The 55991-nt window shown below is 72.5% G+C and carries 56 protein-coding genes, 1 tRNA gene and 1 other RNA gene (1 of these 58 running past the window's edge); 30 read left to right on the top strand and 28 right to left on the bottom strand.

The features are described 5' to 3' along the window. From E1212_RS03965 to E1212_RS03930, 8 genes are all read left to right on the top strand, one after another. Positions 1 to 105 carry the final stretch of an aspartate aminotransferase family protein gene (locus E1212_RS03965; protein ID WP_131979439.1) on the top strand. The gene continues 1167 nt to the left of window position 1, outside the view, so the window shows 105 of its 1272 coding nt (coding positions 1168-1272); the start codon falls outside the window, past its left edge; the stop codon is at positions 103 to 105. A gap of 26 nt (positions 106 to 131) precedes the next feature. Continuing rightward, positions 132 to 485 carry a RidA family protein gene (locus E1212_RS03960; protein WP_131979436.1) on the top strand — a complete coding sequence of 118 codons (354 nt, stop codon included), beginning with the start codon at positions 132 to 134 and terminating at the stop codon, positions 483 to 485. A gap of 3 nt (positions 486 to 488) precedes the next feature. Then, positions 489 to 1991 carry a M81 family metallopeptidase gene (locus E1212_RS03955; RefSeq protein WP_131979433.1) on the top strand — a complete coding sequence of 501 codons (1503 nt, stop codon included), beginning with the start codon at positions 489 to 491 and terminating at the stop codon, positions 1989 to 1991. Beyond that, on the top strand, positions 1988 to 3550 hold the full coding sequence (locus E1212_RS03950) for a class I adenylate-forming enzyme family protein (protein WP_131979430.1): 1563 nt from the start codon (positions 1988 to 1990) through the stop codon (positions 3548 to 3550). Before E1212_RS03955 ends, E1212_RS03950 begins: the two co-directional genes overlap by 4 nt. A 29-nt stretch (positions 3551 to 3579) precedes the next feature. Next, on the top strand, positions 3580 to 5505 hold the full coding sequence (locus E1212_RS03945) for an alpha-ketoacid dehydrogenase subunit alpha/beta (RefSeq protein ID WP_131979629.1): 1926 nt from the start codon (positions 3580 to 3582) through the stop codon (positions 5503 to 5505). A 162-nt stretch (positions 5506 to 5667) separates the two neighbouring features. After that, positions 5668 to 6912 (top strand): hypothetical protein, encoded by a 1245-nt coding sequence (locus E1212_RS03940; RefSeq protein ID WP_131979427.1) that lies wholly within the window; start codon positions 5668 to 5670, stop codon positions 6910 to 6912. A gap of 355 nt (positions 6913 to 7267) precedes the next feature. Next, the gene (locus tag E1212_RS03935; protein ID WP_131979424.1) at positions 7268 to 7918 is read left to right on the top strand and encodes a hypothetical protein; all 651 of its coding nucleotides are present in this window, start codon (positions 7268 to 7270) and stop codon (positions 7916 to 7918) included. Positions 7919 to 7935: 17 nt separating this feature from the next. Further along, positions 7936 to 8610, top strand: a complete 675-nt coding sequence (locus E1212_RS03930; RefSeq protein ID WP_131979421.1) for a hypothetical protein — start codon at positions 7936 to 7938, stop codon at positions 8608 to 8610. A gap of 29 nt (positions 8611 to 8639) precedes the next feature. Here the strand turns inward: E1212_RS03930 and E1212_RS03925 are convergent, their stop codons facing one another. The 4 genes from E1212_RS03925 to E1212_RS03910 form a co-directional block, all read right to left on the bottom strand. Next, positions 8640 to 9629, bottom strand: a complete 990-nt coding sequence (locus E1212_RS03925; protein WP_131979417.1) for an SDR family NAD(P)-dependent oxidoreductase — start codon at positions 9627 to 9629, stop codon at positions 8640 to 8642. Positions 9630 to 9675: 46 nt separating this feature from the next. Beyond that, positions 9676 to 9915, bottom strand: a complete 240-nt coding sequence (locus tag E1212_RS03920) for a helix-turn-helix domain-containing protein (RefSeq protein ID WP_203416341.1) — start codon at positions 9913 to 9915, stop codon at positions 9676 to 9678. 53 nt (positions 9916 to 9968) lie between these two features. Then, entirely contained in the window at positions 9969 to 10193 is a 225-nt protein-coding gene (locus E1212_RS03915; protein ID WP_238992240.1) for a helix-turn-helix domain-containing protein, read from the bottom strand. An 83-nt stretch (positions 10194 to 10276) separates the two neighbouring features. Further along, positions 10277 to 10546: a helix-turn-helix domain-containing protein gene (locus E1212_RS03910; protein ID WP_238992239.1), complete on the bottom strand. Its 270-nt coding sequence runs from the start codon at positions 10544 to 10546 to the stop codon at positions 10277 to 10279. A gap of 87 nt (positions 10547 to 10633) precedes the next feature. On the opposite strand from E1212_RS03910, the gene E1212_RS03905 reads away from it, so the two are divergent. Together E1212_RS03905 and E1212_RS03900 are read left to right on the top strand one after the other, a co-directional pair. Then, positions 10634 to 11770 carry a DNA glycosylase AlkZ-like family protein gene (locus E1212_RS03905; protein ID WP_162605294.1) on the top strand — a complete coding sequence of 379 codons (1137 nt, stop codon included), beginning with the start codon at positions 10634 to 10636 and terminating at the stop codon, positions 11768 to 11770. A gap of 135 nt (positions 11771 to 11905) precedes the next feature. Then, positions 11906 to 12400, top strand: coding sequence for a DUF3145 domain-containing protein (locus E1212_RS03900; RefSeq protein ID WP_131979411.1), 495 nt, complete (start codon positions 11906 to 11908; stop codon positions 12398 to 12400). Between the two features lie 258 nt (positions 12401 to 12658). Here E1212_RS03900 and E1212_RS03895 read toward each other — a convergent pair whose 3' ends face one another. The 6 genes from E1212_RS03895 to E1212_RS03870 form a co-directional block, all read right to left on the bottom strand. Further along, entirely contained in the window at positions 12659 to 14101 is a 1443-nt protein-coding gene (locus E1212_RS03895) for an acyl-CoA carboxylase subunit beta (RefSeq protein ID WP_131979408.1), read from the bottom strand. Beyond that, positions 14101 to 15360, bottom strand: a complete 1260-nt coding sequence (gene fabF, locus E1212_RS03890) for a beta-ketoacyl-ACP synthase II (protein WP_131979405.1) — start codon at positions 15358 to 15360, stop codon at positions 14101 to 14103. Before fabF ends, E1212_RS03895 begins: the two co-directional genes overlap by 1 nt. A 4-nt stretch (positions 15361 to 15364) precedes the next feature. After that, a complete protein-coding gene (locus tag E1212_RS03885; RefSeq protein WP_111255345.1) occupies positions 15365 to 15610 on the bottom strand; it encodes an acyl carrier protein in 246 nt (81 codons plus the stop codon). Positions 15611 to 15711: 101 nt separating this feature from the next. Then, positions 15712 to 16788: a beta-ketoacyl-ACP synthase III gene (locus E1212_RS03880; RefSeq protein ID WP_131979402.1), complete on the bottom strand. Its 1077-nt coding sequence runs from the start codon at positions 16786 to 16788 to the stop codon at positions 15712 to 15714. Positions 16789 to 16791: 3 nt separating this feature from the next. Beyond that, positions 16792 to 17973 (bottom strand): acyltransferase domain-containing protein, encoded by a 1182-nt coding sequence (locus E1212_RS03875; RefSeq protein ID WP_131979399.1) that lies wholly within the window; start codon positions 17971 to 17973, stop codon positions 16792 to 16794. A gap of 110 nt (positions 17974 to 18083) precedes the next feature. Then, positions 18084 to 19283 (bottom strand): PucR family transcriptional regulator, encoded by a 1200-nt coding sequence (locus E1212_RS03870; protein WP_131979396.1) that lies wholly within the window; start codon positions 19281 to 19283, stop codon positions 18084 to 18086. A 136-nt stretch (positions 19284 to 19419) separates the two neighbouring features. Between E1212_RS03870 and E1212_RS03865 the strand changes: the two genes are divergently transcribed. Continuing rightward, entirely contained in the window at positions 19420 to 19902 is a 483-nt protein-coding gene (locus tag E1212_RS03865) for a hypothetical protein (RefSeq protein ID WP_131979393.1), read from the top strand. Between the two features lie 7 nt (positions 19903 to 19909). Beyond that, the gene (locus E1212_RS03860; protein WP_131979390.1) at positions 19910 to 20647 is read left to right on the top strand and encodes a pirin family protein; all 738 of its coding nucleotides are present in this window, start codon (positions 19910 to 19912) and stop codon (positions 20645 to 20647) included. Positions 20648 to 20653: 6 nt separating this feature from the next. On the opposite strand, the gene E1212_RS29230 is transcribed toward E1212_RS03860, so the two are convergent. The 3 genes from E1212_RS29230 to aceE form a co-directional block, all read right to left on the bottom strand. Continuing rightward, positions 20654 to 21109: a collagen-like protein gene (locus E1212_RS29230; RefSeq protein ID WP_203416339.1), complete on the bottom strand. Its 456-nt coding sequence runs from the start codon at positions 21107 to 21109 to the stop codon at positions 20654 to 20656. Further along, positions 21106 to 21612 carry a phage tail protein gene (locus tag E1212_RS03850; protein ID WP_131979385.1) on the bottom strand — a complete coding sequence of 169 codons (507 nt, stop codon included), beginning with the start codon at positions 21610 to 21612 and terminating at the stop codon, positions 21106 to 21108. The genes E1212_RS29230 and E1212_RS03850 overlap by 4 nt, the downstream gene beginning before the upstream one ends. Before the next feature lie 126 nt (positions 21613 to 21738). Then, complete coding sequence (gene aceE, locus E1212_RS03845; protein ID WP_131979382.1) at positions 21739 to 24486, bottom strand: pyruvate dehydrogenase (acetyl-transferring), homodimeric type; 2748 nt, start codon at positions 24484 to 24486, stop codon at positions 21739 to 21741. Positions 24487 to 24758: 272 nt separating this feature from the next. On the opposite strand from aceE, the gene E1212_RS03840 reads away from it, so the two are divergent. The 4 genes from E1212_RS03840 (at position 24759) to E1212_RS03825 (ending at position 26308) form a co-directional block, all read left to right on the top strand. After that, complete coding sequence (locus E1212_RS03840; protein ID WP_131979379.1) at positions 24759 to 25193, top strand: DUF3052 domain-containing protein; 435 nt, start codon at positions 24759 to 24761, stop codon at positions 25191 to 25193. Further along, positions 25190 to 25651: a peroxiredoxin gene (locus E1212_RS03835; RefSeq protein WP_131979376.1), complete on the top strand. Its 462-nt coding sequence runs from the start codon at positions 25190 to 25192 to the stop codon at positions 25649 to 25651. The genes E1212_RS03840 and E1212_RS03835 overlap by 4 nt, the downstream gene beginning before the upstream one ends. Before the next feature lie 125 nt (positions 25652 to 25776). Beyond that, complete coding sequence (locus E1212_RS03830; RefSeq protein WP_203416338.1) at positions 25777 to 26178, top strand: hypothetical protein; 402 nt, start codon at positions 25777 to 25779, stop codon at positions 26176 to 26178. Between the two features lie 55 nt (positions 26179 to 26233). Beyond that, positions 26234 to 26308, top strand: a tRNA-Val gene (locus E1212_RS03825). A 951-nt stretch (positions 26309 to 27259) separates the two neighbouring features. On the opposite strand, the gene E1212_RS03820 is transcribed toward E1212_RS03825, so the two are convergent. Then, entirely contained in the window at positions 27260 to 27721 is a 462-nt protein-coding gene (locus E1212_RS03820) for a VOC family protein (RefSeq protein WP_131979373.1), read from the bottom strand. Between the two features lie 185 nt (positions 27722 to 27906). Between E1212_RS03820 and E1212_RS03815 the strand changes: the two genes are divergently transcribed. Both E1212_RS03815 and E1212_RS29225 read left to right on the top strand, forming a co-directional pair. Continuing rightward, complete coding sequence (locus E1212_RS03815) at positions 27907 to 30102, top strand: DUF6351 family protein (RefSeq protein WP_203416336.1); 2196 nt, start codon at positions 27907 to 27909, stop codon at positions 30100 to 30102. Between the two features lie 277 nt (positions 30103 to 30379). Continuing rightward, positions 30380 to 30520 (top strand): hypothetical protein, encoded by a 141-nt coding sequence (locus E1212_RS29225; RefSeq protein WP_162605293.1) that lies wholly within the window; start codon positions 30380 to 30382, stop codon positions 30518 to 30520. A gap of 85 nt (positions 30521 to 30605) precedes the next feature. Here E1212_RS29225 and E1212_RS03810 read toward each other — a convergent pair whose 3' ends face one another. After that, the gene (locus E1212_RS03810; RefSeq protein WP_131979370.1) at positions 30606 to 30956 is read right to left on the bottom strand and encodes an MmcQ/YjbR family DNA-binding protein; all 351 of its coding nucleotides are present in this window, start codon (positions 30954 to 30956) and stop codon (positions 30606 to 30608) included. A 134-nt stretch (positions 30957 to 31090) separates the two neighbouring features. On the opposite strand from E1212_RS03810, the gene E1212_RS03805 reads away from it, so the two are divergent. Continuing rightward, entirely contained in the window at positions 31091 to 31405 is a 315-nt protein-coding gene (locus tag E1212_RS03805) for a hypothetical protein (protein ID WP_131979367.1), read from the top strand. An 89-nt stretch (positions 31406 to 31494) separates the two neighbouring features. Further along, positions 31495 to 32748, top strand: a complete 1254-nt coding sequence (locus E1212_RS03800; protein ID WP_131979364.1) for an asparaginase — start codon at positions 31495 to 31497, stop codon at positions 32746 to 32748. A gap of 71 nt (positions 32749 to 32819) precedes the next feature. Here the strand turns inward: E1212_RS03800 and E1212_RS03795 are convergent, their stop codons facing one another. The 4 genes from E1212_RS03795 to E1212_RS03780 all read right to left on the bottom strand — a co-directional run bounded on the left by E1212_RS03795 (position 32820) and on the right by E1212_RS03780 (position 36165). After that, complete coding sequence (locus tag E1212_RS03795; protein ID WP_131979361.1) at positions 32820 to 34556, bottom strand: CehA/McbA family metallohydrolase domain-containing protein; 1737 nt, start codon at positions 34554 to 34556, stop codon at positions 32820 to 32822. Positions 34557 to 34722: 166 nt separating this feature from the next. After that, entirely contained in the window at positions 34723 to 35004 is a 282-nt protein-coding gene (locus E1212_RS03790; protein ID WP_131979358.1) for a hypothetical protein, read from the bottom strand. Continuing rightward, on the bottom strand, positions 35001 to 35555 hold the full coding sequence (locus E1212_RS03785) for a hypothetical protein (RefSeq protein WP_131979355.1): 555 nt from the start codon (positions 35553 to 35555) through the stop codon (positions 35001 to 35003). Before E1212_RS03785 ends, E1212_RS03790 begins: the two co-directional genes overlap by 4 nt. A gap of 268 nt (positions 35556 to 35823) precedes the next feature. After that, positions 35824 to 36165: a hypothetical protein gene (locus tag E1212_RS03780; protein ID WP_131979352.1), complete on the bottom strand. Its 342-nt coding sequence runs from the start codon at positions 36163 to 36165 to the stop codon at positions 35824 to 35826. Between the two features lie 42 nt (positions 36166 to 36207). Here E1212_RS03780 and E1212_RS03775 point away from each other — a divergent pair, with 42 nt between their 5' ends. From E1212_RS03775 to E1212_RS03765, 3 genes are read left to right on the top strand one after another with little or no spacing between them, the layout of a single operon-like run. Next, positions 36208 to 37077, top strand: a complete 870-nt coding sequence (locus E1212_RS03775; RefSeq protein WP_131979349.1) for a Nif3-like dinuclear metal center hexameric protein — start codon at positions 36208 to 36210, stop codon at positions 37075 to 37077. After that, positions 37067 to 37810, top strand: a complete 744-nt coding sequence (locus E1212_RS03770; protein ID WP_203416371.1) for a zinc ribbon domain-containing protein — start codon at positions 37067 to 37069, stop codon at positions 37808 to 37810. The genes E1212_RS03775 and E1212_RS03770 overlap by 11 nt, the downstream gene beginning before the upstream one ends. Continuing rightward, positions 37807 to 38958, top strand: a complete 1152-nt coding sequence (locus E1212_RS03765) for a bifunctional RNase H/acid phosphatase (RefSeq protein WP_131979343.1) — start codon at positions 37807 to 37809, stop codon at positions 38956 to 38958. Before E1212_RS03770 ends, E1212_RS03765 begins: the two co-directional genes overlap by 4 nt. Before the next feature lie 308 nt (positions 38959 to 39266). Here E1212_RS03765 and yaaA read toward each other — a convergent pair whose 3' ends face one another. Continuing rightward, entirely contained in the window at positions 39267 to 40061 is a 795-nt protein-coding gene (yaaA, locus tag E1212_RS03760) for a peroxide stress protein YaaA (protein WP_131979340.1), read from the bottom strand. 194 nt (positions 40062 to 40255) lie between these two features. On the opposite strand from yaaA, the gene E1212_RS03755 reads away from it, so the two are divergent. From E1212_RS03755 to E1212_RS03745, 3 genes are all read left to right on the top strand, one after another. Beyond that, positions 40256 to 42214, top strand: coding sequence for a M64 family metallopeptidase (locus E1212_RS03755; protein ID WP_203416334.1), 1959 nt, complete (start codon positions 40256 to 40258; stop codon positions 42212 to 42214). Between the two features lie 193 nt (positions 42215 to 42407). After that, positions 42408 to 43232 (top strand): methyltransferase domain-containing protein, encoded by an 825-nt coding sequence (locus E1212_RS03750; protein ID WP_131979337.1) that lies wholly within the window; start codon positions 42408 to 42410, stop codon positions 43230 to 43232. An 18-nt stretch (positions 43233 to 43250) separates the two neighbouring features. After that, on the top strand, positions 43251 to 46253 hold the full coding sequence (locus E1212_RS03745) for a glycine--tRNA ligase (protein WP_131979611.1): 3003 nt from the start codon (positions 43251 to 43253) through the stop codon (positions 46251 to 46253). 486 nt (positions 46254 to 46739) lie between these two features. On the opposite strand, the gene E1212_RS03740 is transcribed toward E1212_RS03745, so the two are convergent. Further along, positions 46740 to 47537: an MBL fold metallo-hydrolase gene (locus E1212_RS03740; protein ID WP_131979334.1), complete on the bottom strand. Its 798-nt coding sequence runs from the start codon at positions 47535 to 47537 to the stop codon at positions 46740 to 46742. 56 nt (positions 47538 to 47593) lie between these two features. On the opposite strand from E1212_RS03740, the gene E1212_RS03735 reads away from it, so the two are divergent. Further along, positions 47594 to 48637: an iron-siderophore ABC transporter substrate-binding protein gene (locus E1212_RS03735; RefSeq protein ID WP_131979332.1), complete on the top strand. Its 1044-nt coding sequence runs from the start codon at positions 47594 to 47596 to the stop codon at positions 48635 to 48637. Positions 48638 to 49174: 537 nt separating this feature from the next. On the opposite strand, the gene E1212_RS03730 is transcribed toward E1212_RS03735, so the two are convergent. Both E1212_RS03730 and E1212_RS03725 read right to left on the bottom strand, forming a co-directional pair. Then, positions 49175 to 49576 (bottom strand): hypothetical protein, encoded by a 402-nt coding sequence (locus E1212_RS03730; protein WP_131979329.1) that lies wholly within the window; start codon positions 49574 to 49576, stop codon positions 49175 to 49177. Positions 49577 to 49662: 86 nt separating this feature from the next. Further along, complete coding sequence (locus tag E1212_RS03725; protein WP_131979326.1) at positions 49663 to 50046, bottom strand: ArsR/SmtB family transcription factor; 384 nt, start codon at positions 50044 to 50046, stop codon at positions 49663 to 49665. A gap of 59 nt (positions 50047 to 50105) precedes the next feature. Between E1212_RS03725 and E1212_RS03720 the strand changes: the two genes are divergently transcribed. After that, positions 50106 to 51173: a cation diffusion facilitator family transporter gene (locus tag E1212_RS03720; protein WP_203416329.1), complete on the top strand. Its 1068-nt coding sequence runs from the start codon at positions 50106 to 50108 to the stop codon at positions 51171 to 51173. Here E1212_RS03720 and E1212_RS03715 read toward each other — a convergent pair. Continuing rightward, positions 51170 to 51826 (bottom strand): class I SAM-dependent methyltransferase, encoded by a 657-nt coding sequence (locus E1212_RS03715; protein ID WP_131979320.1) that lies wholly within the window; start codon positions 51824 to 51826, stop codon positions 51170 to 51172. The two genes, E1212_RS03720 and E1212_RS03715, sit on opposite strands and share 4 nt — an antisense overlap. A 151-nt stretch (positions 51827 to 51977) precedes the next feature. On the opposite strand from E1212_RS03715, the gene E1212_RS03710 reads away from it, so the two are divergent. Continuing rightward, entirely contained in the window at positions 51978 to 52655 is a 678-nt protein-coding gene (locus tag E1212_RS03710; protein ID WP_131979317.1) for an LPXTG cell wall anchor domain-containing protein, read from the top strand. Between the two features lie 66 nt (positions 52656 to 52721). Here E1212_RS03710 and E1212_RS03705 read toward each other — a convergent pair whose 3' ends face one another. From E1212_RS03705 to map, 4 genes are all read right to left on the bottom strand, one after another. After that, positions 52722 to 52994 (bottom strand): SinR family protein, encoded by a 273-nt coding sequence (locus E1212_RS03705; protein WP_131979314.1) that lies wholly within the window; start codon positions 52992 to 52994, stop codon positions 52722 to 52724. Between the two features lie 175 nt (positions 52995 to 53169). Continuing rightward, positions 53170 to 53543, bottom strand: an RNA gene (gene rnpB, locus E1212_RS03700) — RNase P RNA component class A. A gap of 22 nt (positions 53544 to 53565) precedes the next feature. After that, positions 53566 to 54321 (bottom strand): polyphosphate--glucose phosphotransferase, encoded by a 756-nt coding sequence (ppgK, locus tag E1212_RS03695; protein WP_131979312.1) that lies wholly within the window; start codon positions 54319 to 54321, stop codon positions 53566 to 53568. Positions 54322 to 54400: 79 nt separating this feature from the next. Beyond that, a complete protein-coding gene (gene map, locus E1212_RS03690; protein ID WP_131979309.1) occupies positions 54401 to 55249 on the bottom strand; it encodes a type I methionyl aminopeptidase in 849 nt (282 codons plus the stop codon). Between the two features lie 49 nt (positions 55250 to 55298). On the opposite strand from map, the gene E1212_RS03685 reads away from it, so the two are divergent. After that, the gene (locus tag E1212_RS03685) at positions 55299 to 55484 is read left to right on the top strand and encodes a hypothetical protein (protein WP_131979306.1); all 186 of its coding nucleotides are present in this window, start codon (positions 55299 to 55301) and stop codon (positions 55482 to 55484) included. Positions 55485 to 55991: the final 507 nt, after the last annotated feature.

Here is a 55991-nt window from a genome sequence, read left to right as displayed (position 1 = left end):
TGGGTGGCGCCGCGCGGGGTCTGGTACGTCTCCGCCTGCCACGGGCCGGGCGAGCTGGACGCCGCGCTGACGCGGTTCGGCAAGACGCTGACGGAGTGGCTGTGACGGGCGCGCCAGCAGAGGACACGACCATGGAACGCGCGCCCTTCCGGCCGATCGTCCGGGCCGGGCCGTTCGTCTTCGTGTCCGGGCAGGCGTCGGTCGATGAGGCCGGCGAGCTGGTGCCGGGCACCTTCGAGGAGCAGATGCGCCGCTCGATCGAGAACGTCCGCCGCGTGCTGGCGCCGGCCGGCCTGGACCTCACTCACGTCGTGCGGACCGGGTGCTACGTCCACGACCCCGCCGACGCCCCGGAGTTCAACCGCATCTACCTCGAGTACTTCCATCCGCCGCGTCCGGCCCGCACGACGCTGACGGGCTGTCTCACCGAGCAGGTCCGGTTCGAGATCGATGTCGTCGCCTACGCCGGCGACGAGGAGGGGTGACCAGTGCGGCTGGCCCTGCTCGGCCTCTTCCACGAGGCCAACACGTTCTCGCCGCTGCAGGCCGACCGGGCGCGTTTCGCGGCCGGCGGTGTGTTCCGCGGCGCTGAGATCGTCGACGAGTACGGGGGCTCGTCGACGACCATCGGCGGCTACCTGGCGGCGGCCCAGGAGTTGGGTGTCGAGGTCGTCCCGCTGACGTTCGCGTTCGTCAACCCTGTCGGCGCCGTCACCGAGGACGCGTTCGAGTGGCTCGCGGGCGAGATGCTCGACGACCTGCGGCGCGGGGGACCGTGGGACGGCGTGCTGCTCAATCTGCACGGCGCCGCCGTCGCCGCCCATCTCGACGACGCCGATGCCGAGCTGGCGCGGCGGGTGCGCGCCGTCGTCGGACCGGACGTGCCCGTGGGTGCGGTGCTCGACCTGCACGGCAACGTCTCGCCGGCCCTGGTCGGCGCGCTCACCGTCACGCTCGCGTACCAGACGAACCCGCACGTCGACGCCGCGGTGCAGGGCGCGCGGTGCACCGAGCTCGTCGTCCGGGCCGCGCGCCGCGAAATCGCGCCGGTCCAGGTGCTCGCGCCGCTGCCGCTGGTCGTGAACATCGCCCGCCAGGACACCGGCGAGGAGCCCATGGCGTCGCTGGTCGCCGTCGCGGGCCGGGTCGCCGCCCGGCCCGGCATGCTCTGGGCCGGCGTGGTCGAGGGCTTCCCGTACGCCGACGTGCCGCACCTGGGGATGTCCTGTCTCACGGTGCACGACGGCGACCGGCTCGCGGCCGAGTGGGCGGCCGAGGAGCTGGCCGAGGCGGTCTGGAGCCGCCGCGACGACCTGCAGGCCACCGGGCTCACCGTCGACGAGGCGCTCGACCTCGCCGAGAGCGAGCCGAGCGGGCCCGTCGTCCTGCTCGACGTCGGCGACAACATCGGCGCGGGCGCCCCCGGCGACTCCACCGTCATCCTCGAGGGCGCGGTGCGCCGCGGGCTGCGTTCGCTGGTCCAGACGCTCTGGGACCCCGACGCGGCCGCGGCCTGCATCGCCGCCGGCGTGGGCGCCGAGGTGAGCCTCGCCGTCGGCGCCCGGCACAGCCACTCCGCCGGCGCGCCGGTGCCGGTGAAGGGCCGGGTCCGGGTGATCTCCGACGGCCGGTTCGAGGAGCCGGCGCCGACGCACGGCGGGTTCCGCTGGTTCGACATGGGCCCGACCGCGGTCCTCGAGACCGCCGACGGGCCGACGCTCGTACTCATGTCGCGGCAGACCATGAACACCAGCCGGCGCCAGCTCACCTCGCTGGGCCTGGACCCGCGGTCGTTCCGCGTCATCGTCGCGAAGGGCGTCAACGCCCCGCGGGCGGCCTACGCGCCCATCGCCACGCGGCTGCTCGTCGTCGACACCGACGGCATCACGGCCATGGGCCTGGACCGCTTCGAGTACCGCCGCCGGCGACGGCCGCTGTACCCGTTCGAGCCGGCCACGTTCCCCGCCGGACCCGCGGAGCAGGGCCGATGACCACCACGTTCGACCACCTCACGCTCGGCGACGTCCTGGCGCACCGGGCCGCGGCCGACGGCGACCGGCCGTTCCTCACCCACGCCGACCCGCTCGAGCCCGCGGGGGCCCGGACCTGGACGTACGCCGACTGCGCGGCCGACGTGGCCGAGCTCGCCGCGCTCCTGGGCGAACTGGGCGTCGGCGCGGGCGACCGCGTCGTGCTGCACATGGAGAACGCTCCGGCGTTCGTCGTCGCTCTGCTGGCGATCACCGAGCTGGGGGCGGTCGCCGTCCCGACGGTGGCCCAGTACACCGCCGACGAGCTCGGCTACGTCGTCGAGCACAGCGAGTGCGCCGCCCTCGTCACCAACCTGCGGCACCAGGGCCTGGCCGAGCGGGTGGCCGCCGGTGCGGCGGTCCCGCCGCCGGTCGTGTGCGGCACGACGGTGACCAACGGCCGCCGGCGAGCGCGCCGGGCGACGACGCCGCTGCCCCTCGACCCGCTCGGGCCTCCGGGGCGGCGCACGGCGCTGATCATGTACACGTCGGGGACCACCGGCCGGCCCAAGGGGGTCATGCTCTCGCACGCGGCCCTCCTGGCCGCCGGCGCGACGACCCGCGACCAGACCGCGCTGACGCCGTCGGACCGCTCCTACTGCGTGCTGCCGCTGTTCCACGTCAATGCGATGTGCTTCCAGTTGATGCCGGCCCTGCTGACGGGGTCGCAGCTGGTGGTCGGGCCGGTGTTCAGCGCCAGGGCGTACTGGTCGGTGGTGGCGGCGCAAGGGATCACCGTCGGCAACCTCACCGCCGGCCCGCTGCGGATCCTGCTGGGCGCGCCGCCGGGCCCGGCTGAGACGTCGGCGGCGGAGTCCATGCGGCTGATGATGTACGCGCTGCCGCTCGACCGCGACGAGATCCGCGCCGTCGAGACCAGGTTCGGCGTCGCCGTGTCCATGGGGTGGGGACTGACGGAGTCTGCGGCCTGCGGCACGCGCACCCCCGTCCACCTCGATCCGCGGCACGACTGGCAGTCCATCGGTACGGTGAGCCCGGCCTGGGAGCTGCGGGTCCTGGGCGACGACGGCGGCGAGGTGGCGCCGGGTGGGGTCGGCGAGCTGGTGATCCGCGGCCCGTCGACCATGACCGGCTACTTCAAGGACCCCGGGGCGACGGCCGAGGTGCTCGACGGCGGGGGCTGGCTGCGCACGGGTGATCTCGGCCGCGTCGACGACGGCTATGTGTTCTTCCACGACCGGCGCAAGGACGTCATCAAGGTCAAGGGCGAGAACGTCGGCGCCGGCGAGGTCGAGCGGGTGTTGCTGGAGCACCCCCTGGTCGAGGAGTGCGCGGCGGTCGGCGTCCCCGACCCGATCCTCGGCGAGCGGCTGCTCGCCTTCGTCGTGCTGGCCGCGGGCGCCGCCGTCGACGACGACGGCCTGCGCGACCACTGCGCCGAGCGGCTGGCGGCGTTCAAGGTCCCGTCGCAGGTGGTGCCGGTGCCGGAGCTGCCGCGCACGTCCATCGGGAAGGTCCGCAAGGCCGGGCTGCGAGACCTCGCCCGGGCGCTCGCGTGACCGCCGAGCTCCTCGAGCTGTACCGGCGCATGCGCCGCATCAGACGGTTCGAGGAACGGGCCGGGCAGCTGTACCGCGACACCGAGGTGCCGGGGTTCCTGCACCTGTCGATCGGGCAGGAGGCGACCGCCGTCGGCGCCTGCCGGCCGCTGCGCGCCACCGATGCCATCACCTCGACGCACCGCGGGCACGGGCACTGCCTGGCCAAGGGGATGCCGCCCGCGCCGATGTTCGCCGAGCTCATGGGCCGCGACGCCGGCACCTGCCACGGGCGGGGCGGGTCCATGCACATCGCCGATCCCGCGCTCGGCGTCTACGGCGCCAACGGCATCGTCGGCGCCGGGCTGCCCATCGCCGGCGGGGTCGCCACGGCGTTCCGGCTCACCGGGAGCGACGGCGTCGTGGTGGCGTTCTTCGGCGACGGCGCCGTGGCCCAGGGCATGTTCCACGAAGCCGTCAACCTCGCCGCCGTCTGGGACCTGCCGGTGGTCTTCTGCTGCGAGAACAACCACTACGCGGAGTTCTCTCGGGCTGCCGACCAGCACCGGGCCGGACTGGTCGACCGCGCGGCCGGCTACGGCATCGAGTACGCGCACGTCGACGGCAACGACGTCGTCGCCGTCGCCGACGTCATGGCGAAGCTGGTCGAGGGACGGCGCCAGGGTGGCGGTCCCGTGCTGCTCGAGGCCGACACCTACCGCTGGCACGGCCACTACGAGGGCGACCCGCAGCGCTACCGCGACGCCGTCGAGGTGGCCGAGTGGCAACGCCGCGACCCGCTCGCCGTCGCCCGCGACCGCCTGCTGGCTCTCGGGGTCGGGTCCGCAGCCGTTGCCGTCGTCGACACCGAGGTCGACGCCGAGATCGAGGCGGCGATCGAGTTCGCCCGCGCGGCGCCCGAGCCGTCGCCGTCGTCGCTGGGGGAGTACGTCGTGGCGCCGCGGCCGGCCGTCGCGGAGGGCGTCGTGCCCGCCTCGGGGGAGGAGCGGTACCGCGTGATGGACGCCGTTCGCGACGCGCTGGCGACCTCGCTGGACGAGGATCCGGGCGTCTTCGTGGCCGGCATCGACGTGGGCGCCGGCGGCAACGTCTTCGGGCTCACCCGAGGGCTTGCCGGCGCCTACCCGGAGCGGGTGCGCGACACCCCCATCAGCGAGACGGCGATCACCGGGCTCGCCGTCGGCGCGGCGATGGCCGGGCTGCGGCCGGTCGTCGAGATCATGTACATGGACTTCCTCGGCGTCTGCTTCGACCAGCTGCTCAACCAGGCGGCGAAGCTGCGGTACATGACCGGCGGCCGGGCCGCGATGTCGCTGGTCGTGCGCACGCAGTTCGGCGCCGGCCGGTCGTCGGGCAGCCAGCACTCGCAGAGCCTCGAGGTGCTGCTCGCGCACGTCCCCGGCCTCGCCGTCGTCATGCCGTCGACGCCCGCCGACACCTACGGACTGCTCCGCGCCGCGATCCGCGATCCCAATCCGGTCGTGTTCGTCGAGCACCGGCACCTCTACGGGTTCCGCGGAGTGAAACCACCGGCTGGGCATCTGGTCCCGCTGGGCCGGGCCGTCGTGCGCCGGCCAGGCACGGACGTCACGGTGGTGTCGTGGTCGCGGATGGCGCACGAGGCGTTGGCCGCGGCGTCCGCGCTTGCCGCGGAGGGGATCTCGGCCGAGGTGGTCGACCTGCGGACCATCGTGCCCCTGGACCGGGCGACGGTGCTCGAGTCGCTGGCGCGGACGAATCGCCTGGTCATCGCCCATGAAGCGGTCCGCGACTTCGGCGTCGGCGCAGAGCTCGCCGCCCTCGCGGCCGACGAGGGCTTCTGGCATCTCGACGCCCCGGTGGTGCGGGTCGCCCCGCCGCCCACGCCGGTTCCGTACGCCCCGGCGCTCGAATGGGCCTGGCTCCCCGGCGCCGACGCCATCGCCGACGCCGTCCGCCGCCTCGTCAGAGACTGAACCGCGTGTCCCCAGGCCCGCAGGTCGCATGCCGTACGGCTGCGCCTGCGGGCCCTTGACGTGTCGGGTGGTCGTGCCGTATTAAAACGGTAGTGTCAGTGAACGAAACACACGAGCGCTGGTTCATCGCGTCCGATGGATCGCGGAATGGAGGGCCGACCCGTGTCCGTGGGCTTCCGATCGTTCCTCCACACGTTCTCCGGTCCGGTCGTCGAGACCGTCGTCGACCATGTCGGCCGGTGGTCGGCCGCGAAGGAGATCGACGTCGATCCCGGCCGGCCGGGGCGGGCCGAGCTCGATCCCGACGACGTCGTCACCGTCCTGGTGGCCGACGACGACACCGGCCGGCGGCTGTACCGCTGGCGCCGCCTGCATCCGCTGGCGCGTGGTCCCGAGGAGATCTGGCGCACCACCATCACCGCCGTCGAGGACGGGCGGCACGGCCCGGGCTGGCTGTGGGTCGAGATCGAGGTCGCCGACGAGCCGGGAGACCGCGCGCCACGCGTGCCGTTCATGTCGGTGCCGGCCGTCCTGCGCGGGCTGCTCCCCGAGCTCGACTGCGCCGACGGCCTGGTGCCGGTGAGCACCGAACCCCGCTGGGCCGGACTCGCCGACCTGCCCGACCTCATGGACTACCTCGCCGACGAGTCCAGGTTCGGCCCGGTGTACGTGGCGCGGCAGGGCGCCCGCGATGCCGCTGAGTTCCAGACGTGGGCGACGAACGTCGCGTGGGAGGTCGTCGGGCTCGGGCACATGTTCTTGCTCCCCGCCGCGGCGGAGGATGAGTTCAACGAGATGGTCGGGCCGAACCACGCGATCCCCGACAGCGCCATCCGCACGTACCTGCCCGGTGTGCGGCTGGACGACCCGTTCGACCCGCGCCGGCACCAGATCCTCGGCAGTGTGCGCATCGACCGCACCGGCCCGCGGCGGCTGTCGTACATCCTCGGCCTGTCGCAGCGCGACCGGACTCTCAGCGCGCCGCTTCCGCACGACATCGGCCTCGTCGACTCGGTGCTGACCACCCTCGAGGGCCGCATCGAGGACGACGGTGTCGCGGCTCGCCTGCCGGTGGTGACGGTGCCGAGCGCGACTGCGGACGAGGACGTCACCGCGCGCCGGCCGGTCGTCGACGGCACGGTGCGCGAGCCGGCGACGACCGGGCCCGACGGGCGGCCGGTGCAGGTGCTGACCCGGCGCGGCCAGCATCGCCGCCTGGTCGAGCTGCTGTCCGAGAACGACCGCCTCCGAACCGAGAACGACGAGCTCCGCGACGCGCTGAACGGGCAGGGCCATACCGGCGCCGCTGTCGTCGCAGCGCTGGACGCACTCGAGCAGCAGGTGCGGTCGTTGCGGCAGCGGCTGGGCATCGACGCGGCCGACTGGCGTCGGCTCAGCGCCTCATAGCTCGCGGGCCAGAGCACCGGCAGCCGGAAATCGGCTACCGACACGTCATTTCGCCGTCAGGTGTGGCAGACTTTGAGTCGACAGACGATGAGTAGCATTCCACGTGAGTTCGCACGATGCACTAGTAGTGTCATCCGGCTATCGCCCCGGTTCGGCCCGCTGTGTCACGAGCAGTCAGGTTGCACATAGTCAGCGTCGTAGGACAATGGCAGCCCAGGAGCTGGAAGCTCACCCGCCCATCTCGGAAGAGGTGGTGAAGGTGTTCGACGCCGCTCGTGACCGTCCTGTTGGCTGTGACCCCGGGCCAGCCGGAATACCCGCCTGCGAACCATGTCGTGCGAGCGAGGTGACCGGAGTGGCTGACCTTCCCGCGAATCCGATGTCGATCGAACTGAGCGTCACACACCGGATGCTGTGGTGGCAGACGGTCGACGAAGACGATCTCCCCGAGCACTGGCACGTCTCCGCGGACGTGTGGAACCTCGACCTCTGCCGGCCGGAGCACCGCCACGTGGGCGACTTCTCCCTCGCCGTCGCCGACCTCAACGGTGACCGTAACCTCCTGGACAGCGTCGAGCTCGGGGAGTGGGCCCTCGAGTTCATCGCCGAGACCGTCCTCGACCTCTCCGAGGGAACGCTGGTAGCCGAGCTCGACGACCAGATCAGCGACGGTCTGCCGCGCATGGTGATCCTGCGCCGGTTCGAGCTCGCGCCCGCGTGGCGCGGCTTCGGCCTCGCCGGACCGCTCATCGCGGCCAGCCTCGAACGCTTCGCCGCCACCGCGCGGCTGGCGGTCTGCCGCATCTCGCCGGCGGACTTCCTGGGCGGGTGCGGCGACCGGGTCTCCGCCGAGCTCACCTGCCTGCGGCTGGGTGCGCTGCTGGAGCGCATCGGCTTCTACCTGTGGCGCGGGGTGTACGTGGTCGATCTGCGCAACCCCGCCCTCACCGACGCCAGCCTCGAGCCCCTCGAGCGCTGGGGCCCCTACAACGACCCGGACCAGTGAGGGGCGGGCTCCCGACCGTGCTGTCCGCCCCACCGGCCAACCCGATGTCCGTCGAGCTGACCGTCCTGCAGCGCCGTGCGTGGTGGCAACTCGACGACGAGCACCGGCCCGAGGCGTGGGAGGTCACCGCCGCCGTCTCCGAGCTGGGCCTGTGCGCCCCCGAGGTGCGCCACGTCGCCGACCTGTCCGTCACGGTCGCCGACCTGCGGCGCGGCCGGGTGGCCCTCGACGCCGTCGTGCTGGGGGAGTGGGCTCCCGGCTTCCTCGCGCACGTGGTGAGCGACGGCGACGGCGGCAGCCTGCTGCCCGAGCTCGAGGCCTGGGTCGGCGACGGCCCGCCGCGGGTGGTGGTCGTGCGGCGGTACGAGCTCGCGGCCGCCTGGCGCGGCCATGGCCTGGGCCCGGTGCTGCTGGCCGGCGCGCTCGCGGCGTTCCTGCCACTGGCCCGGCTCGCCGCCTTCCGGGTGACGGGTCCCGGGCCCGCCGTGCCCGGCCGGCCGCGCAGCACCGGCCTCGGCCGCGCCGCCCGCGAGCGCGTGGCCGAGCGGCTGCAGGCCCGGCGGACCGCGGTGCTGGAGGCGCTCGGATTCCGGCCGTGGGGCGGTGTGCACGTGGCCGACCTGCGCAGTGCCGAGCTCGCCGACACCCGGCAGGGCCCGCTCGAACGCTGGGAGCGCCTCGATTGGCACTGACCGCAGGCTGCCGCCGTCGTCGAACGGGCTCAGCGGGCGGCGGCGAAGGCGTCGACGCCGGTGAGGGAGGCCGAGAGTGACCACAGCCGGGCGGCCTGGCCGGGGTCGACGGCGTAGTCCTTGACACCGGCGGCGGTGGTGCCCTCGCCGGTGGCCGGGCCGGCGACGTCGCAGTCCTCGAGGTAGACGCCGCCCATACCGGCGAGCCTGGGCGAGGTGGCCGCGAACACCTGGGTCGCGGCGCCCTGCTCCGGCGTCTTGAAGCTCGGCTCGAGCGGCTTGCCGTCGTCGTCGATCCAGCCGAACGCGACCATCTCCTCCTTCGGCAGGTGCCGCTGCAACGGCGTGAGGATCCCGCCCGGGTGCAGCGCGAACGCCCGGACGCCGGCAGCCTTCCCGAGCGCGTCGAGGTGGACGGCGAACAGCACGTTCGCGGTCTTCGCCTGCCCATAGGCGAGCCACTTGTCATAACCTGTCGCGAACTGCGGGTCGCCCCAGCGGATCGGCGAGCGGTGGTGGCCGCGCGACGAGACCGACACCACCCGGGCGCCGTCGCCGGCAGCCAGAGCCGGCCAGAGTCGGTTGACCAGCGCGAAGTGGCCCAGGTGGTTGGTCGCGAACTGCGCCTCCCAGCCCGGCCCGACGCGCGTCTCGGGGCAGGCCATGATGCCGGCGCTGCCGATGAGGACATCGAGGCGGCGGTCCGACGCGAGGAACCGCTCGGCGAACCCGCGGACGCTCTCGAGGTCGCCCAGGTCGAGCTCGTCGATCTCGACGGAGCCGGGGCCTGCGGCGTCGATCCCGGCCAGTGCCTCGCGCGCGCGGTCCGGGCGCCGGGCCGGGACGACGACGTGCGCACCGGAGGCCGCCAGCGCGCGGGTGGTCTCGAGCCCGAGGCCCGAGTAGCCGCCGGTGACGATGCCGATGCGGCCCGACAGGTCGAGCCCGGCCAGGACCTCGGTGGCGGTCGTGCGGGCACCGAACCCGGTGCCGATCGGCTGTTGCTGCGAGATGGTCATGCCCTCGACGCTACGAATTCGAGCGCGCTCGAAGTCAAGGCCGGCACTACTCCGTCAGCAGGTCCCGCGGGTCGGTCTCGAGGGCCGCGGCCAGCAGGTAGAGGTTGTCCAGGGTGAGGTTGCGCACGCCGCGCTCGACCCCGCCGGAGAACTTGCCGCGGTATCCCATGCGCGCGTCCAGCTGCCGTTGCGTCAGGCCGAGGACGCCGCGGCGGGCGCGCGCCGTCTCGCCGAAGGCCATGAGGAAGTCGGCTTTGCCGGCCTTGACGTCGTCGTGTGCGGGCATCCCCTCACCGTCGGGGCATCATGATCGTTCGTCGACAGACTATGGAGAGCCAGTCAGAGCAGATCGCGGGCGGTCACACCCAGAGCTTTCGCGAGGCGGTGGATGTTGAGCAGCGCGACGTTGCGCTCGCCCCGCTCGATCGACCCCACGTAGGTGCGGTGGAGGTTCGCGCGGTCGGCGAGATCCTCCTGGCTCAGCCCCAGCTCGCGGCGGAGCTCCCGGACGCGAGTGCCGAATGCGCTCAGGGCGCGGCGCTCGTCGTCGAGAGGCTGTGGCACCCGTCTACGCTGCGGGTCGCCCTGCTTCAAGATCTACAGACTATGAGTAGCATGAGCGAGTTCAGCGAGCCGGACTGTATCCATTATTCCGACACTCCGGGCAGAACGGGCGGCGGATGATCGGGGAGCAGGTCACGCGCGGGCCGCCCCAGCGCCTCTGCCAGCAGGTGCACGACGAAGATCGACGGCGTGCGCTCGGCCCGCTCGAGCATGCCGACGTACGAGCGGTCCAGTCCGGCGGCGATCGCCAGCGCCTCCTGGCTCAGTTCGGGCTCGGCGGCGTCACGTAGCTCCTGCAGGCGCGCGGCGAACGCCTCACGCAGCCCGCGGGCGTACTCCTCAGTCGTCGACACTCGTCCACGGTCGAGGCCTGGGCACTATGGGTCGACAGACTATGGATGGCATTCGTCGCTGTCGGTGGCGGGTGGGATGGTAGCCCCATGCTCACTCGCGGACAGGTCCTGGCCTACCGGGCGGCCGCCGCCGGCCTCTCCGGCCCGGCCGCGGGGCCCGGCGCCGTCCTGGCGGTGGGCGTCCAGGACCATCCCGCCGGGACGACGGCGCGGCTGGCGGTGGCGCTGCGCGGCGACGGCGACCACGGCGACCACGGCGACGGAGACCACGGCGACGGCGGCGACGGCGTCCTGGTCCACTCGGTGCGGGCCGCCCTGCACCTGCATCGGATCGACGACCTCGGCCTGCTGGCAGGGGCGTTGCACATCGACGACGGCGCCGCGCTCGCCAAGCAGGCCATCAGCCCGTTCGGAGCCGAGATCGGGGCCGCCTTCGGCGCGGCCGTCGACGAGGTGGCCGGGGTCATGCGCGACGTCATGGCCGACGGCGAGCGGCGCACCAAGGGCGAGCTGTCCGGCGCCGTGTCGCCCCGCGTCACGCCGGCCCTGGCGCCGTGGTGCGGCGGCTGCGGCGTCCACCACGTGCAGGACGCGCTGTTCCGGTACGCGACATTGCAGGCGGGGCTGATCGCCGACGTCGAGTCGGCCCAGGTGTTCCGGTACCGGCAGGCGCCCGCGGGCGCCTGCCGCACGGTCGCCGTCGCCGATGCGCGGGCCGAGCTGGTCCGCCGCTACGTCCACGTCGCCGGGCCGGTGCGCCCGGCGCACCTCGCCACCTGGCTGTCGCTCACCCCGGCGGCGGCCAGGGACTGGTGGGCCCTGGCCGAGTCCGAGCTGACCGAGGTCGAGGCCGGCGGGCGGCGCGGCTCGGTGCTCGCGGCCGACGTCGCCGCGCTCGAGGACCCGCCCGAACCGGACGAGCTGCGGCTGCTGGGCCCGTACGACCCGCTCACCGAGCTGGCCGACCGCGAGCTCGTGCTGCCCGACGCCGGCCGGCGCACGCAAGTCTGGGCGGCGGCCGCCAATCCCGGCATCGTGCTGCACGCCGGCGAGATCGTGGCGACCTGGCGGCGGCGCACCGCCCGCGGCCGGCTCACGCTGACGGCAGCACCGTTCGGCCCGCTTCCGCGCGGCTGGTCCAGCACGGAGTCCGTCCGCGCCGACGCCGACGTCATCGGCCGCAGCTTCGGCGCCTCGGAGGTGCGCATCGAGACCGCGAGCTGAAGACACGCCGGAGCCCGTCCGCCCCCCGGAACATGGCGGCCGGGTCGGTCGTCGTGCACAATAGACCCGTCGCAGGTTCACCTGGGCGGAACGAGGTCGCAGGGGAAGGCGTCCCTCGAACCGCAGGAGGATCCGGTGACGACTCGTGGCGTCCTGTACGTCCACGCCGCAACGTCGGCGTTGTGCCCACACATCGAGTGGGCCGCGGCCGGCGCTCTTGGCGTGCGCGTGAAGCTCGACTGGAGCCCGCAGCCAGCCTCACCCGGCATGTACCGAGCCGAGCTGTCGTGGCAGGGTGCCCCGGGCACCGGCGCCAAGATCGCCTCGGCGCTCCGCGGGTGGATGCACCTGCGGTTCGAGGTGACCGAGGAGCCCAGTCCGGGCTGCGAGGGCGCGCGCTACTCCTACACCCCGAGCCTCGGCGTGTTCCACGCGGTCACCGGCGTGCACGGCGACATCATGATCCCCGAGGACCGCATCAAGGCCGCCGTCGTCAAGGCGTCCCTCGGTGAGGCCGACCTCGAGGAGGAGATGCGCCGGCTCCTCGGAGCACCCTGGGACGAGGAGCTCGAGCCCTTCCGCTACGCCGGTGACGGCGCCCCCGTGCGGTGGCTCCACCAGGTCGTCTGAGCGGCTCGACGACGCCTGCTCGGGTGTCTCGAAATTCGTCCGCGACAAGGGGTTCACAACCGGCGAAGACCTCGGTATGGTCACGGACAAGTAACACACCTCAAGACGTGGCCGCTCCGGCATCGGTGGTTGTCCCCGGCCCGGTGACCGGGAAATACAGCGGCCTCACCACGTAGCAGCGCCCCGGACCTCAACGGTCCGGGGCGCTCCGTGTGTGCGGCCGTTCGTGCGGCTCGGAAGACCCCGGGCCGCACCCTGCTACAGCGGGATGTTGCCGTGCGAGCCGCGCTGGCCGGCCGGAGCGGCGGCGATGGCGGCGGCCAGTGCCGAGCGGGTGTTCTCGGGCGTGATGACCTCGTCGATGACGCCGATCTCGATGGCGCGATCGAGGCTGCCGGTGATGCGCTGGTGCTCCTCGGCGAGCTCCGCCTCGACCTGGGGGCGGACCTCGGGGGCCACCTCGGCCAGCTTGCGCCGGTGCAGGATGCGGACGGCGGCGACGGCGCCCATGACGGCGACCTCGGCGGTCGGCCAGGCGAAGACGCGGGTGGCGCCCAGGGCGCGCGAGTTCATCGCGATGTACGCACCGCCGTAGACCTTGCGGGTCACCAGCGTCACCCGCGGCACGGTCGCCTCCGCGAAAGCGTGCAGCAGCTTCGCGCCGCGGCGGACGACGCCGTCCCACTCCTGGCCGACGCCGGGGAGGTAACCCGGGACGTCGACGATGACCAGCAGCGGCACACCGAACGCGTCGCACATGCGGACGAACCGGGCGGCCTTCTCGGCCGACGTGGAGTCGAGGCAGCCGCCGAGGCGCAGCGGGTTGTTCGCGATGACACCGACCGTGCGGCCGCCGAACCGGCCCAGCGTGGTGGTGATGTTCGGCGCCCAGCGCGGGTGCAGCTCGATCCCGTCCTCGTCGTCCAGAAGGTCCGACACGATCGGGTGGACGTCGTAGGCGCGCTTCGCCGACTCCGGGAAGTGCACACCGAGGTCCCGGTCGGCCACGGCCTCGGCGTCCAGCGTGCCCTGTGCGCCGAGCAGCGACCCCAGCGTCCGCGCCCGGTCCAGCGCCTCGCGCTCGGTGCTGGCCACGACGTGCACGACGCCGGAGCGGCGGCCGTGCGGCTCCGGCCCGCCGAGACGCAGCATGTCGACGTCCTCGCCGGTGACCGAGCGGACGACCTCGGGGCCGGTGACGAAGACCCGGCCCTCGGGGCCCATGATGACGATGTCGGTGAGCGCCGGGCCGTACGCGCCGCCGCCGGCGGCCGGGCCCAGCACGACCGACAGCTGCGGGATCTTGCCCGACGCGCGGGTCATGACCGCGAAGATCTGGCCGACGGCGTGCAGCGAGAGCACGCCCTCGGGGAGCCGGGCGCCGCCGGAGTGCCACAGGCCGATGATCGGGACGCCGTCGGCCAGCGCCCGCTCGTACGCCTCGACGACCACGCGGCAGCCGTCGGCGCCCATCGCACCGCCCATGACGGTGGCGTCGGAGCAGAACGCGACGGCGGGGGTCCCCTGCACGGTGCCGACGGCGGCGAGCATGCCGCTGAGGTCGTCAGCGCTGATCAGCTCGAGCGAGCCCTCGTCGAACAGGGCGGCGAGCCGGTGCTTGGGGTTGCGCGGGTCCTCGTCGCGCGGCGGCTTGGTCGCCGTCGGCTTCGACGATGCGGGGCGGTCGGCCAGAGCGGTCATCAGGCCCTCCTGAAGGCGAGGACGACGTTGTGGCCACCGAACCCGAACGAGTCGTTCAGTGCGGCGAGCGGACCGTCGTCGAGTTTCCGCGGGGTGGTGCGGACGATGTCGAGATTGACGTCGTCGTCGACGTCGTCGACGTTCGCCGTGGGTGGTACCAGGCCGTGGTGCAGGGTGAGCACGGTGGCCAGGGACTCGACGGCGCCGGCGCCGCCGAGCAGGTGCCCGATCATGGACTTCGGCGCGGTGACCGGGATGGACGTGACCCGGTCGCCGAAGACGGTGTTGAGCGCCACCGACTCCGCGACGTCGCCCGCCGGTGTCGAGGTGGCGTGGCAGTTGACGTGGGCGATGTCCTCGGGGGTCAGGCCCGCGTCGGTCAGCGCCTTGCGGATGGCCGTGATGACGCCGCGGCCGGACGGCTCCGGCTGAGCGATGTGGTGGGCGTCGGCGCTCATGCCGGCCCCGGCCACCTCGGCGTAGATCGTCGCGCCGCGCGCCTCGGCGTGCTCGGCGGACTCGAGCACCATGAGCGCCCCGCCCTCGCCGAGCACGAAGCCGTCGCGGTTCTTGTCGAACGGCCGGCTGACGGCGGTGGGCTCGTCGTTGCGCTTGGACAGCGCCATCATGTTCGCGAACGCGGCGATGGGTAGCGGCGAGATGACCGCCTCGGCGCCACCGGCCACGACGACGTCGGCCCGGCCCAGCCGGATCATGTCGAGGGCGTAGGCGATGGCCTCGGCGCCGGAGGAGCACGCGCTGACCGGGGTGTGCGCGCCGGCCCGCGCCTGCAGCTCGATGCTCACGTTGGCCGACGGGCTGTTCGGCATCAGCATGGGGATGGCCAGCGGCGACACCCGGCGCGGGCCTGCGTCGCGGAGCTGGTCGTAGTTGGACAGCAGCGTCGTGAGCCCGCCGATGCCGGAGGCGCACACGACGCCGACGCGGTCCGGGTCGAGCCCCGCCTCGCTCGCCTTGCCGGTGAACCCCGCGTCGGCCCACGCCTCGCGGGCGCAGATGATGGCGAATTGGGCCGAGCGGTCCAGCCGCCGGGCCTCGACGCGGGGGAGGACCTCGGAGGGGTCGACGGCCGCCGGTGCACCGATCTGCACCGGCAGGTCGGCGACCCACTCCTGGGTCAGCTTGCGCACGCCGGAACGCCCGGCGAGCAGGGACTCCCAGGTCGACGCCACGTCGCCCCCGACGGGCGTGGTGGCGCCGAGCCCGGTGACGACGACTCGTGCCTGGGAACGTGCCATGAGATCAGGACCCTGCCTTCTCGATGAACGTGACGGCGTCACCGACGGTGGCCAGGTTCTTGACCTCCTCGTCGGGGATCTTCACGCCGAACTTCTCCTCGGCGGCGACGACCACCTCGACCATCGACAGCGAGTCGATGTCGAGGTCGTCGGTGAAGGACTTGTCGAGCTGCACGTCCTCGGCGGGAACGCCGGTGATCTCATTGACGATCTCGGCAAGACCCTCGCGGATCTCCTCGGTGCTGGCCATGTCAGTCGTTCTCCTCGTTGGGTTGGCGTGATGCTCGTGACCGATCGTGGTCGGTGACGATCGTAGGTGCCCGCACGTCGTCGGGCGGGCACGTGGCTGGATCAGGGGATCCGGATCACCTGGCCGGCGTAGACCAGCCCGGCTCCGAACCCGATGATCAGGGCGAGGTCGCCGCTCTGGGCCTCGCCGGTCTCGATCATCCGCTCGATGGCCAGCGGGATCGACGCCGCGGAGGTGTTGCCCTGCGTGGCGATGTCGCGGCCGACGGCGACCCGCTCGGGCAGCTTGAGCTGACGGGCCATGGCGTCGGTGATGCGCATGTTGGCCTGGTGCGGCACGAAGACGTCGAGGTCGTCGACGGTGACGCCGGCGGCGGTGAGCGCCTCCTGGGCCACCTTGGCCATCTCGTACGACGCCCAGCGGAAGACCGGGTTGCCCTCCATGACCAGGTGCGGCATGGCCGGGCCGGTCTCACTGAACAGGGCGTCGCGCCAGTCTTCGCGCTGCCTGATGAGGTCGAGGTGCTCGCCGTCGGAGCCCCACACGACCGGGCCGATGCCGGCCTCGTCGGGACCCGCGGCGGGGCCCACGACGGCCGCGCCGGCGCCGTCGGCGAACAGGAACGCCGTCGACCGGTCGGTCTTGTCGGTGAGGTCGGAGAGCCGCTCGACGCCGATGACGACGACGTGGCGCGCGGTGCCGACGCGGACCATGTCCGACGCGAGCGACAGGCCATAGCAGAACCCGGCGCACGCGGCCGAGATGTCGAACGCGGCGGCCCGGTTGGTGCCCAGCTTGTGCGCGATCTCGGCGGCGGCCGACGGCGTCTGGTACAGGTGCGTGACCGTCGAGACGATGACGCAGTCGACCTGCTCGGGCTGGATGCCGGCGTCGGCCAGCGCCTTCTGCGCGGCGGCCAGGCTCATGGCGACGACGGTCTCGTCGTCGTTCGCCCAGCGGCGGCTCTCGATGCCGGAGCGGGTCCGGATCCACTCGTCCGACGAGTCGATCTGCTCGACGATCTCGGCGTTCGTGACCACCCGGCCGGGGCGGTAGCCGCCGATGCCGAGGATCCGCGACGACCGCGGCTCGCGTGCGACCTGGATCGTGACACCGCTGATTCCCTTGACCTTCCGCGCCTCGCCGTTGCCTGGGACCTCACGGTCGGCTCCACTCATCACTCACGCCACCGCCTCAGGGTGTAGCCGGACCAGTGGCTGGCCCGGGGCGACCGGGTCGCCGTCTTCGACGAGCCACTCGATGATGGTGCCGCCATGGCCCGCCGTGACCCCCAGCGAGTCGCGCAGCGAGCCGACGGTGCCGATGGTGTCGCCGGCGCTCAGCCGGTCGCCCACCTTGGCGCCGGACGCGGTGAACGTGCCCTTGATGGGCGCGACGACCAGGCGCCAGGTCGGGTTGGTGATCAGCTGGCTGGGCTGGCCGTGCTTCTCGACGAACGCGCGGGCGTCGTCGAGCTGGTCGGGGGTCTTCAGCGCGAAGGTCTCGACCCCGGGCAGCGCGCGCTTCACCAGGCCGGTCAGCGTGCCGGCCGGCGGCACCTCGAGCAGTCCGGTGACGCCGAGATCGGCCATGGTCTGCATGCAGAGGTCCCAGCGGACCGGGTTGGACACCTGGTCGACCAGGCGGTCGAGCACCCGGCGGCCGTCGTGCACGACCTGGCCGTCGCGGTTGGACAGCAGCAGCGTGCGGGGGTCGTGGGTGCTGATGGACTGTGCGTAGTGCCGCAGCCGCTTCACGGCCGACGCCATGTGCGTCGTGTGGAACGCGCCGGCGACCGGCAGCGCCCGCAGCCGCGCGCCCGCCGGCGGGTCGCCGGCCAGCGCCTCGAGTTGCGCGACGGTGCCGGCGGCGACCACCTGGCCCGCGCCGTTGACGTTGGCGGGGGTGAGACCGTGCTTCTGCAACGTGGCCAGGACCTCGTCGGCGTCGCCGCCGAGGACGGCGGTCATGCCCGTGGACTCCTTGGCGGCCGCCTCGGCCATGCCCTTGCCGCGCTCGCGGACGAAGACCATGGCCTGCTCGGCGGTGATGACCCGGGCGCCCGCGGCCGCCGTGATCTCGCCGACGCTGTGCCCGGCCACCGCGCCCACCGTCGAGAAGGCATCGGCGGGATGCGGGAACAGGGCGAGAGCGGTGACCAGGCCCGAGGCCACCAGCAGCGGCTGGGCGATCGCGGTGTCGCGGATGGTGTCGGCGTCGGCCTCGGTGCCGTAGTGCGCGAGGTCGAGCCCGGCGACGGCGGAGAGCCAGTCGATACGGGCTGCGAACGACGGCTCCTCCAGCCATGGCGCGAGGAAGCCGGGCGTCTGGGACCCCTGACCCGGGGCGACGATCACAAGCACCCTTCAAGCCTCGCGGCTACCGGGCCGTAGAAGGGGTCGGCCGCAGTCACAAGGTCGTCCCACTAAGTTTGGGGGTTTCCCACAACCTCGGTGCCGGATGCGGACGGCGGTCACTCGATGACCGGCGGGTTCATCCGTCCGAGGGACAGCGCGAGGCGCAAGGTGTAGGAGTCGCGGGGGTCGGTGGGAGTGAGCCCGACGACGTCGGTGACCCGCCGCAGGCGATACCGGACGGTGTTCGGATGCACGAACAGTAGCCGTGCCGCGGCCTCGACCGACGCGCCGGTCTCGAGGTAGGCGGCCAGCGTCTCGAGGACGACGGGGCCGGCCTCGGCGATGGGCACGTAGAGCTCGGCGACGAGGTCGTGCAGCGCCTCCTGGTCGCCGGACAGCGCCCGCTCGGGCAGCAACGAGCCGGCCGCGACCGGACGGGGTGAGTCGGGCCACCCCGCCGCCGCGAGCAGACCGGACACAGCGGGCCGCGCCGACGCCGCCGCCGACACCAGGTCGGGCACCAGCGGCCCGACGACCACGGGCCCCGGGCCGAAGTGGGTGACGATGGCCGTGGCGGCCTGCAGCGGGTCCTCGACCCGCCCGAGCACCGCGACCAGCCGGTCGCCCTGGCCGCCGGTGAGCACGTCGTACCCGGCGTGCCGGGCCGACCGGCGGATCTCGTCGGCCGAGGCGCCGTCGTCGGTCCTGGGCCGGCCGATGATGACGGCGACGCCGCTGGCCGCCGTCCAGCCCAGCGCCGATGCCCGCGACCGCACGTCCTCGTCGATCTCGCCGCGCAGCAGTGAGTCGACCACCGTGGCCTCGAGCCGGGCGTCCCACGAACCGCGCGCCTCGGCATACCGTGCGTACACGTGCGCCGCGGAGAACGCGACCTCGCGCGAGTAGCGCAGCACGCCCTCGGTGACGTCGCGGGCGTCCTCGGGTCCGACGACCTCCTCGACGCTGTCCTCGACCACCTCGATAGCGACCCGCACGACCTCGACGGTCTGCTGCAGGCTGATCGCGCGGATGAGGTCGCGCGGCGCCGTGCCGAACACGTCGGCGGTCGGCGTGGGCCGGGACTCGTCGGCGTTGCGGTACCAGTCGACGAACGCCGCGATGCCGGCCTGGATCACCAGGCCCACCCACGACCGCTGCTCCGCCGGCATGGCGCGGTACCAGCTGAGCGTCTCCTCCATGCGGGCGATGGCCGCGGTCGCCAGCCGCCCCGTGGCCCGTTCCAGCAGGTGCACCGTGTGCTCGTGCCCGCTGCCGCCGAAAGTGCCGGGCAACTCGGCGTCGGAGGATGGCCGCATGCCCGGCAGCGTACGCGGCCGGGGTCGCCGGACGGTGGACCAGGGCGGGCGCGGTTGTGGTGAACGGACAATCCCCGGTGGTCGGCGAGTGATCCGGCGCCGGGGGCCGGACCCGCCTGCCGATAGGCTCCGGGCCATGTCGACACCGACTTCGCCGGGGAGCGGCGCCCCGACCGACGACCTGGGCCGCGTGTTGCGATTGGTGAGTCTCGCCATGCTCGCCGGCGTGGCGGTCATCGCCGCGGTCACGGTGTTCACCATCGGCGACTCGCCCGGGTCCGGCGTCGACGCGTTCGGGGCGATCCTGGTGAGCGTCGTGTTCGTGGCCGCCGCGTTCGTGGTCCCGAAGCGCGTGATCAAGCCCTGGCCGCCCGGCTCCGGGCCCGACGAGGTGAAGGCGGCCGGGCAGCTGCGCAGCGCGGCGTTCCTCAGCCTGGTCTTCGCCGAGCTGCCGACGCTGATCGGGCTGGTCAACTCCTTCGCCCGCGGCGTGTGGCTGCCGGTGGTCATCGGCGCGCTGTTCAGCGTGGCCGGGCTGCTGCTGACGGCGCCGACGGCCGACCGGCTGCGCGGCTGGCTGGCGCGGCTGGAGTCGGCGGGCGCCCGCACCGGACTGTGACGGGCCGGTGAGCGTCGAGGTCCGGCGGGCCGGCGATCGGTTCGTCACCCCCGGCGACGGCGTGGTCTCGCGGCACTCGTTCTCGTTCGGGCCGCACTACGACCCCGGCAACGTGGGGTTCGGGCTGCTGGTGGTGGCCAACGACGATGTCGCCTCGCCCGGGGGCGGCTACCCGGCGCACCCGCACCGCGACGTCGAGATCGTCACCTGGGTGCTGACCGGCTCGCTGGTCCACCAGGACACCGCCGGGCACGGCGGCGAGCTGGTGCCGGGCGTGGTGCAGCGGATGAGCGCCGGGCGCGGCGTGCGGCACTCCGAGCTGGCGTCGGGCGGCTCCGGTGCGCGGTTCGTGCAGATGTGGCTGCCGCCGACGAAGCCGGGCGTGGACCCGTCGTACGGCCAGGCCGACGTGACGGCGACGCTGGCAGGCGGCGGGCTGATGCCGGTGGTGAGCGGGCTGGGACGGCACGCCGACGCCGTCGCCGTCGGGCTCGGGCAGGAGGCCGCAGCCCTGCACGTGGCCCGGCTGCGGCCCGGTGACGTCGTGACGCTGCCGTCGGCGCCGTTCGTGCATGTCTACGTGGCGCGCGCGGAAGCCGCAGCTGCCGCCGTCGTCGATGTCGAGTCCGCCGGCACCCTGGGCGAGGGCGACGCCGTCCGCTTCAGCGACGAGGGCGGCCGGGCGGTGACGGCCACCGGCGGCGCCGAGCTCCTCGTGTGGGAGATGCACGCCGCCGCCGGCTGACCGGCGTCAGGGAACGAGCGTCCTGGCGACGCACTCGCCGATCGTCACCTCCGGCAGGCCGCTCCAGCACGAGCTCACCAGGGCGTCACCGCCGAGGCTGCCGCCCGGCGGTCCCTGGGGGCCCTGGGGTCCCGGCTCGCCCTGCGGGCCGGCCTGGCCCTGCGGGCCGGGCACCCCCTGCGGGCCGGGCACGCCCTGCGGGCCGGGCACGCCCTGCGGGCCGGTCGCGCCGGGCGGCCCGGCCGGACCCTGCCGGTTCCAGCTCGTCGGATCCTCGGTGTGCCGGCAGTCGCCCGGTCCGTCGACGATGCGGACGCTCCCGGCGCCCAGTCCGAGCACGCCTCGGCTCACGCACGCATGGATCACCTCGTCGGACGTGGTCGCGGCCATGACCGCCACCGTGCCGCCACTCACGATCACCCCGGTCGAGGCGATGACGGCGAGCAGCCGGTTGCGGTTCACGAGACCCGCCTGAGCTCGTCGGCGACGATCGTCACGACCTCGAGGAGCCGGCCGCTGGAGTCGCCGGCATCGACATACGTGAGCTCGCTGGGCCAGGCGTTCTCGTAGGCGAACCCCGTGATCGGTTCGCCGAGCGTGTCGTACAGCGTGAGACCGACGTCCTTGCGGGCGTCGGGACCCCCGGCGAGCAGCAGCTCCTGCCACTCCACGAGCGTGTCGTCGTCGGTGACCACCCGGGTGCACACGAGGTCGTGGTCACGATGCAGGCCGGGCACCTTGACCGTCGTCACCTGACCGTCCGGGCCCGCCACCCGCTGCTCGACGACCTCCGTGGCCGTCCCGAGCCCGATGCACTGCTGCATGGTCAGCCCGACGCCGTCGATGGTGAGCTGGTAGCTGACGACCTCCTGGGCCGAATGGGCGACGCTGGGCGTGGACGTGCTCAGGACCGTCGCCGCCGCGGCGGCGACGGCGGCCCAGGCGACCGGTGTTCTCTTTCGCATGGCGAACCCCCTCTGGATGGACCGGTGCTCCGTCGGCGGTCGCGACGGATCGGCAGAACCAGCAAAGCGGGTCGATCTTGCGAAAGGAACGTGGTCGTCGGAAGTTCGGGCGGCTGGGAACTCCAGCTAGGACTCGCCGCCCGCCTCCTCGGCGGTGGTGGCCTTGACGTCGTCGAGTTTGTAGCGGTCGTGTGCCTGCTTGACCGTCTCCCAGGGCAGCTCGCCGCGCTGGGCCAGCAGCGTCAGCACGCTGATGACGATGGACTGGGCGTCGACCTTGAAGTGCCGGCGCAGCGCCGCCCGCGTGTCGGACAGCCCGAACCCGTCGGTGCCCAGCGAGGAGTAGTCGGTGGGCACGTACGGCGCGATCTGGTCCTGCACCGCGCGCAGGTAGTCGCTGACGCCGACGACAGGGCCGCGGGCCTCGCGCAGCCGCTGGGTGACGTACGGGACGCGGGCGTCCTCGCCGGGGTGCATGAGGTTCCACTCGTCGGCGGCCAGGCCGTCGCGGCGCAGCTCGTTCCAGGACGTGACCGACCAGACGTCGGCCGCGACCTGCCACTCGTGGGCCAGCCGCTGCTGCGCCTCGAGTGCCCAGTTCATGCCGACGCCGGACGCGAGGATCTGCGCGTGCGGGACGTTGTCGCCGGGTGCGGTCTCCATGGGCTGGTACAGGTACATGCCCTTGAGCAGGCCGTCGACGTCGAGGTTCTCGGGCTCGGCCGGCTGCACGTACGGCTCGTTGTAGATGGTGAGGTAGTAGAAGACGTTCTCGGAGTCCTCGCCGTACATGCGCCGCAGGCCGTCGCGGACGATGTGGCCGATCTCGAAGGCGAAGGCGGGGTCGTAGTGCACGACCGCCGGGTTGGTCGACGCGAGCAGCACCGAGTGGCCGTCCTCGTGCTGCAGGCCCTCGCCGTTGAGCGTGGTGCGCCCGGCGGTGGCGCCGAGGACGAAGCCGCGGGACAGCTGGTCGGCGGCGGCCCAGAAGCCGTCGCCGGTGCGCTGGAAGCCGAACATCGAGTAGAAGATGTACAGCGGGATCATCGGCTGGCCGTGCGTGGCGTAGGACGTGGCCGCCGCCGTCCACGACGCCACCGAGCCGGCCTCGTTGATGCCCTCGTGCAGGATCTGCCCGTCCTTGGCCTCCTTGTAGGACAGGAACAGCTCGCGGTCGACGGGCGTGTAGTTCTGCCCGTGCGGCGAGTAGATCTTCAGCGTCGGGAACAGGGAGTCCATGCCGAACGTGCGGGCCTCGTCGGGGATGATGGGCACGAGTCGCTTGCCGATCTCGGGATCCTTGAGCAGGTCCTTGAGGAGGCGGACCAGCGCCATGGTGGTGGCCACCGGCTGCTTGCCGGAGCCGCGCTTCGCCACCTCGTAGACCTTGTCGCCCGGCAGCACCAGCGGCTTCGCGGGGGTGCGGCGCTCGGGCAGGAAGCCGCCCAGCTTCTGCCGCCGCTCCATCATGTAGGCGTGTTCGTCGGAGTCCTGGCCCGGGTGGAAGTACGGCGGGTTGTAGACGTCCTCGAGCGCGGCGTCGGGGATCTCCATGAACAGGCGGTCGCGGAAGAGCTTGAGGTCGTCGCCGGTGAGCTTCTTCATCTGGTGCGTCGCGTTGCGCGCCTCGAAGTGCGAGCCGAGCGTCCAGCCCTTGATCGTCTTGGCGAGGATGACCGTCGGCTGGCCGGTGTGCTCGGTGGCGGCCTTGTAGGCCGCGTACAGCTTGCGGTAGTCGTGCCCGCCGCGCTTGAGCCCCCAGATCTCGTCGTCGGACATGTCCTCGACCATCTTGCGGGTGCGGGGGTCGCGGCCGAAGAAGTGCTCGCGGACGTACGCGCCGGACTCGGCCTTGTACGTCTGGTAGTCGCCGTCGGGCGTGACGTTCATGAGGTTGACCAGCGCGCCGTCGGTGTCGGCGGCCAGCAGCGGGTCCCACTCGCGGCCCCAGATGACCTTGATGACGTTCCAGCCGGCGCCGCGGAACAGCGCCTCCATCTCCTGGATGATCTTGCCGTTGCCGCGTACGGGGCCGTCGAGCCGCTGCAGGTTGCAGTTGACGACGAACGTGAGGTTGTCGAGCTCTTCGCGGGCGGCGACGCCGATGGCGCCGATGGTCTCGGGCTCGTCCATCTCGCCGTCGCCGAGGAACGCCCACACGTGCTGCTGGCTGGTGTCCTTGATGCCGCGGTGGTGCAGGTAGCGGTTGAACCGCGCCTGGTAGATGGCGTTCAGCGGGCCCAGGCCCATGGACACCGTCGGGAACTCCCAGAAGTCGGGCATCAGCCGCGGGTGCGGGTAGGACGGCAGCCCGCCGCCCAGCCCGGCGTGCGAGAGCTCCTGGCGGAAGCCGTCGAGCTGGCTCTCGGTGAGCCGGCCCTCGAGGAACGCGCGGGCGTACATGCCGGGGGAGGCGTGGCCCTGGAAGTAGATCTGGTCGCCGCCGCCGGCGTGGTCCTTGCCGCGGAAGAAGTGGTTGAACCCGACCTCGTAGAGCGCCGCCGACGACGCGTAGGTGGAGATGTGGCCGCCGACGCCCACGCCCGGCCGCTGGGCGCGCTGCACCATCATGGCCGCGTTCCAGCGGGTATAGGCCCGGATGCGCCGTTCGACGAACTCGTCGCCGGGGAACCAGGGCTCCGCCTCGGGCGGGATGGTGTTGATGTAGTCGGTGTTGCGCAGGCTCGGCACGCCGACCTGGCGCTCCTGGGCGCGCTGCAGCAGCGCCAGCATCAGATAGCGAGCCCGGTGGCGTCCGCGCTGGTCGATGGCGGCATCGAGCGACTCCAGCCACTCCCTGGTCTCGTCCGCGTCGATGTCGGGGAGCTGGCTCGGAAGGCCGTTGATGATGATCGGCGAGCGGTCGGCAGCCACGACTGTCCCTTCGTGGTCTCATAGGACGCCGATGAGCGTCGGGGGATGTTCGGGTTCTGTGTTTCCTATCCTGCTCGCTCCGGCGCCGTACGTCACATTCGGACCCGCCGACATCTTTCCAAGCGCGCTGAGCAGGGGCACCATAGGCGCGTTCGGGTGAGCGTGTCAGGCTTGGTCTGGCGGGTTCACTTGCGCAAGTGCGCGTCCTTGGGTGGACTACAGCAAACGCGGTACGCAGGAGCGGGCCGCGACGACTGCGAGGAGGACGATCGGTGGGCCAGATCGCGGGCCACTCGGACCAGCACGACGGGCCGGCGGCCAAGCTCGGCTTCCGCCCCAACCAGGTGGTCTTGGAGCTCGGCTGGGACGAGGACTGCGATGACGATCTGCGTATCGACATCGAGGAAGTCACCGGCAACGAGCTGCTCGACGGCGACTCCGGGGAGGTCGCCGACGTGGTGCTGCAGTGGTGGCGTGACGACGACGGCGACCTCACCGACGCGCTGATCGGCGCCACGACCGACCTCGCCCCCGGCGGTGTGGTGTGGCTGCTGACTCCGAAGGTGGGCCGCGACGGCTCCGTCGAGGCCAGCGACATCGCCGACGCCGCGCTCACCGCCGGCCTGTCCACCACGTCCACCGTCTCGGCGGCCGAGGACTGGTCGGGCACCAAGCTCGTCGCCCCCAAGGGGTCGGCCCGCAAGTGAGCCTGGTCGGTGCTCAGGCACCGGACTTCGAACTGCCGGACCAGCACGGTTCGGCAGTCCGGCTCTCCTCCCTGCGAGGACGCCCCGTCGTCCTGGCGTTCTTCCCGTTCGCGTTCACGGAGGTGTGCACCGGCGAGCTGACCGCCATCCGCGACTCGCTGATCCCCGCCGTCGGCTCCGGTACGCACGTCGTCGCCGTCTCGTGCGACTCGATGTTCTCCCTGCGCGTGTTCGCCGACACGGCAGGGCTGGATTTCCCGCTCGTGTCCGACTTCTGGCCACATGGGGCGGTTGCCTCGGCGTACGGTGTGTTCGATCACGAACGCGGCTGTGCCGTTCGCGGTACCTTCGTAGTGGACACAGGGGGGACCGTCCGCTGGAACGTCGTCAACGCGCTTCCCGATGCCAGGGACGTCGACGACTACCGGCGCGTGCTGAGCTCGCTCGGCACGGCCTGACGGTCCGGGCACCTTCGGCGTCCGGTGTCGTCCGACCAGAAGCAGAGCAGGAAGGGAGCTCGCTCGTGCCGTGCTACCGCTGTGGAGCCCGCCAGTCCGACCCCGCCCGGGGGACGAACCTGTGGGTGCGCGGGGTCCGGGCCGATGAGCAGGTGCTGATCTGCCCCGACTGCCAGCAGACCAAGGGCTGGTCGTCCGACCTCGACCGCTGCACGGTCTGCGGCGCCACCACGCTCGTGCGCCGTCTCGGCCACACGGTGTGCCGCTCCTGCGAGGCCTCGGCCACGGCCGAGTTCCTCGCCGTCGAGACCACCATGGACCGCGGCTTCGCCATCCGTATGCCCGGTCCCGGCCGGCACCGCCGCACCGACAGCCGCGACCTCTCCGCCGACGTCGCCAGCGCCATCGACCGCGTCCTCGGCCGCGCGCCGGCCCGGCCGACCCGCTCGGCCATCGCCGAAGCGCTGGACACACCTGAGATCAGCACCCAGGAACAGGAGAAGGTTCCGCCCGACGGCGCCGCCTGACGGCGATTTTCGGGCCGGGCCGATCTCTCGATACCCTGAGCCTTCGCACGATGACGGGCGCATAGCTCAGCGGTAGAGCACTGGTCTTACAAACCAGGGGTCGTAGGTTCGAACCCTACTGCGCCCACCACGCACGGATGCTGGTCAGGCCCGTCGTCGGGCTCAACCGCTGCACCTGATCGTCACCGTCGCGATCGGTCAACGTGGGATCCAGCGCCGTCGTCGGGCGGCGCCCGTCGTGGACCTGCCGGTGCCGGCCGGTAGCGCGGCCTCGCAGCAGCGGCCGAGGCCACCGGGACCGAGGCGGGGTGACGGTGCTGACCGGCGCGACGCTGGCCGACGGCACCGGCTCGGGTCCGCAACCCGAGGCGACGGCGGTGCCGGCGGGGGAGCGCGTGCTCGCCGTCGGACGGACGTCCCCGAGATCGCGGGCGTGCGGGTCGTCGACCTGCGGGGGAGGTTCCTCATCCCCGGACCGCGGGACCCGCACACCCACAGCACCGAGGTCGCCGGGACGTGCCCGCCGATGCACTTGGTGCACGGCGTCACCGGCATCCGCGAGATGCGCGCGTCCGCCGAGACGCACGAGGTGTGGCGGCAGGTCCGGCGCGGCGACCTGGACGGTCCCGTCCATGGTGATTGCCAGCAAGGTGCTGGACGGGCCGGGCTCGCGGAACCCGTTCGGCGTCCCGATCGTGACCGCCGCCGACGCACGCCTGGCGGGCGCTGCGCGGGGAGTGGGTGGCGTGGGTCGAGGCCTGGCCGGCGCGGACCCGGAGCGCGAGGCGCTCGAGCTGGAGTACCTCGACGCGAAGCTCCGGCCGGTCGGCGACCCGGCAGCGGCCCGGCGGGAACGTCGGCGCGGGCACCGACGGCGGCACATCGTTCGTCTTCCCGGGCCTGGCGGCGCACGACGAGCTCGAGCTGCTGGTGCGCGCTCGTGCTCGACGCCGAGTCGCCGGCCGACATCGGCCACACCCGGCGCATCCACGCCGTCGTCGCGCGGGGCGATACCCGGGTCCCGCGCAACGCCAGGAGATCGTCGACGAGCTGGAGCGGGCCGCCCAGGAGCCCTGACCGGTCAGTCGAGGCAGAACTCGTTGCCCTCGGGGTCGGTCATGACGATGAAGCCGCCGCTCCACGGCTCGTCGGGCTCGAACCGGCGCACGCGGGTCGCGCCCAGGGCGACCAGCCGGTCGCACTCGGCCTCGAGCGCCGCCATGCGCTCGTCGCCCTCGAGCCCGGGCGCGGCCCGCACGTCGAGGTGGACCCGGTTCTTGGCGACCTTGTCCTCGGGCACCTGCTGGAAGAACAGCCGCGGCCCGTCGCCGTCGGGGTCCTCGATGGCCGAGCGCGAGTTCCACTGCTCCTCCGGCACGCCGATTCGGGTGAGGAACTCGTCCCAGGCGGCGAGCGGGTCGGCGCCGTCGGGCAGGTCGGCGCCGGGCGGGGCGGGGTAGGCGTACCCGAGGACGTCGCGCCAGAACGACGACAGGGCGCGCGGGTCGTGGGCGTCGAAGGTGATCTGGACGTGCCGGCTCATCGGCTGTCCTTTCGCTCAGGATCGGGTGCGGTTCCACCCTGGCACGACTGGCGGACAGGATCGGTCCGCTTTCACCGGCGCGAATGTCAGGGGACTCTGAACTTGTGCCGCCGGGCCTGGCCGCGGGTCCGGCGGCCGGGCCACGGTCGTGGGCAACCCGCAGTCAGGCGACGAGGAGGTTGCTCATGATCGTGCGCTGGGACCTGTCGATCCCGACCCGTCGGCGACGGCGGGGAGGGGTGCTCGCCGCGGCGGCCGCCGTCGCCGTCATCGTGCCCCTGACGGCAGCCGTCACCGCTCCCGCTCAGGCGGCCCGGCCGGGGCCGGTCGAGATCAGCGTGCTCTCGGGGCGGCCGGACACGGTGACCGGCGGCGACGCGCTGGTGCGCATCGACGTGCCGGTGAACGTGCCGCCGCACCGGGTGCGGGTCGCGGCCGGCGGCGTCGACGTGACGGACGCGTTCGTGGCCGAGGGACGGAGGCTGACCGGCCTGGTCACCGGGCTGCCCGAGGGCACCAGCAGCATCACGACGTCCGGGCCCGGCGGGCGCGCCGAGGCCGAGCTCACCGTCACCAACCACCCGCGGACGGGGCCGGTCTTCTCCGGGCCGCACCAGCAGCCGTTCATCTGCGAGACCGCCTCGTTCGCCGTGCCGGTCGTCGGCGGCACCCTCGGGCAGCCCCTCGACGCGGACTGCTCGATCGCCGACCGGGTCGACTACTTCTACCGGACGACGGCGAACACGTTCGTCCCCTGGCCCGCCGGCGCGACGGCGTACCCGGCCGACCTCGCCACGACCACGATCTCGACCGGCGAGACGCGCCCGTACGTCGTGCGCATGGAGACCGGCACCGTCAACCGCGCGATCTTCCAGACGGCGGTCCTGCACGACCCGCTGGCCGAGCCCACGCCGTCGGCCACCGGCACCGAGCGGCCGGCCGGGTGGAACGGCGGCGCCGTCTACACGCTCGGTGGCGGCTGCATCGGAGGCTGGTACCGGCAGGGCAACTCCACCGGCGGCGTCACCGACGCGTTCCTGCTGGGCCAGGGCTACGCGGTCCTGTCGTCGTCGCTGAACGTGTTCGGGAACAACTGCTCGGACCTGACGGCGGCGGAGTCCGCCATGATGGTGCGCGAGGAGTTCACCGAGCGTTACGGCCGGCCCGACCACGTCATCGGGTTCGGTTGTAGCGGCGGCTCCTACCAGGGCCACCAGATCAGCGACAACTATCCGGGCATCTTCGACGGCATCGTCGTCGGCTGCTCGTTCCCCGAGGTCGGCTTCGGGACGGTGCAGTTCATCACCGACGCGTGGCTGCTCGACACCTACTTCACGACCGACGCGGGGGTGGCGTGGACGGCGCAGCAGCGGCGCGCCGTCACCGGCTTCGCCACCTACGCCACCGCGCCGAACGTGGCCAACGGCGCCCGGCGCATCGACCCGCGGGTGTTCTGCGGGGTCGTGCCGCCGGCCCAGCGCTACCACCCGGAGACCAACCCGGACGGCGTGCGCTGCGACGTCTTCGACCACACGGTCAACGTCTACGGGACCGACCCCGCGACCGGGTTCGCCCGGCGGCCGCTGGACAACGTCGGCATCCAGTACGGACTGGCCACGCTGAACGACGGCACCATCTCGGCTGAGCAGTTCCTCGACCTCAACGAGCGGGTCGGCGGCTTCGACGACGACGCGAACATCGTCGCCGCCCGCACCGAGGGCGACACCGAGGCGATCCGCGCCGCCTACCGGTCCGGCCGGCTGACCAACGGCGGCGGCGGGCTGGCCGACATCCCGATCATCGACTACCGCGCGTACTTCGACGACGCCGCGAACGGCGACATCCACGTCCGCTACCACACGTTCTCGATGCGGGAGCGGCTGCTGAAGGCCAACGGCACCGCCGCCAACCACGTCAGCCTGCTCGAGGACGCCCGCTACGGCCTGTTCAGCACCGCCAGCCCGCTGCTGCGCCACGCCGTCACGCAGATGGACCGGTGGCTGCGGGCCATCGCGGCCGACGACTCCGCCGCGAAGCCCATCGACAAGATCGTCGCCGCCCGGCCGGCCGCGCTGGTCGAGGGCTGCACCACCCGCGACGCGACGGCCGAGTTCCTCGCCCAGCCGCTGGACCGCGACCCGGCGAGCGAGTGCGAGCGGCTCTACCCGTCGGCGTCGTTCCCGCGGGAGGTCGCCGGTGAGAGCATCGCCGCCGACGTGGTGAAGTGCCGGGTGAAGCAGCCCGAGCGCGACGACTACGCCGTCGCCTTCACCGATGAGCAGTGGCAGCGCCTCACGACGATCTTCGCCGGCGGGGTCTGCGACTACTCGAGGCCGGGGGTGGAACAACAGGGCCTGGCTGGCACCTGGCTGCGCTCCTGACTCCCTGCCGTCTCACAGAGCGTCCGCTGCGGTCGCTCTGTGAGACGGTTCGGTACGACGGTGGACCATGGGAGCTCGGGACGTCGGCTTCACCGTCGACGGGCACGATGCGTTCGTCCGGCTGCCGGATCGGCGCGGCGGCACTACGCCTGGGCGAGTGAGCACCCCGGGCTGGTGCGGCGCATCGGCGGCATGGACCCGGTCTGCGACGTGCGCGACCGGCCCGGGCTGAAACGGGCCGCGCCGGCGTACGGCCTGCGCCCGGACGAGCTGGAGCGTGAGCTCGCGTTACCGGGAGCTCGGCGGGCCCGTCGAGGTCGACGTGGTCCCCGGCTACGGCGACGAGGAGGCCGACGTCTTCTTCGTCAACGCCAGGCTGCTGTCGTTCCTGCTGCACGGCGACCCGGCGGCGGACTAGGGTGTGTCTCCCAAGTCTCGGCCGTAGCGAGGCGGCGTCGTCCTACGCGCCATCACCATCTGGCTGACGACTTAAGAGACACGCCCTAGAGCGGCAGCCGGTCGCCCTGCTGCTCCACGAGCTCCTCGGGTGCCGTGAGCCGCCAGGCCTCGAACGTCAGCTCCACCAGCTCGTCCAGCTCGATGCCGTCGAGGTACACGACCACCCACCCGAACGCGCCGGCCGTGAACTGGATCTCGAACACGTCCGGCCGCTCGGCGACCAGCGCTCGCTGCTCGGCGATGGTCTGCTTGAGCCCGACGGTCGAGGTGCGCGGCCACAGGTAGCCGAACGTGCGGCCGCGCACGCGGAAGGAGGTCCAGTTCTCCGAGTCGGTGCCGCCGGCCCCAGGCAGCCGGTCGATGATGGCGAGGAAGTCGGCGATCGGCACGGCCATGTCCTCATCCTGCCCGACGGCGCACTGGTCCGGTCCGGAGGGACGCAGGTCCGTCCCATGGGGTATTCAGGCGTGCAAGGCGGCGGCCCGGCGCAACGGAGCGCCGGAGCCGTTGCCGCGCAAGGGGGCACGCCATGACGGATTTCATCGCCGAGTTCAACCAGGCTCTGGACTCCATGCGGGCGAGCGAACGCCGGGCGGCGCTGCGTGCGCTGATGCCGTCGATCGTCCACTGGTACCGGGAGTCGCTGGCTCTGGACGATCCCTCCCAGCCCGTTGACGTGAGTCTGCTGCTCTGGGTCGACGAGCTGTCCGCCGGACTGATCGGGCCGCTGTGCGCCGCGGGCCAGGACGTCCGGCTGGCGGCGACGCCGGTCCGGCAGTCGCGCCGCATGCAGGGGCGGGTACCCGGCCAACGACCTCCGAGGGCCGCGGTGAGGGAGCCGTAACGCTGCCGAAAACCGCCCGGTTCCGGGCGGAAACGGATCATTGATTCTTTATGGGCGTCCTGGTCCTTTGAGCCGGAGGTGCCCTTCAGATGTCGTTCCCCCGGAACGTCGCGGCATTGCGCGGACGTGTCCCCCTGGCGGTGGCGTCCGCCGTCGCCCTGATGCTCGTGTTCCTGCCCGGCGCCGACGGCGCGCCGGCGCAGTCGCGGCAGGCCGTGCAGACGGTGCCCAAGTCCGTCGTCCGGTCCGCCGACGCCGCTCTGCCCACGGTCACCGTCGTCGCGACCGGCGGCACCATGGCCGGGCAGTCGGACACCCCGACCAGCTTCCAGCGCTATCGCGCCGGCACGCTGCTGATGGAGGACATGCTCGCCGAGGTGCCGAACCTCGACGAGGTGGCCGACGTCAACAGCCTGCAGTTCGGCAACAAGGGATCCGGCGGCTACTCGATCGCCGAACTGTACGACCTCTCGCTGGCCGTCGACAACGCTCTGAGGACGTCCGACGCCGTCGTCGTCACCACCGGCACCGACACGATGGAGGAGATCGGCTACTTCCTCGACCTCACGGTGCAGAGCCCGAAGCCCGTCGTCATCACCGGCGCCATGCGGCCGTGGACGGTCATCGGCTCGGACGCGCAGGCCAACCTGTTCAACGCGATCGTGACGGCGGCAAGCGGCAAGACCGCCTGGTTCGGCACGGTGCTGATGCTCAACGACGAGATCCACGCCGTGCGCGACGTGACCAAGACGTCGGCGTACCGCATGGACACGTTCCAGACGCCGGAGCTCGGCGTCCTCGGCTACGTCGACGACCTCAAGGTGCGGATCATGCGGATGCCGGCCCGCGCGCTGCGGGTGTTCGAGACCCGGGGGAGCGTGGTGACGACGGCGAACGCGCTGCGGAACTGGCGCACGCCGTTCGACCTGACGACGATCGACAAGGCCGACCTGCCGCGGGTGGAGATCTTCTACAATGCGCAGGAGGCCGGCGGCGAGGCGATCGACGCGTGGGCCGCGGCCGGGGTCGAGGGCATCGTCACCGCCGGCACCGGCGCGGGCGGCATCTCCGGCGCGGCCGGCCAGGCCCGCAACCGGGCGGTGCAGGCCGGCGTGATGTTCGCGTCGACCACCCGGACCGGGTCGGGCAGCGTCTACGGCGGCAGCGGCGCGGTCTTCCCGGCCGACTCGCTCAACGCCCCGCACGCCCGGCTGCTGCTGATGATGGCGCTGGCCTTCAACGACGGCGTCGAGGACACCCGCGCGGACTTCGTCGAGTGGGCGAGTCTGCAGGCCGACATCACGTCGGCGCTGCCGGCGCTGAGCACCAGCGGCTCGCGGTAGCCCCAGATCATGCGGACCGGCGGCCGGTCTCCCCCGCAGAGGGAGACCGGCCGCCGGCGGTGACCCGTGCGTCAGCGGGTCGGCACCACCCAGATGGGGTTCGTGTAGAACCAGAGGTCGATCCACGGATCGGCGTTGCCGACGACGTCGAGCGCAGGGCCCTCGGGGTCGACGGCGGCGCCGAGGAAGCCCGGCTGCGAGCGGTTGCCGTCGGTGCCGCGCAGCCGCACGTAGAAGGCGTCGTCGGCCCGGCCGAGGTCGTGGACGATCTCGAACGTGCCGGTGCGGCCCGAGGTGTCCCACTGCTGGACGACCTTGGTGTCGGGCGCGACGAAGGTGTCGCGCTGGTCGTCGGCGTGGCCGGGGTCGACCGTGCCGCGGATGAGGTCGACGCGCCCCAGCTGCGGCAGGAACTGCGCCCAGTTCGGCTCGTCCTGCGCCGTGATGCGCACGACGAGCTCGACCCGGCTGCCGCGGCGGACCCGCAGGGTGTCGCCGAGCGGAGCGCCCGAGCGGCGGCCGCGCTCGCGGACCGTGACCTCGACACCCTTGACCAGGTGGCCGTGGTCGACCCAGACGCGGCCGTCGCGCAGACCCCGCATGACGGCGAGGTAGTCGCGCTTGGACGCGCCCACGTGGGTGCGGGAGTAGAGGCCCGGCCAGTAGTCGCCGGCGGTGAGGTTGACGCCGCCGCTGTAGACCGGGTCGCCGTAGCGGCCGTCGCGGTTGAACTGCTCGGACGTCGAGCCGTCGGGCCGCCGGCTGGTGTCGCCCCAGTTGGTGTGGGAGTCGGAGTTGGCGCTGATGGACCACGGCTTGCCCTCGGCCAGCAGGCTGTCCCAGAGGCCGCCGACGGTCGCCGTCATCCAGTCGAAGCCGCCCCAGGTGCGGTAGCTCTCGAGCGGGTAGCCCGGGAACGAGTTGGCGTTGGGCGCGCCGCCGTAGAAGCCGCGGGCCGAGCCGGCGCCCACGCCTGCGGGCAGCCCGGCGGCCTGGTGGCCCGGCGCGCCCTCGAAGCCGATGGCGATGCGGGGGTCGGCGTCGCGCCAGGCGCGGATTTCGTGCGGGCTGTCGATGCCCTGCCGGGCCGGGTGGTTGGCCAGGAACAGCGCGTCGTCGATGCGGCGGCGGTCGATCTGGCGGCCCAGCCAGGTGATGCCGGCCAGCGCCTGCGCCTCGTTGGCGGGGCTGCTGGGCGACGTGCCGTTGACCGAGCCGTCGTAGTCGGTCTCGAACTGCTTGAGGACGGCGACCTCGTTGCGGCCCGGTGCGACGAACACGGTGCCGTGCTCGGCCGACGGGATGTTCCACTCGAGGCCCTGGAAGATCAGGGTGCCCGGCAGCAGCTCGCGGGCCGCGCGGATGTCGGGGTTGACCAGCTCGACGCCGATGCGCGCGTGCGTGGCCCCGCCGTGGTCGGTGATGACCATCCAGTCGAGGCCGTAGGCGGCGCCGTGCCGCACCTGGTCGTAGACGCGGTACATGGCGTCGGAGCTGTGCTGGGTGTGGATGTGGTGGTCGCCGGCCAGCCAGTGCCGGACACCGCCGCCGGAGCCGTGGTGGCCGTCGTCGTCGCGGCCGTCGGCCATGGCGGGCGTGACGCCGGCCATGCCGAGCGCGGTGGCGCCGCCCAGGACGCCGGCGGAGCGGAACAGGCCGCGGCGGGACAGCTGGGTGGGGGACAGCTCGCTGTCGTCGACGGAGAGATCGAGGGCGACGCTGGTGTCGGAGTCGAGCGCGTCGCTCAAGTCGTGCGGGTGATGGTGGTGCTCGTCGTGGTCGTGCCCGTGGTCAGCGGTGTGACACATGGGTTCCCCTCCATGCCCGAGTCGGCTGATGGCCGGACTCTTCCGCCGGCAGGTGACCATCAGGCGACGACTCGGGGCGATCGGTGCGAACTGTCGGCGACCTGCGGCCGCCGCTCCGACCAGCGGAGCGGCGGCCGGTGCACCAGGCGTCTCCCGGTCACCGGGGTCAGCGCGTGGCCCGGTCGGCAGCCTCGACGAGGGCGTGGCCGACGGCCTCGGCCTCGTCGGGCTTCAGGGTGACCAGCGCCGGTGCGGTGTGCCGGGTGGTGGCGGTGAGCTCGACGTGGTGCGGGTCGGCGCCGCTCTGGACGACGTTGACCCCGATCAGCCAGGTGTTGCGCCAGGTGAGCACGGACGTGAGGTACTGCCGGTGCACGGTGTGCTCGCCGGCCTCGTTGCACCACTTGAGCTCGCACTCGTCGGACGGGGCGGCGGCCGCGGCGGTCATCGGGCCGGCTCGCTCTCGGTGCGGTAGTACCGGCGCAGCTCCTCGAGCTCGGCCTTGACCGCGCCGAGCTGTTCGACCGCCTGCTGGTGGGCGGTGAGGTGCTGCTCGGCGGCGTCGAGGGCCGTGGCGGCGCGGTCGAGCAGCTCGGCGCCGACCTCGGCGGTGAGGATGCGCCCGGCCTTCCAGTCGATGCGGCCCTTGTAGCCGAGCACCAGCCCGCCGAGGCGGGTGGTGAGGGCGTCGAGGCGCTCGATGATCTGCTGGTCGGTGCGGCCGGGCAGGTAGCGCTCGCGGACGTCGGCGAGGACCTCGGGCGTCCAGCCGGCCCGCTGCGCGGTGGCGGCGAGGTCGGTGAGCTGCCCGGCGATGAGGCGGGCCTCGGACGGGGTGAGCGCGATGTGGACGTGCTGGCCGGAGTCGGCCGGCGCGAGGTCGACGTCGATGGTGGGGCCTTCGGCGTCGTGCCGGGCGACCATCTGGCCGACGTCGTCGCTGAGGAAGGCGGACCGCGCGATGACGGCGCGGCGGTCCGCCGTGGGAACGGTGACCACGGGTCTCCTCCAGGAGTGGACTCACGAGCTGGATGGGGGCCGGGGAGCCGTCGCGGCGGCGCGTGCCGTCGGCGGACTCCGCCCAGCAGCCGGCCCGCGGGCGGGCGGCGTGAACATGCGCGTCGGGTCGCCGAACCGTCCCACCATGAGCGGCCGGTACGAGAGCTGTCCGGCCGGCTGCCGCGCCTCGTGGTCGATAGCGCTCGCCCGCCTCCGAAGGAGGGTGGGGGCGCTATGGGTCAAGAATGACAGTGGTGGAAGGAGAAAGTCAAACGGGCGTTCGACCCGCGTCGAGCTCGTTCGCCAGTGCGGTCAGCGCGGCCGCGAGCTCACGTGCCTCGGCGGCGGTGAACGCGGGCAGCGTGCGCGCACCGGGTCTCGCCAGGGCCACCACGACGACGGCGCCGGTGTCGTCCGGGCCGCCCTCGAGCCAGGCGGCGCCGTCGCGCGGCAGGACGTGGAGGTGGCCGAGGCAGGTGCCGGTGGGGTCGTGCTCGGCGCACCAGGGGTGGCCGTCGGTGTGCTGTGGCGTGCTGATGGGACGAGCCTTCCTCGTGCGTGCCGTGCCCCTCGCGAATTGAGAATCACACCGGTGTCGTCCGCCCGTCAACCGGAGACCCTTTCCGGGAGCGGGCACCGATAGGGTCGCCCTGTGGAGGGTCCTGCTCGTCTCGCCGATGTCGTCGCCGCCGCCGAGCGGCTGTACCCGCCCGAGCTCGCGGAGTCGTGGGACGCCGTCGGGCTGGTGTGCGGCGACCCCGATGCTCAGGTGGGTCGCATCCTGTTCGCCGTCGATCCGGTGGCCGCCGTCGCCGACGAGGCGCTGGTGTGGGGCGCCGACCTGATCATCACGCACCATCCGCTGTTCCTGCGCGCGGTGCACGGCGTGCCGGCCACCACGCCCAAGGGCCGGCTGGTGCACCGCCTCATCACCGGCGGCGTCGCGCTGTTCACCGCGCACACCAACGCCGACCGCGCCGCGCCGGGCGTCAACGACGCACTGGCGGCGGCGCTGGGACTCGAGGACACCCGCCCGCTCGTCCCGGCCGACGGCGGCGACCCCGCCCTGGGGCTGGGCCGCGTCGGGCGGCTGCCGCGGCCGGAACCGCTGGCCGCGTTCGCCCACCGGGTTGCCGGGGCGCTGCCGGTGACGGCGGCCGGCATCCGCGCCATGGGCGACCCGCACGCCGTCGTCGAGACGGTCGCGGTGTGCGGCGGGGCGGGCGACTCACTGCTGGGCGCCGTGCGGGCCGCGGGCGCCGACGTCTACGTCACGGCCGACCTGCGCCACCACCCGTCGTCCGAGGCGGGCGAGGCCGGCGGGCCCGCGCTCGTCGACGTCTCCCACTGGGCCGGCGAGTGGCCGTGGCTGGGCTCCGCGGCGGCGCTGCTGACGGTCGAGTTGTCCGCCGCAGGCAGTACGGTGGAGACTCGCGTCTCGACCACCCCGACCGATCCGTGGACGCTGCACCAGCCCGCCCAGGTCCCCGGGTCCGACGAAGGAGCTCACGCTGAACGCTGACCCCGCCGTCCAGTTGCGGCTGCTCGACGTCCAGGCGGTCGACCAGCGCCTCGACCAGCTCGCGCATCGCCGCAAGACCCTGCCCGAGGCCGCCGAGCTCGAGACGCTCGCCGCCGAGCACAGCCGGCTCCGCGACGCCGAGGTCGTTGCGGGCACCGTCGTCGCCGACCTCGAGCGCGAGCAGAAGCGCGCCGACACCGAGGTCGAGCAGGTCCGGGCCCGCAAGGACCGCGACCAGAAGCGGCTCGACGCCGGCCAGGTCTCGTCGGCCAAGGAACTCGAGAGCCTGCAGAGCGAGATCGCCTCGCTCAACCGCCGCCAGGGCGTGCTCGAGGACGCCGAGATCGAGATCATGGAGCGGCTAGAGGAGGCGCAGAACCAGGCCGCGGCCCTGGCCGCCGACCGCGACAGCGTCGCCAAGAAAGCGCAAGAGGTGCAGGCCGCGCGCGACGCGGCCTGGGCGCAGATCGACGAGGACGCCGCCTCCGGGCGCGCCGAGCGCGAGACTCTGGTCGCCGGCATCCCCGCCGACCTGCTGGCGCTGTACGAGAAGATCCGCGCCGACCGCGGCGGCATCGGCGCGGCGGCGCTGCGGCAGCGCCGCTGCGAGGGCTGCATGATGCAGCTCGACGCCGCCGAGCTGGTCCGCATCCGCGGCCTCGCCCCCGACGTCGTCGTCCGGCACGACGAGTGCCGGCGCATCCTGGTCCGTACCCCCGAGTCCGGGCTGTGACGGGCCGCCGGCTCATCGTCGAGGCCGACGGCGGGTCGCGCGGCAACCCTGGGCCGGCGGCCTACGGCGCCGTCGTCCGCGACGCCGAGTCCGGTGCGGTGCTGGCCGAGGTGGCCGAGACCCTCGGCGTCGCCACCAACAACGTCGCCGAGTACCGCGGCCTGCTCGCCGGGCTGCGGGCCGCCCACGGCATCGACCCCGACGCCGTCGTCGAGGCGCGGCTCGACTCCAAGCTGGTGGTCGAGCAGCTGTCCGGCCGCTGGAAGATCAAGAGCGCCGACCTCGAGCCGCTGGCCGACGAGGCGCGCGGCGTCTTCCCGCCCGGCCGGGTCGGCTACACCTGGGTGTCGCGGACCGAGAACGCGCACGCCGACCGGCTGGTCAACCAGGCCCTCGACGGCAAGCCCGTCGGCGCCGCCGCGGTGCACGCCGGGCCCCATCTCGCCGGGCCCGATCTCGCCGGACCGGACCTCACCGAGGGCGCGGCCACCGAGCCGGCCGGCCCGGCGAACCGGCTGGCCGCGTGGAGCCCCGAGCTCGGCCCGCCCACCACGCTGCACGTCGTCCGGCACGGGCAGACGGCCATGACGGCGGCCCGCCGGTTCAGCGGCGGCGGAGTGCCCGGCCCGAGCCTCGACGACACCGGCCTGGCGCAGGCCGAGCGTGCGGCCGCCGTGCTCGGCGGGTGCGGCGCGGTCGCCGTCGTCGCCTCGCCCATGGTGCGCACCCGCGAGACCGCCGCCGCCGTCGCGCGCCGCCTCGGCCTCGCCGTGCGGGTCGACGACGCCTGGCGCGAGTGCGAGTTCGGCGAGTGGGAGGGGCTCACGCTGGCCGAGATCGGCGAGCGCTACCCCGACGCGCTGGCCGGCTGGTACGCGTCCACGGCGTACCGCCCTCCGGGCGGCGAGTCGCTCGACGACGTCGCCCGCCGCATCGCGACGGCCCGCGACGCGCTGGTCGCCGAGTTTCCCGGCCAGCCGGTCGTCGTCGTGACCCACTCGATGCCCATGCGCACGCTGACCGCGCTGGCGCTCGGAGCCCCGCCCGAGACGCTGTTCCGGCTGCTGCCGGCGCCGGGCTCGGTCACCGAGCTGCAGTACTACGCCGACGGCACCACCGCCGTGCCGGCGTTCGGCCACCGCCCCTGACCGGGGCGGCCGCCCCTGATCGGCCGCCGCCGCTGAACGAGCGGCCGCAAATCCGGCAGATCATCGCCGAGATGCGCTACACCACCTCCATGACCCGCATCGGCACCGACGACTGGGTGCCCGAGCGCGCTGCTCATCGACGCCGCCCGCGAGCTCGGCTACGGCTTCGGCACCGTCGACCACCACGGCGACGTCGTGGCGGACCGGCTGATCCCGACCGGCGAGCCGATCCCCGTCGTCGTGAACCCGGTGCCGGACGCGCCGCTGATCTTCCCGGCCGAGTCGCCGAAGCCGTACGTCAACCTGGACTAAGAAGTGGGCACCTCGGTCACGACGACGTCGACGGTCGCCAGGCGGCCGGGCGCGGACGGCGGCGTCAGCTCCGCCGTCCAGCCCAGCCGGGTCAGCACTGTGACCAGCCGTTTCGGCGTGGCGACGTTCGCGCCGTCCTGCAGCAGCCGCCGCACGATGCGGCCCTTCGTCGCCTTGTTGTGGTGGCTGACGACGGTGCGCCTGCCGTCGTGCTCGTGCAGGACCCGGACGACGACGGTGCGGGCGGCCAGGTCTCCCGCCGGCCGCCAGAACGACGCGTACGTGCTGGAGCGCAGGTCGACGATGAGCTCGTCGCCTGCCGCCGCGGGCAGGCTCTTGGCCAGTGGCCGGCGCCAGAACGCGGCCACCGGGCCGACGCCGGGCAGGCTCACGCCGCCGCCCAGCCGGTAGGCCGGGATGACGTCGGACGGCCGCAGCAGCCCCCACAACCCGCTGATGATCAGCAGCGACGCGTCGGCCCGCCGGGCCGTCCCGCCGCGCAGCGACCGCAGGCCGAGTGCGTCGTACAGCACGCCCGAGTACACCTCGCGGGCCGGCGCTGCCGGCGCGTGCGGCAGGACGGCGTTGCGCTCGACGTCGGCGGCCTGCGTGGGGCCGAGCCCGAGCGCCGTCGCCGCCTGCTCGGGCGCGGTGCGGCAGAGCCGGACCAGCGCCGCCAGCAGGTCGACGCGGTCGCCGGTGAGCTCCGGGGACGACAGCGCGTCGAGGTCGACGGGGGCGCCGCCTTCGGGCGCGGTCTTGCCCTCCGACGGCGGCAGCAGGATCAGCACTCCGGCAGCGTAGCCGCCGCGAGCCGGCCGCCGTCCGTTCCGTCAGACGACGGATGCCGGCCGCCGAACGTCCGACACCTGCTCGGTGAGGTTTGGATACATCCTGGCTAGCGTCCCTGCGGGGGGACCGATGCCCGCATGTCCGCAGAGCTGGCCGTCTCCCCACGAGCGAGGGGCGTGGTGGGATGGCTGGGATGGCCAAGCGGAGGATCGCGGCCGCCGTTGGGGCGGCCGGGCTGTTGGGCACGATGCTGACGGGCGCGATCCCGTCGGTGGCGGCGGAGGAGGTCGGGTCGGCGACCGTGGTGCCGCTGCAGGTGACGGGGGACCCGGAGGACCGGCTGAACCTCATCATCCTGGGCGACGGCTACACCGCCGAGGAGATGCAGCAGTTCCGCGACGACGTCGACAAGCACCTGAACGTGCAGTGGAGCATCGAGCCGTTCCGCAGCTACCGCGACTACTTCAACGTGTACATGATCGAGATCGTGTCGGGCGAGTCGGGCATCAGCTGTGACCCCGACGACGGCAACGTCCGCCGCGACACGCCGCTGAAGCTGCAGTACGCGAGCACCTGCCCGGCCGGCGCGAACGCCCGCGGCGTCACCTTCGGCACCGGCGGCCAGGCGGCGCTGGAGCAGTACGTCTCGATGATCCCCGGGGTCACGGCGCAGAACCGGCAGACCCTGACCCTGGCCAACACCAGCACGTACGGCGGCATCGGCGGCCGCAACGCCACCACGACCGGGCAGGCGCCGCAGGGCCCGCTGGTCAGCCCGCACGAGCTCGGCCACTCGCTGGGCAACCTGCAGGACGAGTACCCGTACAGCGCCCGCAACGTGCCCGGCGCTCCCTACACCGGCGGCGAGCCGTCCTCCATTCACCACACCCTGCTCACGGAGCAGCAGATGCTGGACCAGCAGCGCAAGTGGTTCCGCTGGCTGGGTGAGGAGAGCCTGGCTGGCGGCGTCATCGGCCGGTACGAGAGCGGCCAGACGCGCGCGTCGGGCATCTGGCGGCCCAGCGAGCACTCGATCATGCGCTGGATCGGCTACCACTTCGACCAGATCGGCCGCGAGCGGATGATCGAGAAGATCTCCGGCCGCCGCGACGACGTCGAGATGACGGTCGAGTCGACCCCGACCGACCAGCCCGTGTCGCCGGGTGACGTGCTCTGGGTCGAGACGATGCACCCGCTGTACCACGAGCTCACCGTCACCTGGGAGGTCAACGGCCAGGTCGTCGCGGGCACGAACAACAGCCGCAACTTCGACCTCGACGCGCACGGCGTGCAGATCGGCGACGTCGTGAAGGTCACCGTCTCCGACGACACCGAGGACGTCCGCGACCCCGCCGTCGCGAACGGCGGCGCGCTCACCCAGACCCGCGAGTGGACCATCGTCGAGGAGCCGCCGGCCCCCTCGGAGGTGAAGTTCACCTCATCGACCGCCACCACCCACCCCGTCGGCGGCCAGGACGTCGTCTACGTCGAGACCACCCACCCGCGCGACCGCGTCCTCGACGTCACGTGGCGGCTCAACGGCAACGTGCTGCCGAACCCGCACAACTCGCGGAACCTGGACCTCGGCGCGCTGAACCTGCCGGCCCGCTCGCACCAGCTGACGGCGACGGTGTCCGACCCCGAGGTGCCGTCGGCGCCGACCCAGACGCTCACCTGGACCGTCGACAACGTCGCCCCCGAGGTGACGTACGAGCTGTCCGACCCGGTCTCCGTCGTCCCCGGCACCCGCGTCCGCCCGCCGCACTACGTGTTCCGCGAGTGGTTCGAGATGGGCCTCGAGGCCACCGACGACCACGACGGCTACGTCGTCATCGAGTTCCAGCTCGACGGTGACGGCTGGTTCAACTACCACGGCTGGCCGGACGCGCCCGAGGGCACGCCGTACCGCTTCACCCCCGCCGGCACCGTCATCAAGGAGATCGCCTACGGCAACCTCGGCAGCGGGGGCCTGACGAAGGCGCCGTTCGAGCAGTTCTACGACGGCTTCGAGCCCGGCTACGGCCGCCACGAGATCCAGTACCGGGCCATCGATGCCGCCGGCAACATCAGCGCGCCGAAGACCTTCACGGTGACGGTCACCGACACCAACGGCGCGACGCCGCTTCCCCCGGGCGCGATCGTGCCGGAGTGACCGGCTTCGCGCTGGGTTGAGTCAGACCCGGGCGGGCGCCCCTGACGTGCGGGGGGCCCGCCTGTCGATCATGGAGAAGGAGGGCTTCCGAAGTGCGGGAAGCCCCTCTTTCTCCATGATCAACGGGAGTCGGCGGCGGTCCACGGTGCGAACGCGGCGGATGCGGCCGGCCGGAGGTTCCTACCGTGGAGGTATGGCGACGTACACGCACGGCCACCACGAGAGCGTCCTGCGCTCGCACACGTGGCGCACCGTGGCGAACTCAGCGGCGTACCTGCGCGACCACCTGGTGCCGGGGATCGACGTGCTCGATGTGGGGTGCGGGCCGGGCACCATCACCGTCGAGATGGCGGCCCTGGCGGCGCCCGGCCGGGTGGTCGGGGTGGACGCGTCGGCCGAGGTCGTCGCCGCGGCGAGCGACGCCGACACGGCCGGAGCCGTCGAGTTCCGCACCGGCGACGCCGCCGCGCTCCCGTTCGACGACGGTAGCTTCGGCGTCGTCCACGCGCACCAGCTGCTCCAGCACGTCGCCGACCCGGTCGCCGTCCTGCGCGAGATGGCCCGCGTCACCCGACCGGGCGGCGTGGTCGCCGCGCGCGACTCCGACTACGCCGGCATGTTCTGGCATCCGCGCCTCCCCGGCCTGGACGAGTGGCTGGAGCTGTACCGGACCCTCGCCAGCGACAACGGCGGAGAGCCCGACGCCGGGCGCCGGCTGCTGTCGTGGGCCCGCGAAGCCGGCCTGACCGACGTGACGGCGACGGCGAGCGTCTGGTGCTTCGCCACCCCCGAGGACCGCGCGTGGTGGGGCGGCCTGTGGTCCGACCGCGTCACGTCGTCGGCGTTCGCGGAGCAGGCTACCGGCCGCGGGATGGCGACCATCGCCGAACTCGAGCGGCTGGCGGCCGTGTGGCGCGAGTGGGCCGGTCAGGACGACGGCTGGTTCCTCGTTCCGCACGGTGAGATCCTGGCCCGGGTCACCGGGATCGAGTTCGTGCCAGCGGCCTCGTCCCACTAGGCTTTCCCGGTGCTCACGATGCAGGACGCGCTGCTGGCGCTGACGAAGTACTGGACCGACCGGGGCTGTCTCATGGTGCAGCCGTTCAACACCGAGGTCGGCGCCGGAACCATGAACCCGGCCACCATCCTCCGGGTGCTCGGTCCAGAGCCCTGGCACGTCGCCTACGTCGAGCCGAGCGTGCGGCCCGACGACGCCCGGTACGGCGAGAACCCGAACCGGCTGCAGACGCACACCCAGTTCCAGGTCATCCTCAAGCCCGACCCGGGCGACCCGCAGGAGATCTACCTGGCCAGCCTCGAGGCGCTGGGCATCGACATCCACGCCCACGACATCCGCTTCGTCGAGGACAACTGGGCCTCGCCCGCCCTCGGCGCGTGGGGCCTGGGCTGGGAGGTCTGGCTCGACGGCCTCGAGATCACCCAGTTCACCTACTTCCAGCAGGCCGGCGGGCAGACGCTCGACCCCGTCAGCGTCGAGATCACCTACGGCATCGAGCGCATCATCATGGCGCTGCAGGGCGTCAGCCACTTCAAGGACATCGAGTACGCGCCCGGCATCTCCTACGGCGAGGCGTTCGGCCAGGCCGAGTACGAGATGTCGCGCTATTACCTCGACGACGCCGACATCGAGGCCAACCGGCGGCTGTTCGACACCTACGCCTCCGAGGCCGAGCGCATGATCGCCGAGCGGCTGCCGGTCCCGGCACACGTTTACGTGCTCAAGTGCTCGCACACGTTCAACGTGCTCGACGCCCGCGGCGCCATCAGCACCACCGAGCGGGCCAAGGCGTTCGCCCGCATGCGCGGCCTGGCCCGCGAGGTGTCGTCGCTGTGGACGGCCCGGCGCGAGGAGCTCGGCCACCCGCTGGGCCTGGTGTCCCGGCCGGGTCTCGACGACGACGCCGCCGAGCCGCTGCTGCCCGACCTGCCGCAGGCCGACCTGCCGGGCCCGGCGCCGCTGCTGTTCGAGATCGGCACCGAGGAGATGCCGCCGCACGAGGTCACCAACACGGTGGCCGCGGTGCGCGCCGCGGTCACGGCGAAGCTCGCCGCCACCCGGCTCGGGCACGGGTCGATCGACGTGGTGGGAACGCCGCGGCGCATCGTCGTCCAGGTCGACGCCGTCGAGCCGCGCGAGCCCGACGCCGACCGCACCGTCCGCGGCCCGCGCGTCGAGGCCGCCTACGACGCCGACGGCAACCCCACCAAGGCGCTGCTCGGGTTCGCCCGCGGCCAGGGCGCCGAGGTCGACGACCTCTCCACCGCGGACTTCGGCGGCAACCAGCACGTCGTCGTCCGTGTGGTCGACGCCGGACGAGGTGCGGTCGAGGTCCTCTCGGGTCTGCTCGCCGAGGTCGTCACCGAGCTGCGCTCGGAGAAGAACATGCGGTGGAGCGACCCCGCGCTGTCCTTCACCCGGCCCATCCGCTGGCTGACGGCGCTGCTCGGCGACACCGTCGTGCCGGTGCGGGTGTCCGCCCTGGTCAGCGGCCGCACCACCCGCGTGCACCGGACTGCGGCGGAGCCCGTCGTCTCCGTGCCGTCGGCGGCCGGGTACCTCGAGTTCCTGAACGGGCACGGCATCGTCGCCGACCCCGCCGTCCGCCGCGCCGCCGTCGTCGACGCCGCGTCGGTGCTGGCCGCCACCGTCGGGGGCACCGTCGACACCGAGGCCGAGGCCGGCCTGGTCGACGAGATCACCAACCTGGTCGAGGAGCCCAACGCGCTGCTCGGCGGGTTCGACACCCGCTACCTCGAGCTGCCCGAGCAGATCCTCACCACGGTCATGCGCAAGCACCAGCGCTACCTGCCGGTCCGTGCGGCCGACGGCGCGCTGCTGCCGCACTTCGTCGCCGTGGCCAACGGCTCCTGCGACGCCGACGCCGTGCGCGCCGGCAACGAGGCCGTGCTGCGGGCCCGCTACGAGGACGCCGCGTTCTTCTGGCGCGCCGACCTCGACGTGCCGCTCGAGCAGTTCAAGGCGGGCCTGTCGAAGCTGACGTTCGAAGAGAAGCTCGGCTCCGTGGCCGAGCGGGCCGCCCGCATCGAGACCATCGCCGCCGATCTCGCCAAGGGCGTCGAGCTGTCCTCGGACGACTTCGCCGCCCTCGAGCGGGCCGCCGCGCTGGCCAAGTTCGACCTGTCGTCCCAGATGGTCGTCGAGCTGTCCAGCCTGGCCGGCGTCATGGCGCGCGAGTACGCCGTCCGCGCGGGGGAGTCCCCCGCCGTCGGGCAGGCGCTGTTCGAGATGGAGCTGCCGCGGTCGACGGCGGACGCGCTGCCGTCGTCGCTGCCCGGCGCCGTGCTCGCCCTGGCCGACCGGTTCGACCTGCTCATGGCCATGTTCGCGCTCGGCGCCAAGCCGACCGGCAGCTCCGACCCGTTCGGGCTGCGGCGGGCCGCGCTGGGCGTCGTGCGGATCCTGCGCGAGACCCCGGCGCTATCCGGCGTCACGGTCGACGGCGGGCTCGCGGTCGCGGCCGAGCGGCTGCGCGCCCAGGGCATCGAGGTGTCCGACGACGCCGTCGCCGCGGCCCGCGAGTTCGTGGTCGCCCGGTTCGCCCAGCAGTTGCGCGACGAGGACGTCCCGGCCGACTTCGTGTCCGCCGTCCTGCCCGGCGCCGACGCTCCCGGCCAGGCGGTCGCGACGCTGTCGGCGCTGCGCTCGCGCGTGGGTGACGCGTCGTTCCGAGCCCTGGTCGCCGCGCTGCAGCGGATCAACCGCATCGTCCCGGCCGGGACGGCGGCCTCCTACGACGCCGCCGTGCTCACCGAGCCGGCCGAGCAGCGACTGGTCGAGGCGGTCGCCGGCCTGGGCGACTGGTCCGGCCGGCCGGTCGGCGACTACGCCGGGGCCGCGGCCGCGCTGGTCGAGCCCGTCAACGCCTTCTTCGACGACATCCTCGTCATGGCCGAGGACCCGGCCGTGCGGGCGTCGCGGCTCGGCCTGCTGGCGGCCATCAGCGCGCACAGCCCGCGTACGGTCGACTGGGCCGCGCTCGACACCGCGCTCGGCTGAGCGTGCTGATGGCGTGATCGCCTTAACAAGGCTGGCCACGTGCTTGGCAAAGGCTCACCGTCGCTCGGATGTCCGTTCGATCCCGATCTCCAGGGCGGCCGGCCATGCCAAGGCGTGAGCGTCGCGCTGCGGGCCGGGCCGGCTCGTCCTCGCGGAGCCTTGTCGGTGCGCGCCCTTAGGGTTGGGTCCCACCCGGTCCGGGCGGGGTCCCGGCCTAGGGGGCTCTGACGGATCTTCCGCGGCGCGGATCGACGCCGAGGAACCGGCCAGCTGCGGGCAGCCGACCGCGTGGTCTGACGCAGTCGGCGGGAACAGAAGGTTGTCGTCGTCGCTCGATGGCGCCGCGTCGACCTCCGCCTCCGCCGTGCTGGACCGGCCCCGGATGCCGCCCGCATCCATCAAGATCGTCAGGCACGCCTCCTGGCGGGCGGGGTTCCGTGCCACCCGGGCAGTCGCACGGGTGCATTGCACAGCGGGCCCGATGGGTCAGGGCCGGCGCCGAGCGGCGACGGCGGCCTGCTGGGCGCGGTGATCGCCGACCAGCCAGTCGTCGGCGACGCCCTCGGCGAGCCGCGGGTCGTCGTCGCCGCGGCCGGCGGCGAGGTCGGCGAGATAGCGGCGGTCGGCGGCGAGGCGGCGGCGCAGGTCGGAGGCGTCGCCCACATGGCCGTGACCGGGCACGACGAACCGCGCGTCGCCGGCCAGCGCCTCGATCAGGTCCAGTGCGGCCACGTAATCGCCCAGCGGGTCGGCGGCGGCGAGGTCCAGCAGCGGCACCTCGAGGTCCGAGAGCAGGTCGCCGGCGACCAGCACGCCCTCATCGGCGACGACCAGCGCGGCGTGCCCTGGGGCGTGCGCCCGGTGCTCGACGACGTCCACGCGCGGCCCGTGCCACGGCACCGAGCCCACGCCGTAGGGCAGCGGCGTGAGCAGGCCGAACAGGTCGCCGTCGACATCCACACCGACGTCGCGCGCCTCGGCCGGCCCGGCCGCCCGCCCGGCCGCGGCTGCCGCCGTCGTCGCCGCGGATGCGAACCGGGGTGGGTCGCCGAGCGCCCGGCTCCACAGGACGTGGTCCCAGTGCGGGTGGGTCGCGAAGCCCGCGGCGACGCGCAGGCCGCGGGCCGTGAGCGCGCCGGCCAGGTCCGACAGCTCCGCCGGCGTGACGCCGGGATCGACGACCAGGCAGCCGCCGTCGTCGCCGACGACCACCGTGGTGGTGTGCGTGCAGAAGTCGTGCGTGGCGACCAGGACGGTGCGGGTCACCTCGGCGAGGCCGGCCATGTGCCCGACCGTACCCGGTGCATCATCGCCGGTTAGGGCAGCCTATCCTTTGGTCCATGTCGTTCACCGCCGCGGGCTGCCGGCTCGTCCTCGTCCTCACGGTCCCGCTCCTGCTCACCGCGTGCGGGGGTGACGACGGCGACAGCTCGGCCACGGGGGAGTCGAGCTCCGCGGCCGCCGCGGCGGGCGACGGCGAGTTCCCGGCCTCCGTCGACCACCGCTACGGGACGACGGCGCTCACGGAGGCGCCCGAGCGGGTCGTCACGCTCGGCTTCAGCGACCAGGACTTCGTGCTGGCCTTCGGCATCGCGCCGGTCGCCGTCACCGACTGGTACGGCGGGTACGACAACGCCACCTGGCCGTGGGCGGAGGACGAGCTGGGCGACGCCGAGCCGGTCGTCATGAACGAGGGCGCGTTCACCGGCATGCAGGCGTTCGCCTACGAGGAGATCGCCGAGCTCGAGCCGGACCTCATCATCGGCCTCTACACCGGCATGACGCAGGAGGAGTACGACACGCTGTCGGCCATCGCGCCCACGGTGGCGTCGTCGCCGGACTACCCCGAGTACGGCATGCCGTGGCAGGAGACCACGCGCATGGTCGGGCAGATCCTCGGCCAGGGCGACCGCGCCGAGGACCTGATCACCGAGATCGACCAGCAGTTCGCCGACGCGGCCGCGGCGCACCCGGAGTTCGAGGGCGTCCAGATGGTCGTCGCCGAGCAGTTCGAGCCCGGCTCGTCGTTCGCCCGCAGCGCCACCGACCCGCGGACCGTCTTCATGACCCAGCTCGGCTTCGAGCTGCCCGACGAGATCGCCGAGCTGGCCGGCGACCTCGACGGCGCGCCCATCAGCGACGAGCTCATGACCCAGCTCGACCACGACCTGCTCATCTGGAACGTCGGCCACGACGAGGCCCTCCGCGCGCAGATCGAGTCCAAGCCGCTCTATGACCAGCTGCAGGTCGTCCAGGACGGCCGGGTGCTGTTCATCGAGGACCCGCTGGTCTCCGGGGCGCTGACCTGGGCGACGGTGCTCAGCCTCCCGTACGCGCTGGAGGAGCTGGTGCCGCAGCTCGCCGAGGTCGTGGGCGCGGCCTAGATCCAGGGCACGTTAATCCTCGTCCAGAGGTCAAGAATCGTGAAAATCGAGGCAACAGCTGCTATGAGTCCGCCAATGCCTGCAGCGAGCTTGCGTGAGGTCGACCACCATCCTCCACAACCTTCACCTAGGTTCGCAGGCACGGTGGTGGGTGCTCCGGAGCTGATGCTGAGGCGCCCGACGTTGCCGTAGATGACAAGGGTGTGAGGTTGGTTCGCGACGTCCAGCTTAGGTGGCGCACTGTCCTGCAGCCCTGTGTTGCAGTTCGTGAGGTCAATGAGACGTCGATCGACCACCGCTTCGACCCGTGCCTCGAATGCAGCTGTGCTGCGGAGGTGGGAGGCTTCGACCAGGGACGCCCTGCCCGCCTTGTTGTTGTGCTCAGGGGTGGGGATTGCGCCCCACTTGAGCTGGCGTGCGCTCTTGCTGTTCGGGCTGGCCCGCTGTCTGCTGTTGGTCCCTGGAGCAGCTTTCAGAGGGTTGAATGCACCCACGCCGTCCTTCGCATGTCCAGATCGACTGCTCCCTCCTCACCTCTCACTGGTCCTTACCGCCCATCAGCTCGCTGAGCCCTTCATCGTCCTCTAGCTGCGCCAGCCGCACGAATCGCGTGATGAGCTTGTCGACCGTCTCGAAGTCTTCGTCACTCAAGTTGTCGATGGCAGGGGCTAGGTGTCGGACTCGTGGCGAAGTCTCGTCGACCCGAACTCCATACCAATCCTCGGCGACCATCGCTGCTACTTGCTCCGGGGTCCGCTCTAGGAGCCTTGCGAGGTCGGGAACAATTTCAGGCGTTGGCGGACTCACTACCTTCCCGTTAGCTAGGTTGTTGAACCAACTTGAGGAGCGCGCCTCGTTGCTCCTGATGGCCATGTCCATAAAGCGGACGCCGCGTCGGTTGAGCCCGCGCACCGCATCGCGAAATGGCTGTGTGGTCATGATCAGAGAATATCTCAGATGGCGGGCCCGTGTCATCAGGAAGATGGCGACGGTTTCTTGAGCCATCGGGCAGCGCCTTCGCCGCTCTAGTTCCGCAGGGGTGCTCCGGCGATCTCGTGCACGTGGTGCGGGTCGTCCTCGCGCGGGTGCTCGCCGCGGGCGTGGTCGGCGTGGAACAGCGCCTGCTCGAGCAGCTGGCGCACGTGGGTGTCGGCCGCGTGGTAGTAGACGAACGTGCCGTCGCGGCGGCTGCGCACCAGGCCCGAGAGCCGCAGCTTGGCCAGATGCTGGCTGACGGCGCTCGGGCTCGCGTCGACCAGCTCGGCCAGGTGGTTCACCGATGACTCGCCTTGCAGCAACGCCCACATGAGCTTCAGCCGGGTGGGGTCGGAGAGCATGCGCAGCGCTCCGGCCGCCCGCTCGACCTGGTCGGCGCCCGGCATGTCGAAGCCATCGATGGTCTCGTGCACGGGGGGAGTCTACTCCGCGCACTTGCATATCTGCGTAGGTGCGTAGATATGCTGATTCAGTGCGGAGAGCGAATCATCACGGGACGGGCCACGGACATGGTCACGGGAACGGAGACGGTCACGGTCACGGGCACGTCGACCGGCGCGGCGGGCTGGCGCGGCTGCGGCACGCGCTGACGCCGCACTCGCACGACGCGACGGAGGCGATCGAGAGCGCCGAGCAGGCCAGCGGCGCCGGCATCCGGGCGGCCTGGATCGGACTGGCCGGCATGATGGCGACGGCGGCGCTGCAGCTGGTCATCGTCGCCGTGAGCGGGTCGGTCGGGCTGCTCGCCGACACCGTCCACAACCTCGGACACGCCGTCACGACCATCCCGCTGCTCATCGCGTTCCGGCTCGGCCGGCGGGCGCCCACCCGGCGCTACCCGTACGGTTTCCGCCGCGCCGAGGACCTCTCCGGAGTGCTGATCGCGCTGGTCATCGCGGCGTCGGCGGCGCTGATCATCGTCGAGGCCGTACGGGCGCTGCTCGACCCGCGCGAGCTGACGAACCTCGGCTGGGTGCTGGCGGCCGCCCTCATCGGTGCCGCGGGGAACGAGGCGGTCGCCGTCTACCGCATCCGCGTCGGCCGCCGTATCGGCTCGGCCGCGCTGGTCGCCGAGGGGAACCACGCCCGCGCCGACGGCCTCACCTCACTGGTCGTCGTGTTCGGCGTGGCCGGCGTGTGGCTCGGGTTCCCGCAGGCGGACGCCGTCGTCGGCCTGGTCGTGGGCGTCATGATCCTGTGGATCCTGGTCAGCTCCTGCCGGACGATCTTCCGGCGGCTCATGGACGGGGTCGACGACGGCACCGTCGAAGCCATCGAGGGGGTCGCCGCGCGGGTCGACGGCGTCCGCGGCGTCGGGCGGGTGCGGGCGCGGTGGACGGGACACCGGCTCGAGGCCGACGTCGACGTCAGCGTCGACGGCGCCGCCACCGTCGCCGAGGGGCACCGCATCGCCGAGGTCGTCCACCACGCGCTGCTGCACCGCGTCCGCCACCTCCACCACGTCGTCGTGCACGTCAACCCCGTCGCCGACGGCGTCGTCCCCGACCACGCGCACGAGCTGACCGCACACCACTCCTAGGCAGGCGTGCGGGCCCAGAACAGCTCGTGCCCGCTGTCGCCCTCGGGGACGAGCTCCTGCCGCTCGACGGTGAACCCGGCGGCCTCGATCCAGGCCCGGTACGTCGCGGCGTCGGCGTGGCTCCACCACATGGTCGCGCCGCCGCCGAGCCAGTCGTCCTCGGTGCCGGTCCAGGCGCGGTGGCCCGTGGTGGCGACCATCAGCCCGCCCGGCCGCAGCCAGCCGGCGATCCGCGCGAGCAGCGGCGGCTGCTCCTGCAACGGGATGTGGATCAGCGCGTACAGGCACACGACGGCGTCGAAGCCGCGCTCCGGCAGCTCGACGGTGGTCGCGTCGGCCGCCAGGAACGTCGCGTCCGGCACGAGCGCGCGGGCCCGGGCGACCTGCACCTCGCTGAGGTCGACCCCGATGACGGCGAGGCCCGCGGCGGCGAGGTCGCGGGCCACCGGGACGCCGTTGCCACAGCCCAGGTCGAGGACGCTCGCGTGCGCCGGGAGGCGTTCGACCAGCTCGGCGATCCACGGCCGGTGCGTGTCCGGGTCGGCGTCGTCGGCGCGGTAGTGGTGCGAGAGGGCGTCGTAGCCGCGGCGGACGATCTCCTTCGGGTCGGTGCCGGGGCCGGTATGAGGGTCGGTGTCACGGGGCGCGGTCATGATCGGTCACGCTACTCCGTCGATCTTGATGAGAATCGCGGCGAAACGCCCCGAAAGGGGTTCCGGGCCGTCCATGATCGCGCTACCGTCCGGGACTTTCCTGTGGGCCGTACTCCAGGCCTATGTAGCGAAGATCCGAAGGGGGGCGACCTTGCGAAAGGTCACCATAGCGATACTGGCCGGCCTGGCCCTGCTCTTCGGCGGAGCGATGCCCGCCTGGGCCGAGGCGCCGATCGAGACCAAGGCGAGCGACTGCGACGCCTATCCGGGCTCCAATGCCTGGTGCGACCCGGAGTTCGGCGACTACGACTGCGACGAGATCCCGGACAGCGAGAAGCCGGTCTCGGTCCCGGGCGCCGATCCGTTCCTGCTCGACGACGACAACGACGGCGAGGGCTGTGAGGTGTTGTCGGGCGACGACACCGGCGGCGACGCCGGCGGAGCGCCGCCCGAGGAACCACCGGCGGCGGACAGCGGTTCGTGCGAGGCCTACGCGGACTCCGCAGCCTGGTGTTCCGACGGCGTCGACGACTACAACTGCGACGACATCGACGACGCCCACAAGCCGGTGGACCTGGTGGACGCCCAGGACGATCCGTTCCATCTCGACGATGACGTCGACGGCGTCGGCTGCGAGGACTCGACCGAAGGCGACGAGGACCCGTCCAACAACGATGATGGCGGTGACGACGATGCCGGGACCGGCGGCGACGGTGAGGCGCTGCCGAACACGGGCTCCGGCGATCTGGGACCGCTCTGGTTCGCGGTCCTGGCCTTCACGGCCGCCGGTGCGCTGCTGGTGACCCGCAGGGCGGCCGGTCAGCGGTAGGGCGTGAGCGGTGGGCGGCCCGGCGCAGCCACAGCGGCGCCGGGCCGCCCGCCGTCGTCCACGGTGCTAGAGGTTGTCCTTCAGCCAGTCGCTGCACTCCTGGTTGAAGCCGATCCAGGACGCGGGCGCGCCGGTGACGTCGATGACGAGGATCTTGTCGCCGTGGTTCATGTGCATCCAGAGCGAGTCGCGGACCTGCGAGATGCTCATCCGGGTTTCGACCAGCCACAACGTGTCGAGACAGTGCCAATAGGACCCGAAGCTCTCGAGAGAGTCGAGGAGTCTGTCGTAGTCTCCGCCCGGTCCATTGAGGTCGTAGCCGATCAACATCATCGCCATGTCCGGCACTCCGCGATCTCGATGAAATTGAAGCGCGGAGACTACCCCAGTTGCCGGACAGAACCTTGTCAAGGCAGAACGGCGTATCGGGGGTCGTTCACCGTGGACGCCATCGAGGTCGATCCCGGCTGCGCGACCGGGGACGCCCAGCCGGCGGCTGGGAGTGGCGAACGGGGGGACGAGCCGGCCTGTAAGCCGGATTCTGTGGTTCCCGGCGGACCGGGACCGGCGACCATCCATCTACGACCGTCGTTGCCGGCGGTCTCCAGCGATCTACCCGGGAGCTCGGGCGGGCCGCCCTCGAACGCTCCCTGTCTGACCTTGCTCCGGGTGGGGTTTACCGAGCCGCCCCAGTCACCTGGGGCGCTGGTGGTCTCTTACACCACCGTTTCACCCTTACCGCCCGCGCGAACGCGGGAGGCGGTCTGCTTTCTGTGGCACTGTCCCGCGGGTCACCCCGGGTGGGCGTTACCCACCACCCTGCCCTGTGGAGTCCGGACTTTCCTCGGCGGGACCTGACGGTCCCGACGCGGCCGCCCGGCCGGCTCGTCCTCCTGGCCCAGGATACCGCCTACGCTGCGCGTTCGGCTGCCAGGAGCGCCGCGCCGATGATGCCGCCGTCGTTCTTCAGCCCGGCCGGGACGATGGGCGTGGCCAACTCGAGCAGGGGCAGGAACTTGTCCGACTTCTTGCTGACGCCGCCGCCGACCACGAAGAGGTCGGGGGAGAAGATGAACTCGAGGTGGGAGTAGAACTCCTGCAGTCGCTCCGCCCAGTGCTCCCACGAGAGCTCCTTCTCCTCGCGGACGGAGGCGGCGGCGAACTTCTCCGCCTCTTTGTGGTGGGCGAGGTAGAGATGACCGAACTCGGTGTTCGGCAGCAGCACGCCGTCGTGCAGGACGGCGCTGCCGATGCCGGTGCCGAGCGTGGTGACGATGACGACGCCGTCCTGGTCGGCGGCGACGCCGAAGCGGTCCTCGGCGACCCCGGCGGCGTCGGCGTCGTTGACGATGGTGACGGGCTGGCCGGTGCGCTCGGTGAGCTGCTTCTCGAGGTCGACGCCGACCCAGGACTTGTCGACGTTGGCGGCGGAGTGGATGACGCCGCGCTTGACGATGCCGGGGAACGTGCAGCCGAACGGACCGGTCCACTCGAACTGCCGGAGCACGTCGAGCACCACCGCGATGACGTTGTCCGGGGTGGAGTCCTCAGGAGTGTCGACGCGGACCCGCTCGGCGGCGAACTCGCCCTTCCCGAGGTCGACCGGTGCACCCTTGATGCCGCTGCCGCCGATGTCGATGCCGAAGCCCTGCGTCGTCGAGGTCACGTCAACAAGCTTCGCCCATGGCGCCCCGCGCGGCCACCCGGGGGCCGCAGGCTGACGCCGTCGTCGATGGAAGGGCAGGTCAGGGGAGGGTGAGGATCTCGGCCCCTGCCTCGGTGACCAGCAGGGTGTGCTCGAACTGCGCCGACCGGCGCCCGTCGGCGGTGACGACCGTCCAGCCGTCGTCCCACATGGTCCACTCGTGTGTGCCGAGGTTCAGCATGGGCTCGATGGTGAACACCATGCCGGGCTCGATGATCGTGGTGGAGCCGGGGTCGTCGTAGTGCGGCACGACCAGGCCCGAGTGGAACGACTCGCCGACGCCGTGGCCGGTGAACTCGCGCACGACGCCATAGCCGAACCGCTTCGCGTAGGACTCGATGACCCGCCCGATGACGTTGATGGCGCGGCCCGGCTTGACCGCCTTGATGGCGCGGTTCAGCGCCTCGTGCGTGCGCTCGACCAGCAGCTGCGTCTCCTCGTCGACGTCGCCGGCCAGGAAGGTCGCGTTGTTGTCGCCGTGGACGCCGTCGATGTAGGCGGTGACGTCGATGTTCACGATGTCGCCGTCGCGGACCACCGTGGAGTCGGGGATGCCGTGGCAGATCACCTCGTTGACGCTGGTACACAGCGACTTCGGGAAGCCGCGGTAGCCGAGGGTCGACGGGTACGCGCCGCGCTCGATCAGGAACTCGTGCCCGATGACGTCGAGCTCGTCGGTGGTGATGCCCGGCGCGACGTGCTTGCCGACTTCGGCCAGCGCCTGGGCGGCCAGCTGCGCGGCGACCCGGATGCGTTCGATGGTGTCGGCATCCTTGATCTCGGAGCCGGCGAACGGCGTGGGGCGCGCCTTCCCGACGTACTCGGGCCGTGCGATGGACGGCGGCACGGGGCGTTCGGGCGACACGATGCCGGGTACGACGGGCGACATGGTGTGAAAGTCTAGGCTGAGGCGCGCTTCTCCGGCGAAGGGAGTCATCGTGGCCGACGGACCCTGGTACTGGTGCCTGGATCACTCGCGGGTCGAGCCGGTGGACGGCTGCCCCAACGACCGGCGCCTCGGGCCCTACGCGACGCAGCAGGAGGCGCAGGACGCCCTGGCTCGGGCCCGCGAGCGCACCGCCCAGCAGGACGCCATCGACCGCGACTGGGAGGACGAGACCTGACGCGGTTCTTGGGTGCGTGGAGGTGGGTGGGGTTCCCCCGTCCCCCTGCTGCCCATTCTCTTAAGCCGCGCGGGTGCCCTCAAGTCCGCGCGCTCTGTGCTTGCGCGCCGCCGGGGTCGGGGCGCTTGGACTTGACCGCACCCGCGCGGCCTAAGAACGGGCAGCTATCAGGGGGACGGGGGGAGTCTGGCGACGGCCACGGGTCCTGGCCGGCCCTGCTGGCGTCCACGTGCTGAGATTTGGCGGCGTTGGCGGGGCCATCACGAGGTTCTCTGCCGCTTCACGAGGCCTGCATGCCTGGTGATGTGGCAGAACGCCTGGTGATGTAGCGGATCGCCGATGATCATCGCGGTGCGCAGCCCGGCGAACCGGGCGAAACGGGCACGCGAAACGGGGACGCGAAACGGGGACGCGAAACGGGGACGCGAAACGGGGACGCGAAACGGGGACGCGAAACGGGGACGCGAAACGGGGACGCGAAGCGGTGAGGCGTGCCCAGTTCCTCCC

Origin of the sequence: Jiangella ureilytica, from assembly GCF_004348545.1 — a bacterium.
Classification (GTDB): Bacteria; Actinomycetota; Actinomycetes; order Jiangellales; family Jiangellaceae; genus Jiangella; species Jiangella ureilytica.
This window is presented reverse-complemented; position numbering and strand designations above follow the sequence as displayed.

What these genes read in the sequence shown, in the direction of transcription:
- E1212_RS03960 (WP_131979436.1), top strand. Translation starts at nt 132, where the DNA reads ATGGAACGCGCGCCCTTCCGGCCGATCGTCCGGGCCGGGCCGTTCGTC.
- E1212_RS03950 (WP_131979430.1), top strand. Translation starts at nt 1,988, where the DNA reads ATGACCACCACGTTCGACCACCTCACGCTCGGCGACGTCCTGGCGCAC.
- E1212_RS03945 (WP_131979629.1), top strand. Translation starts at nt 3,580, where the DNA reads ATGCGCCGCATCAGACGGTTCGAGGAACGGGCCGGGCAGCTGTACCGC.
- E1212_RS03925 (WP_131979417.1), bottom strand. Translation starts at nt 9,629, where the DNA reads ATGACCATCTCGCAGCAACAGCCGATCGGCACCGGGTTCGGTGCCCGC.
- E1212_RS03920 (WP_203416341.1), bottom strand. Translation starts at nt 9,915, where the DNA reads ATGCCCGCACACGACGACGTCAAGGCCGGCAAAGCCGACTTCCTCATG.
- E1212_RS03905 (WP_162605294.1), top strand. Translation starts at nt 10,634, where the DNA reads ATGCTCACTCGCGGACAGGTCCTGGCCTACCGGGCGGCCGCCGCCGGC.
- E1212_RS03895 (WP_131979408.1), bottom strand. Translation starts at nt 14,101, where the DNA reads ATGACCGCTCTGGCCGACCGCCCCGCATCGTCGAAGCCGACGGCGACC.
- fabF (WP_131979405.1), bottom strand. Translation starts at nt 15,360, where the DNA reads ATGGCACGTTCCCAGGCACGAGTCGTCGTCACCGGGCTCGGCGCCACC.
- E1212_RS03885 (WP_111255345.1), bottom strand. Translation starts at nt 15,610, where the DNA reads ATGGCCAGCACCGAGGAGATCCGCGAGGGTCTTGCCGAGATCGTCAAT.
- E1212_RS03880 (WP_131979402.1), bottom strand. Translation starts at nt 16,788, where the DNA reads ATGAGTGGAGCCGACCGTGAGGTCCCAGGCAACGGCGAGGCGCGGAAG.
- E1212_RS03870 (WP_131979396.1), bottom strand. Translation starts at nt 19,283, where the DNA reads ATGCGGCCATCCTCCGACGCCGAGTTGCCCGGCACTTTCGGCGGCAGC.
- E1212_RS03865 (WP_131979393.1), top strand. Translation starts at nt 19,420, where the DNA reads ATGTCGACACCGACTTCGCCGGGGAGCGGCGCCCCGACCGACGACCTG.
- E1212_RS03850 (WP_131979385.1), bottom strand. Translation starts at nt 21,612, where the DNA reads ATGCGAAAGAGAACACCGGTCGCCTGGGCCGCCGTCGCCGCCGCGGCG.
- E1212_RS03820 (WP_131979373.1), bottom strand. Translation starts at nt 27,721, where the DNA reads ATGAGCCGGCACGTCCAGATCACCTTCGACGCCCACGACCCGCGCGCC.
- E1212_RS03815 (WP_203416336.1), top strand. Translation starts at nt 27,907, where the DNA reads ATGATCGTGCGCTGGGACCTGTCGATCCCGACCCGTCGGCGACGGCGG.
- E1212_RS03810 (WP_131979370.1), bottom strand. Translation starts at nt 30,956, where the DNA reads ATGGCCGTGCCGATCGCCGACTTCCTCGCCATCATCGACCGGCTGCCT.
- E1212_RS03805 (WP_131979367.1), top strand. Translation starts at nt 31,091, where the DNA reads ATGACGGATTTCATCGCCGAGTTCAACCAGGCTCTGGACTCCATGCGG.
- E1212_RS03800 (WP_131979364.1), top strand. Translation starts at nt 31,495, where the DNA reads ATGTCGTTCCCCCGGAACGTCGCGGCATTGCGCGGACGTGTCCCCCTG.
- E1212_RS03795 (WP_131979361.1), bottom strand. Translation starts at nt 34,556, where the DNA reads ATGTGTCACACCGCTGACCACGGGCACGACCACGACGAGCACCACCAT.
- E1212_RS03790 (WP_131979358.1), bottom strand. Translation starts at nt 35,004, where the DNA reads ATGACCGCCGCGGCCGCCGCCCCGTCCGACGAGTGCGAGCTCAAGTGG.
- E1212_RS03755 (WP_203416334.1), top strand. Translation starts at nt 40,256, where the DNA reads ATGGCCAAGCGGAGGATCGCGGCCGCCGTTGGGGCGGCCGGGCTGTTG.
- E1212_RS03750 (WP_131979337.1), top strand. Translation starts at nt 42,408, where the DNA reads ATGGCGACGTACACGCACGGCCACCACGAGAGCGTCCTGCGCTCGCAC.
- E1212_RS03745 (WP_131979611.1), top strand. Translation starts at nt 43,251, where the DNA reads ATGCAGGACGCGCTGCTGGCGCTGACGAAGTACTGGACCGACCGGGGC.
- E1212_RS03740 (WP_131979334.1), bottom strand. Translation starts at nt 47,537, where the DNA reads ATGGCCGGCCTCGCCGAGGTGACCCGCACCGTCCTGGTCGCCACGCAC.
- E1212_RS03735 (WP_131979332.1), top strand. Translation starts at nt 47,594, where the DNA reads ATGTCGTTCACCGCCGCGGGCTGCCGGCTCGTCCTCGTCCTCACGGTC.
- E1212_RS03730 (WP_131979329.1), bottom strand. Translation starts at nt 49,576, where the DNA reads ATGACCACACAGCCATTTCGCGATGCGGTGCGCGGGCTCAACCGACGC.
- E1212_RS03715 (WP_131979320.1), bottom strand. Translation starts at nt 51,826, where the DNA reads ATGACCGCGCCCCGTGACACCGACCCTCATACCGGCCCCGGCACCGAC.
- E1212_RS03705 (WP_131979314.1), bottom strand. Translation starts at nt 52,994, where the DNA reads ATGGCGATGATGTTGATCGGCTACGACCTCAATGGACCGGGCGGAGAC.
- map (WP_131979309.1), bottom strand. Translation starts at nt 55,249, where the DNA reads ATGTCGCCCGTCGTACCCGGCATCGTGTCGCCCGAACGCCCCGTGCCG.